General features: G+C 69.0%; 48 protein-coding genes and 2 pseudogenes. 21 read left to right on the top strand and 29 right to left on the bottom strand.

Translation table 11 applies throughout. The features are described 5' to 3' along the window. From ASD56_RS16405 to ASD56_RS16605, 3 genes and pseudogenes are all read right to left on the bottom strand, one after another. A partial coding sequence (locus ASD56_RS16405; protein WP_235565447.1) for a hypothetical protein occupies window positions 1–353 on the bottom strand: 353 nt, incomplete at both ends. A 1-nt stretch (window position 354) separates the two neighbouring features. After that, window positions 355–809, bottom strand: a pseudogene (locus ASD56_RS16600) (LGFP repeat-containing protein); the annotation flags it as partial. Between the two features lie 13 nt (window positions 810–822). Continuing rightward, window positions 823–2,399, bottom strand: a pseudogene (locus ASD56_RS16605) (LGFP repeat-containing protein); the annotation flags it as partial. A gap of 221 nt (window positions 2,400–2,620) precedes the next feature. On the opposite strand from ASD56_RS16605, the gene ASD56_RS00010 reads away from it, so the two are divergent. Then, complete coding sequence (locus ASD56_RS00010; protein WP_055959731.1) at window positions 2,621–3,742, top strand: glycosyltransferase family 4 protein; 1,122 nt, start codon at window positions 2,621–2,623, stop codon at window positions 3,740–3,742. A 9-nt stretch (window positions 3,743–3,751) separates the two neighbouring features. Here ASD56_RS00010 and ASD56_RS00015 read toward each other — a convergent pair whose 3' ends face one another. After that, a complete protein-coding gene (locus ASD56_RS00015) occupies window positions 3,752–4,555 on the bottom strand; it encodes an NAD-dependent epimerase/dehydratase family protein (RefSeq protein WP_082541142.1) in 804 nt (267 codons plus the stop codon). Further along, window positions 4,552–5,775, bottom strand: coding sequence for a polysaccharide biosynthesis protein (locus ASD56_RS00020; protein WP_235565448.1), 1,224 nt, complete (start codon window positions 5,773–5,775; stop codon window positions 4,552–4,554). Before ASD56_RS00020 ends, ASD56_RS00015 begins: the two co-directional genes overlap by 4 nt. 271 nt (window positions 5,776–6,046) lie before the next feature. Here ASD56_RS00020 and ASD56_RS00025 point away from each other — a divergent pair, with 271 nt between their 5' ends. Both ASD56_RS00025 and ASD56_RS00030 read left to right on the top strand, forming a co-directional pair. After that, on the top strand, window positions 6,047–7,501 hold the full coding sequence (locus ASD56_RS00025; RefSeq protein ID WP_055959737.1) for a UbiA family prenyltransferase: 1,455 nt from the start codon (window positions 6,047–6,049) through the stop codon (window positions 7,499–7,501). Next, the gene (locus ASD56_RS00030) at window positions 7,498–7,929 is read left to right on the top strand and encodes a GtrA family protein (RefSeq protein WP_055959739.1); all 432 of its coding nucleotides are present in this window, start codon (window positions 7,498–7,500) and stop codon (window positions 7,927–7,929) included. The genes ASD56_RS00025 and ASD56_RS00030 overlap by 4 nt, the downstream gene beginning before the upstream one ends. On the opposite strand, the gene ASD56_RS00035 is transcribed toward ASD56_RS00030, so the two are convergent. The 4 genes from ASD56_RS00035 to ASD56_RS00050 form a co-directional block, all read right to left on the bottom strand. Continuing rightward, window positions 7,926–9,887, bottom strand: a complete 1,962-nt coding sequence (locus ASD56_RS00035) for a hypothetical protein (RefSeq protein ID WP_235565449.1) — start codon at window positions 9,885–9,887, stop codon at window positions 7,926–7,928. The two genes, ASD56_RS00030 and ASD56_RS00035, sit on opposite strands and share 4 nt — an antisense overlap. Window positions 9,888–10,012: 125 nt before the next feature. After that, on the bottom strand, window positions 10,013–10,633 hold the full coding sequence (locus tag ASD56_RS00040) for a NeuD/PglB/VioB family sugar acetyltransferase (RefSeq protein WP_055959749.1): 621 nt from the start codon (window positions 10,631–10,633) through the stop codon (window positions 10,013–10,015). A gap of 37 nt (window positions 10,634–10,670) precedes the next feature. Further along, window positions 10,671–11,642, bottom strand: coding sequence for a glycosyltransferase (locus ASD56_RS00045; RefSeq protein ID WP_162249489.1), 972 nt, complete (start codon window positions 11,640–11,642; stop codon window positions 10,671–10,673). A gap of 18 nt (window positions 11,643–11,660) precedes the next feature. Continuing rightward, window positions 11,661–12,725 carry a DegT/DnrJ/EryC1/StrS family aminotransferase gene (locus ASD56_RS00050; protein WP_327043015.1) on the bottom strand — a complete coding sequence of 355 codons (1,065 nt, stop codon included), beginning with the start codon at window positions 12,723–12,725 and terminating at the stop codon, window positions 11,661–11,663. Between the two features lie 316 nt (window positions 12,726–13,041). On the opposite strand from ASD56_RS00050, the gene ASD56_RS00055 reads away from it, so the two are divergent. Further along, a complete protein-coding gene (locus ASD56_RS00055; protein WP_055959757.1) occupies window positions 13,042–15,309 on the top strand; it encodes a glycosyltransferase in 2,268 nt (755 codons plus the stop codon). A gap of 26 nt (window positions 15,310–15,335) precedes the next feature. Here ASD56_RS00055 and ASD56_RS00060 read toward each other — a convergent pair whose 3' ends face one another. The 6 genes from ASD56_RS00060 to ASD56_RS00085 form a co-directional block, all read right to left on the bottom strand. Then, complete coding sequence (locus tag ASD56_RS00060; RefSeq protein WP_082541145.1) at window positions 15,336–16,457, bottom strand: glycosyltransferase; 1,122 nt, start codon at window positions 16,455–16,457, stop codon at window positions 15,336–15,338. A gap of 3 nt (window positions 16,458–16,460) precedes the next feature. Beyond that, window positions 16,461–17,933: an LCP family protein gene (locus ASD56_RS00065; RefSeq protein WP_055959760.1), complete on the bottom strand. Its 1,473-nt coding sequence runs from the start codon at window positions 17,931–17,933 to the stop codon at window positions 16,461–16,463. Further along, on the bottom strand, window positions 17,930–18,397 hold the full coding sequence (purE, locus tag ASD56_RS00070) for a 5-(carboxyamino)imidazole ribonucleotide mutase (protein ID WP_055963329.1): 468 nt from the start codon (window positions 18,395–18,397) through the stop codon (window positions 17,930–17,932). Before purE ends, ASD56_RS00065 begins: the two co-directional genes overlap by 4 nt. A gap of 118 nt (window positions 18,398–18,515) precedes the next feature. Further along, window positions 18,516–19,652, bottom strand: coding sequence for a 5-(carboxyamino)imidazole ribonucleotide synthase (locus tag ASD56_RS00075; RefSeq protein ID WP_055959763.1), 1,137 nt, complete (start codon window positions 19,650–19,652; stop codon window positions 18,516–18,518). 58 nt (window positions 19,653–19,710) lie between these two features. Next, window positions 19,711–20,271, bottom strand: a complete 561-nt coding sequence (locus tag ASD56_RS00080) for a PH domain-containing protein (protein WP_055959765.1) — start codon at window positions 20,269–20,271, stop codon at window positions 19,711–19,713. 75 nt (window positions 20,272–20,346) lie between these two features. Further along, on the bottom strand, window positions 20,347–21,144 hold the full coding sequence (locus tag ASD56_RS00085; RefSeq protein ID WP_055959768.1) for a biotin--[acetyl-CoA-carboxylase] ligase: 798 nt from the start codon (window positions 21,142–21,144) through the stop codon (window positions 20,347–20,349). Window positions 21,145–21,274: 130 nt separating this feature from the next. Between ASD56_RS00085 and ASD56_RS00090 the strand changes: the two genes are divergently transcribed. Both ASD56_RS00090 and ASD56_RS00095 read left to right on the top strand, forming a co-directional pair. Next, entirely contained in the window at window positions 21,275–22,873 is a 1,599-nt protein-coding gene (locus tag ASD56_RS00090; RefSeq protein WP_157535694.1) for an acyl-CoA carboxylase subunit beta, read from the top strand. After that, window positions 22,870–23,100 (top strand): acyl-CoA carboxylase subunit epsilon, encoded by a 231-nt coding sequence (locus ASD56_RS00095; protein WP_055959774.1) that lies wholly within the window; start codon window positions 22,870–22,872, stop codon window positions 23,098–23,100. Before ASD56_RS00090 ends, ASD56_RS00095 begins: the two co-directional genes overlap by 4 nt. Window positions 23,101–23,370: 270 nt before the next feature. Here ASD56_RS00095 and ASD56_RS00100 read toward each other — a convergent pair whose 3' ends face one another. From ASD56_RS00100 to ASD56_RS00115, 4 genes are read right to left on the bottom strand one after another with little or no spacing between them, the layout of a single operon-like run. Further along, on the bottom strand, window positions 23,371–24,459 hold the full coding sequence (locus tag ASD56_RS00100; protein ID WP_055959777.1) for a hypothetical protein: 1,089 nt from the start codon (window positions 24,457–24,459) through the stop codon (window positions 23,371–23,373). Then, window positions 24,456–25,742, bottom strand: coding sequence for an ATP-binding protein (locus ASD56_RS00105; RefSeq protein ID WP_055959779.1), 1,287 nt, complete (start codon window positions 25,740–25,742; stop codon window positions 24,456–24,458). The genes ASD56_RS00100 and ASD56_RS00105 overlap by 4 nt, the downstream gene beginning before the upstream one ends. Next, complete coding sequence (locus ASD56_RS00110; RefSeq protein ID WP_055959781.1) at window positions 25,732–26,409, bottom strand: response regulator transcription factor; 678 nt, start codon at window positions 26,407–26,409, stop codon at window positions 25,732–25,734. Before ASD56_RS00110 ends, ASD56_RS00105 begins: the two co-directional genes overlap by 11 nt. Before the next feature lie 9 nt (window positions 26,410–26,418). Next, window positions 26,419–27,747 (bottom strand): class I SAM-dependent RNA methyltransferase, encoded by a 1,329-nt coding sequence (locus ASD56_RS00115; RefSeq protein ID WP_055959784.1) that lies wholly within the window; start codon window positions 27,745–27,747, stop codon window positions 26,419–26,421. A 23-nt stretch (window positions 27,748–27,770) separates the two neighbouring features. On the opposite strand from ASD56_RS00115, the gene ASD56_RS00120 reads away from it, so the two are divergent. Both ASD56_RS00120 and ASD56_RS00125 read left to right on the top strand, forming a co-directional pair. Further along, a complete protein-coding gene (locus ASD56_RS00120) occupies window positions 27,771–28,451 on the top strand; it encodes a Maf family protein (protein ID WP_055959787.1) in 681 nt (226 codons plus the stop codon). 75 nt (window positions 28,452–28,526) lie between these two features. Continuing rightward, window positions 28,527–30,293, top strand: coding sequence for an acetyl/propionyl/methylcrotonyl-CoA carboxylase subunit alpha (locus ASD56_RS00125; RefSeq protein ID WP_055959790.1), 1,767 nt, complete (start codon window positions 28,527–28,529; stop codon window positions 30,291–30,293). Window positions 30,294–30,445: 152 nt separating this feature from the next. On the opposite strand, the gene ASD56_RS00130 is transcribed toward ASD56_RS00125, so the two are convergent. Continuing rightward, a complete protein-coding gene (locus ASD56_RS00130) occupies window positions 30,446–31,894 on the bottom strand; it encodes an NAD(P)H-quinone dehydrogenase (RefSeq protein ID WP_235565450.1) in 1,449 nt (482 codons plus the stop codon). A 92-nt stretch (window positions 31,895–31,986) separates the two neighbouring features. Between ASD56_RS00130 and ASD56_RS00135 the strand changes: the two genes are divergently transcribed. The 4 genes from ASD56_RS00135 (at window position 31,987) to ASD56_RS00150 (ending at window position 36,750) form a co-directional block, all read left to right on the top strand. After that, on the top strand, window positions 31,987–32,820 hold the full coding sequence (locus ASD56_RS00135) for a purine-nucleoside phosphorylase (RefSeq protein ID WP_055959796.1): 834 nt from the start codon (window positions 31,987–31,989) through the stop codon (window positions 32,818–32,820). Window positions 32,821–32,906: 86 nt separating this feature from the next. Continuing rightward, window positions 32,907–34,583 carry a phospho-sugar mutase gene (locus ASD56_RS00140; protein ID WP_055963333.1) on the top strand — a complete coding sequence of 559 codons (1,677 nt, stop codon included), beginning with the start codon at window positions 32,907–32,909 and terminating at the stop codon, window positions 34,581–34,583. Between the two features lie 124 nt (window positions 34,584–34,707). After that, window positions 34,708–36,108, top strand: coding sequence for an MFS transporter (locus ASD56_RS00145; protein ID WP_055963336.1), 1,401 nt, complete (start codon window positions 34,708–34,710; stop codon window positions 36,106–36,108). A 57-nt stretch (window positions 36,109–36,165) separates the two neighbouring features. Beyond that, a complete protein-coding gene (locus tag ASD56_RS00150; RefSeq protein ID WP_055959799.1) occupies window positions 36,166–36,750 on the top strand; it encodes a GNAT family N-acetyltransferase in 585 nt (194 codons plus the stop codon). 320 nt (window positions 36,751–37,070) lie between these two features. Here ASD56_RS00150 and ASD56_RS00155 read toward each other — a convergent pair whose 3' ends face one another. After that, a complete protein-coding gene (locus ASD56_RS00155) occupies window positions 37,071–39,011 on the bottom strand; it encodes a BglG family transcription antiterminator (protein WP_055959802.1) in 1,941 nt (646 codons plus the stop codon). A gap of 162 nt (window positions 39,012–39,173) precedes the next feature. Here ASD56_RS00155 and ASD56_RS00160 point away from each other — a divergent pair, with 162 nt between their 5' ends. The 9 genes from ASD56_RS00160 (at window position 39,174) to ASD56_RS00200 (ending at window position 47,900) form a co-directional block, all read left to right on the top strand. Then, complete coding sequence (locus ASD56_RS00160) at window positions 39,174–39,497, top strand: PTS sugar transporter subunit IIB (RefSeq protein ID WP_055959804.1); 324 nt, start codon at window positions 39,174–39,176, stop codon at window positions 39,495–39,497. Window positions 39,498–39,519: 22 nt separating this feature from the next. Further along, entirely contained in the window at window positions 39,520–39,795 is a 276-nt protein-coding gene (locus tag ASD56_RS00165; RefSeq protein WP_055959807.1) for an HPr family phosphocarrier protein, read from the top strand. Between the two features lie 3 nt (window positions 39,796–39,798). After that, window positions 39,799–41,454, top strand: coding sequence for a phosphoenolpyruvate--protein phosphotransferase (gene ptsP, locus ASD56_RS00170; RefSeq protein ID WP_055959810.1), 1,656 nt, complete (start codon window positions 39,799–39,801; stop codon window positions 41,452–41,454). 60 nt (window positions 41,455–41,514) lie between these two features. Continuing rightward, window positions 41,515–43,197, top strand: coding sequence for a PTS mannitol transporter subunit IICB (locus ASD56_RS00175; protein WP_055959813.1), 1,683 nt, complete (start codon window positions 41,515–41,517; stop codon window positions 43,195–43,197). 90 nt (window positions 43,198–43,287) lie between these two features. Beyond that, complete coding sequence (locus ASD56_RS00180) at window positions 43,288–43,725, top strand: PTS sugar transporter subunit IIA (protein ID WP_055959816.1); 438 nt, start codon at window positions 43,288–43,290, stop codon at window positions 43,723–43,725. After that, window positions 43,725–44,879, top strand: a complete 1,155-nt coding sequence (locus tag ASD56_RS00185) for a mannitol-1-phosphate 5-dehydrogenase (protein ID WP_055959819.1) — start codon at window positions 43,725–43,727, stop codon at window positions 44,877–44,879. Before ASD56_RS00180 ends, ASD56_RS00185 begins: the two co-directional genes overlap by 1 nt. 31 nt (window positions 44,880–44,910) lie before the next feature. After that, window positions 44,911–45,705, top strand: coding sequence for an alpha/beta hydrolase (locus ASD56_RS00190; protein ID WP_055959822.1), 795 nt, complete (start codon window positions 44,911–44,913; stop codon window positions 45,703–45,705). Continuing rightward, the gene (locus ASD56_RS00195; protein WP_055959825.1) at window positions 45,702–46,427 is read left to right on the top strand and encodes a sulfite exporter TauE/SafE family protein; all 726 of its coding nucleotides are present in this window, start codon (window positions 45,702–45,704) and stop codon (window positions 46,425–46,427) included. Before ASD56_RS00190 ends, ASD56_RS00195 begins: the two co-directional genes overlap by 4 nt. 108 nt (window positions 46,428–46,535) lie before the next feature. Next, complete coding sequence (locus tag ASD56_RS00200) at window positions 46,536–47,900, top strand: flavin-containing monooxygenase (protein WP_082541147.1); 1,365 nt, start codon at window positions 46,536–46,538, stop codon at window positions 47,898–47,900. Between the two features lie 199 nt (window positions 47,901–48,099). On the opposite strand, the gene ASD56_RS00205 is transcribed toward ASD56_RS00200, so the two are convergent. The 8 genes from ASD56_RS00205 to ASD56_RS00240 all read right to left on the bottom strand — a co-directional run bounded on the left by ASD56_RS00205 (window position 48,100) and on the right by ASD56_RS00240 (window position 57,657). Further along, complete coding sequence (locus tag ASD56_RS00205) at window positions 48,100–49,215, bottom strand: adenosine deaminase (protein WP_055959828.1); 1,116 nt, start codon at window positions 49,213–49,215, stop codon at window positions 48,100–48,102. A 45-nt stretch (window positions 49,216–49,260) separates the two neighbouring features. Further along, on the bottom strand, window positions 49,261–50,583 hold the full coding sequence (locus ASD56_RS00210; protein WP_055959831.1) for a thymidine phosphorylase: 1,323 nt from the start codon (window positions 50,581–50,583) through the stop codon (window positions 49,261–49,263). Further along, complete coding sequence (locus tag ASD56_RS00215) at window positions 50,580–50,981, bottom strand: cytidine deaminase (RefSeq protein WP_055959834.1); 402 nt, start codon at window positions 50,979–50,981, stop codon at window positions 50,580–50,582. The genes ASD56_RS00210 and ASD56_RS00215 overlap by 4 nt, the downstream gene beginning before the upstream one ends. Before the next feature lie 58 nt (window positions 50,982–51,039). Continuing rightward, a complete protein-coding gene (locus ASD56_RS00220; RefSeq protein WP_055959837.1) occupies window positions 51,040–52,323 on the bottom strand; it encodes an ABC transporter permease in 1,284 nt (427 codons plus the stop codon). Beyond that, window positions 52,320–53,633 carry an ABC transporter permease gene (locus ASD56_RS00225; protein ID WP_082541148.1) on the bottom strand — a complete coding sequence of 438 codons (1,314 nt, stop codon included), beginning with the start codon at window positions 53,631–53,633 and terminating at the stop codon, window positions 52,320–52,322. Before ASD56_RS00225 ends, ASD56_RS00220 begins: the two co-directional genes overlap by 4 nt. Window positions 53,634–53,650: 17 nt before the next feature. Continuing rightward, on the bottom strand, window positions 53,651–55,171 hold the full coding sequence (locus ASD56_RS00230; protein ID WP_055959840.1) for an ABC transporter ATP-binding protein: 1,521 nt from the start codon (window positions 55,169–55,171) through the stop codon (window positions 53,651–53,653). 100 nt (window positions 55,172–55,271) lie between these two features. Continuing rightward, the gene (locus ASD56_RS00235; RefSeq protein WP_055963342.1) at window positions 55,272–56,399 is read right to left on the bottom strand and encodes a BMP family lipoprotein; all 1,128 of its coding nucleotides are present in this window, start codon (window positions 56,397–56,399) and stop codon (window positions 55,272–55,274) included. A 142-nt stretch (window positions 56,400–56,541) separates the two neighbouring features. Further along, window positions 56,542–57,657 carry a mannose-1-phosphate guanylyltransferase gene (locus ASD56_RS00240; protein WP_055959843.1) on the bottom strand — a complete coding sequence of 372 codons (1,116 nt, stop codon included), beginning with the start codon at window positions 57,655–57,657 and terminating at the stop codon, window positions 56,542–56,544. Window positions 57,658–57,671 lie beyond the last annotated feature (14 nt).

Genomic DNA, 57,671 nt, shown 5'->3' on the forward strand with positions numbered 1-57,671 from the left:
CTTCGCACGACCCAGCCGCCCTGGAACGGCTGATAGCAGCCACCCGCACCCAGGGTGCATGCACGCGGTGCCGTCGACGCGCCCAGCCACGGGCTCGTCAGCACAGCGTTGAACCACGGATCGACGGCCGACGTCACGCGGCCCACCCCGCCGGCTACGGTCACCACACCGCCCTGGAACGCCTGCGTGTAGTTGCCCGTCGCCGGGTCTGCCGACGGCGCGCCTGACGGGAACCCGAGGATTCCGTACTCGCGACCCCACGACGACCACAGCGACAGCACCGCCGTCGGCACCGCGAACGAACCAGAAGTGCTTCGCACGACCCAGCCGCCCTGGAACGGCTGATAACAGCCNCCCCACGACGACCACAGCGACAGCACCGCCGTCGGCACCGCGAACGAACCAGAAGTGCTTCGCACGACCCAGCCGCCCTGGAACGGCTGATAACAGCCACCAGAGCCCAGGGTGCATGACTGCGGCCCCGACGAGGCGCCCAGCCACGGGCTCGTCAGCACCGCGTTGAACCACGGGTCCACCGCCGAGGTCACTCGACCCACGCCACCGGTCACGGTCACGACGCCGCCCTGGAAGGCCTGCGTGTAGTTGCCCGTCGCCGGGTCTGCTGAGGGCGCACCGGACGGGAACCCGAGAGTCGCGTACTCGCGGCCCCACGAGGACCACACCCCCAGTACGGCGGTCGGCACCGCGAACGAACCCGCGCCACTTCGCACGACCCAGCCGCCCTGGAACGGCTGATAGCAGCCACCCGCACCCAGGGTGCATGCACGCGGTGCCGTCGACGCGCCCAGCCACGGGCTCGTNCTTCGCACGACCCAGCCGCCCTGGAACGGCTGATAGCAGCCACCCGCACCCAGGGTGCATGCACGCGGTGCCGTCGACGCGCCCAGCCACGGGCTCGTGACCACGGCGTTGAACCACGGATCGACCGTCGAGGTGACACGGCCGACGTTGGAAGTCACGGTGACCACGCCACCCTGGAACGCCTGCGTGTAGCTCGTTCCGCCGGGCACGCTGGGATCTGCGGTCGGCAGACCGAGCGTTCCTGTATGACGACCCCAGTCGGACCAGGTCTTGCTGACCGCTGTCGGCACCACCCGGACACCGACCGCTGCGCTCTGGACCATGACTGCATTCTCGAAGTTCTGCTCGCAAACCCCGCCAGCGCACCTCTGATCCGTCACCGGAAGACCGATCGCGCCGAACTCGCGGCCCCAGTTCGACCAGGCCACTCGGAATGCCGTAAGAACGACCCGGGAACCGATCGAGTCTCCCGAGACGATCCAGCCGCCTTGGAACTCTTGGCGGCACGCGGAACGCATGTCGTCGCAGCGCTTCTCCGAGATCGGATAGCCCATGACGCCGCTTTCGCGCCCGTAGTTGGACCAGGTCGACACGTAGTCGTTGCGAACACCTGCCGCGAAGGAGTGAGTACTGCTGTAGACGCGGCCGCCTTGGAACGTCTGCGTGCAGCCGCCATCCGGAAGTCCGCAGACCATCGGCCCGGTCGTGAATCCGAGCCAGGCGCTGTTGGACGCGTAGTAGCTCGCGAAGTAGGCACCGACATCGAACCCGCGCACAGAACCGAACCAGTCGACGAAGTAGTTGTAGAAGTTTCGGTTGCCGTAGCTCGAACACCCGTCGCCCTGGCCGTAGCCCGCCGCGATGGAGGCGGCGTTCGGTTGGTACGGCGTGTAGTTGTAGAGCGCAGCCGTCGCATAATTCGAGATCACCAACGCGGTTCCCCCGCAGGCGGCGGTGGGGTGGTACCCGATGAAGTGGCCGCCAGGCTGTCGTGCGAACTGCCCCGCCTTGTACGTCTTGAGCTGGCTCGTGCCGGCCACGAGCTGAGGACCGATACCTGAGTACGCAGGGTCGCACGGCGCAGTGTCAGGGCAGAACGCCCCCATCGCAGACCGCACGTTCCAGTCGCTCGGCGCAGTGCTGGTGACCAGGCCCTGCTCTTTCTGAAGCGTGACGAGGATGACCTTGGCGGAGATTCCGCATGCCGCTTGGACTCGATAGATCGCTTCGGAGACCCGCATCGTGCCGCCCGCGATGGCCGAGCAAATGAGGTTGCCCGTCTTGGTCGAATACGTCGCCGGACGTGATGAGAAGCTCGCGTTCAGGATGTTCAGACACTGGTTGTTGCGGCAGGTGCCGATCCTCGCATCGAGGAATGTCTGGATCTCGGCGGCTGTCATCGCCGAACCGTTGTAGAAGAGCGAGTCGTCGATGATGTTCCCTGCGTTGAACTGCCGGGTATCAGCTGCCGCAGCACTCTCCGTTGAGACCACCGAGTCGAGCACGACTGGACCGGTGATGCCCAGCAGCATCGCGAGCACCACGATCACTGCTGCATGCCTGGTTCTAGTTATCATGTCGTGCACGAGCACAGCCTATAAAGGCGCCCCGCGCAATACGCGCATCGACGTGCCATCGCTTCCGGGTGTCGAACGGCCGGGGGCGCCATCGTCTGGTCCTCGGCGTCAAGATCGTGAAGCCGGCTGGCCCGCGTAGAATGGATGATCTTGCGCTCCGCCCGCACTCCCCCGACGACAGGAAGTCCATTGACTACAGCGACGTGTGCCCGGATCGCCTCATGACGCGCGTGGATGTCTTTCTCCAGTACTACAAGCCGCACGTCTCTGGCCTGACGAACATGGCGGCGGTGCTGGCCGAGTACGCCGCTGTCAACGGCTATGACATGCACGTCCACAGTGTCGCCCTCGCAGGCGGCTCGACGACGAGCGACATGGACGGCGTCACGGTCCATACTTACAAGCGCTCGTTCTCGCTCGGTCGGGCTGCGTTCTCATTCGCCCTGCTGCGGCAGATGTGGCGGATGCGCAAGCGCGGCGGCATTGCTCACGTCCACATGCCGTATCCAGAGTCTTTCATCATCGCGGCCCTGTTCCGCCGTGGTTGGACCTTTGTGAGCACCTACCAGTGTGACGCGCCCATGGAAGGCGTCACCGATTCGCTCATCGCGCGGGCGCTCGACTGGTCCCACCGCATCCTGCTGAAGCGTTCCGTCGTCGCCGTGGCGTCCAGCAGCGACTATGCGGGGTACACCCGCCTGCGCGACGCCATCGCCGCCAATGACCTGGAGATCGTTCCCGTCACGGGCATCGACCGCCGTGGTGGAACAGCGAAGTACCGAATGGAGGGCCGCCGAATCATCGGCTTCATGGGCCGCCCCACCTATGAAAAGGGCATCAACGTCCTCATCGAAGCGATGGAGAAGATGCCGCACGACGACGTCACGCTGCTGTTCGCAGGCCCGGTCTCTGGTTTGACCGAGAAGACCGGTTACGACGCGCAGCGTCTGCAGGCACTCGTCGACGCGGGCCGGGTGAAGTTCGTGGGCTTCCTCGAAGAAGAGGAGATCAAGGACTTCTACGCCTCCATGGACGTGTACGTCCACCCGTCGATCAACTCCTTCGATGCGTTCGGCATCGTCCAGATCGAGGCCATGTCCGCAGGCATCCCCGTCGTCGCATCTGACATCCCGGGCGTTCGGACCGCTGTCCAGGCAACCGGGTTCGGCGAAATCACCCGAGCCGGGGATGCGAATGATCTCCTGCGCGGACTGCTCACCGCGCTTGAGAAGACGTACGACGCCGAGCGGGCGCGTGCTGTCCTCGACGAGGTCTACTTGCCGCCGGTCCCGCAAGCGCAGTACCTCCGGATCTACGACAAGGTCACCGGCAAGCAGCGCTGAGCGGGACGGTCAGCCGTTCCGGCGGGCGCGGAGCACCTCGAGCGGGTCGGTGCGAGCCGACCAGCTCAAGCGACTGCGCACTCGGGAGATGTCACCCACGCTGTACGATTCCGCCCGCCCCGACACCGCGTCGAAGGCCTCGGGGCCGGCGGCCTCCGCGAGCTCCAGGTTGTCGACCGCGACCCCTCGCGCGACATTGAGGACACCGGCGGTGTCGCCGCCGGCGGCGGCGACGAAGGCGAGCGCGACGTCATCGACGTCGACGTAGTCGCGGACGAAGCTCTCGGACAGCATGAGCGCCGGCCGAGGCCCCCCAGTCAGGCGGTTGATCAGCGACCCGGCGCACCCCCGTCCGAAGACGTTGAAGATTCTCAGTGCCAGCACCGAGATCCCGAGCTCGTCGCCCACCCGCGTCAACGCCCGTTCGGAGCGTGCCTTGGCGAGCGCGTACGGCGAACTGCCCCGGAGAGGTGAATCCTCCCGGAAGGGCGAAGATCCACCGTCGCCGTACACCGCCGCGGACGAGGCCAGCACGATGCGCCTGGCACCGTGCTCCGCCGTGGCGCGTACGACGCGCTCGAACTCGAAGACCGCCGTGTCAGGCTCGGTTTCGGGATCGTTCACCAGGTAGACGACTGTCCGCGCGGCAGCCGCCGAGGCAACGGCGGCGACGGCGGCGGCATCCGCCACATCCAGCGGGATTCGTCCACGTCTACTCGCCTCGAAGACCGACATTCCCGCGGTCGCTGACGCTCGAGCGATCGCCTGCCCTATCGGCCCGCTGCTGCCGACGATCAGGAGATCGCTGCTCATTGAAGCGCCGCGAACCCGAAGTCGATGAGTTCTCGGCGAAGTTCGGCATTCGACATGTCATACGCGCGCGTTCGAGACAGCATGCGATCCACCCACGCCAGCGTCTCACCCGGGCGATGCTCCCGCTCTTCCCGCACGATGAAGATCTTCGGATGTGTGGTCGCGTCGACCGTGTCGGACGCGTACGACAGCTCTTCGTACATCTTCTCGCCCGGTCGCAGCCCGACGATGTCGATGTCCAGTCCTGGCTCCACGGCGTCGATGAGGCTGCGCGCCAGGTCGTGGATTCGAATCGGCTCGCCCATGTCGAGCACGAAGAGCTCCCCATGTCGCCCGGTGGTGGCGGTCTGGATGACGAGCTGCGCAGCTTCGTCGATAGTCATGAAGTAACGCGTGATGTCGGGGTGAGTGACCGTCAGACTCTTGTGCGCCTGCAACTGGCGACGGAACGTCTGCATGACGCTGCCCTCGCTTTCGAGGACATTGCCGAATCGGACGCCGGAGAATCGCGTCGACTCGCTCGTCGCGCCGAGGTCTGCCAGGATCAGCTCTCCAAGCCTCTTGGTGGCTCCCATGATGTTGGTGGGGTGGACCGCCTTGTCGGTCGACACGTACACGGCGCGCTCCGCACCCACTCGCGCCGCTTGGCGCATCACGTTCAACGTGCCCCACACATTGTTGTTGAACGCCTCGAGCGGATTGTCCTGCATCAGTGGGACGTGCTTGTAGGCGGCGACATGGAACACGAAGTCCGGCTGGTAGCGGTCCATCAACTGCCCGATCCGCTCCTCGGACTGGACATCGGCGATCTCCAGGGGACGGCCCGGCGCTTGCCCCAGCGACTGCCCCAGGTGAAAGATCCCCGGCTCCGATCGATCCACGCAGACAACCAGCTCGGGTTCCAGGACGTGCAGCTGAGCGACCACGCGCGAACCGATGGACCCGGCCGCGCCCGTCACGAGCACGCGCTTGCCGCGAATGAGTTCCCGCGCTTGGTCCATGTCGTGCTTCACCGGCGCCCGCCCGACGAAGTCGAGCACATCGACGTCGGTGAGGTCGGCGACCGAGACGCGCTCGCGGGCCACGATGCGGTACGTCCGAGGGATGATGGCGAGTTCGACGCCTGCTCGGCTGACCGCCGCCGTGATCTCCCTGACGACGTCGCCGCCCGCAGAAGGAATCGCGAAGTACACCGAGTCGATCGAGAGGTCGCGGGCCACACGCTCGACATCTCCGAGTGACCCGAGGATGTCCGGGCCTTTCACCGCGTCGTCCAGGTAGCCGATGACGTCGTCCCCAGCCCGGGTGACGTCGTCAGCGAGGCTTCTGCCCGCGGTGCCGGCGCCGACGATGAGGATCCGCTTGGGTGCCGGTCGAGTTCTGCGATGCGTCACTCGACTACTCTATCCAGCGGCTCCAGGAGCTCTCGCCTGAGACGGTTAGGCTGTCGGAGGTTCGCGCGAGCGCGTGAACACGCACCGAAGGATGCCCGTGACCGCTGCAAAGCCCCTCGTCGTCGATCTCGACGGCTCACTGCTGCGGACGGATTCGCTTCACGAGTCGATCGCCGCCAACCTGCGTTCGCCAGGGCGCCTCGCGGGTGCCGCGGCACGTCTTGGCCGTGGAAAGGCGGTGTTCAAGCGAACGCTGGCAGCGGCGTCCCCCGACCTGGCGAATGTTCCCCTCAACCCTGCTGTGGTCGATCTCATCACCGAACGGGCGGCCCATGGCGGCGAGGTGATCGTCGCCACCGGCGCGGATGATTCCATCGCACGCGGGGTCGCCGCTCGAGTGCCGGGCATCACTGATCTCCTCGCGAGCGACGGTCTCATGAACCTCACCGGCACCCGGAAGGCTGACGCACTCGTCGCGAGATTTGGTCTGCGGGGCTTCGACTACGTCGGCAATGCACCCGTGGATGTTCCGATCTGGGATGTCGCCGACGAGGCCTATCTCGCAACGACGCGGCCCGAAGGTCTACCCGGCTGGGCCGCTCGCCGCTCCTTCGCCGGTGTGCTGCGCGATCCCCGACCGTCCCGCATGCGTACGTGGACACGCGCTCTGCGTCTGCATCAGAGTGCGAAGAATCTCCTCCTCTTCCTGCCGCTCATCGCTGCGCATTCGTTCACCGACGGTGCGCTGCTCGGACGTGCGGCCGCAGGCTTCGTGGCGTTCACCTTCATGGCGTCTGCGGTGTACCTGCTCAACGACACTCTCGACATGGCGTCGGATCGCGCCCATCCGCGCAAGCACTCCCGACCCATTGCAGCCGGGTGGATCTCGCCGCTGCTGGGCCTCACCGTCGGCGCCGGCCTGGTGGTGCTCTCCCTCGTCATCTCGGCGCTGCTGGGACCGGCATTCCTGGCGGTCGTCCTGGCCTATGCCCTCCTCACGACCGTCTACAGCTTCTGGCTCAAACGAATCGCCATCGTCGACATCGTCGTGCTGGCTCTTCTCTATATGGTTCGAATCGTCGCCGGTGCGGTGGTCACCGGCATCGCGTTGTCGTTCTGGTTCACCGGTGTCACGCTGTTCGTCTTCCTGTCACTCGCACTCGTCAAGCGCTACGCCGAGGCACACCAGGCGCGCGAAGCTCGCCGAGAGATCAGTGGCCGCGGATACTCCGGAGACGATGTTCACGCGATCCTCGCGCTCGGGGCATCCGCCGGGATCGCGTCGGTCCTCCTCCTGGCCATCTACATCCAGAGCGATGCCGTCTCCGACCTCTACCCGGCCCCCGCCTTGCTGTGGCTGGTGATCCCAGCATTCTTCTACTGGATCGCCCATCTGTGGCTCACGGCCGGACGCGGTGAAGTGCACGATGATCCGCTGGTGTTCGCGCTGCGCGACCCTGCGAGCCTGATCTCGGCGGTCGTCATGCTCGGTATCTTCTTCGCGGCATCCCTGCCGGCGAGCGCCGGTCTGGTGAACGGACTCTTCCCGTGACCGGTCAGACGCTCGCCGGCCAGAGCGTCCGCTACCTTTTCGTGGGGGTGTACAACGTCCTGTTCACCCTCGCCGCCTTCTGGCTGCTCGACACTCTGTGGGGCGCGCTCGTCGGAGTCCAGACCGTCTATTGGACTTCGGCCCTGCTGGGGATCGTCAACGGATTCATCAGTCAGCGCCTCTTCGTCTGGCGCTCGAAGGGCGCTTGGCGGGGCGAGCTCCTCAGATTCCTCGTCGTGAACGTCATCGTCGCGATCGCGAACTCTGCGCTGCTGTTCGTGACCGTCACGCTATGGGGCCTGCCGGCGTTCCCTTCTCAGGTAGCCATCACCGCGGTTCTCGTAGTCTTGGCTTTCTTCGCCAATCGCACGTGGGTGTTCGGAGGCGTGGAGAAACATGCCGCCGATCCGACGGAGGAACACCGCTAGTCGCAGGTGTCCTGAAGTACCGTGACCGCTTCGGGATAGTTCTCGGTGGCTTCGATGCTGATCAGGGGTGTCCAGCACGCCGCACCCTCCGACATCAGCGCCTCCCAGCGCTCGAGGTCGCGATCGTAGAAGATCAGGAAGTCCGCCGTGAGAAGCGGGTCGGACCTGGCTGTTCCGGCTGTCTGGGCACCGAGCTGCACGGGCGTGACGATGTTGCACAGAGACTCGCCGTACAGACCGTACGGAAGCGTGGAGAGGGCGGCCCGCTCCATCATCCCGGATGCACCGACGCCGCCCTCCGTCTGGAGAACGACCCGGCTGCAGCTTCCAGCGTCATCCGGCAGCCAGGACACATTCGCGCCCCTTCCCCACGGGTTTCCGGGAGTCACCGGCTGCCACATCTCAGGCAAGATTCGCAGCTCCCTCAGTGCTGCCACCCCCGGATAGACGTTCATCTCGACCCACACGATCTGGCCGAGAGCCAGGGTGAGCGCAACTACTCCAGCTGAGGCGTCGATGAAGCGGATCCCCATCGGCACGAGCGTGGTGAGAAGAGCGGCGGCTGCGAGCACCGCCGTGGGTCCCATGACATACCGCGCATCGAACGTCGACGGCTGAACGAGCAGTACGGCCAACGCGAGCACCGTCAGACCGGCCTGCATCCGCAGGTTTCCGCGCCATGCGAGAGGCATCCGACGAGCACGCGAGCGCGCGAGCGCGAAGGCGACTTGCGCGATGAGGATGATCAGCGTCAGCGCGATGACCATTGTCGGCATCTGACCGAACCCGCCCTCCCTGGGGTCGTAGTCCAGTTTGGTCACGCCGTGGCGCATGCCGTGGGCCAAGCTCGCGAGATAGGTCGCCCAGCGCACCGGATCGACGATGCCCGAGCCTCGGTCTCCTGAGGCGAACACGCTGAGATCGACGATGCCCGGCAGCGAGATGGGCCCGACAGTCACCTGAACCGGGTAGACCGGATTGCCGAATGTCATCAGGTTGCGGATGTAGAAGCCGCACGCAAGCAATGCCGGACCTGCAACTGCGGCCAACGCCACTCCGATCGCAGGGCCCCATGGCTTGCCTGCGCGATGCCGCCGCCATACCGAAACCACGATGAGGACGGACAGGAGAACGGCGCTCGTCGTGAGCCCGGTCGGCTTGATCGCCAGAATCGATGCCCCCGCGATCGCCGCGAACAGCACGTCGACTCCCGCCGCCCGCCGGTTCATGACGATCAGAACGATCAGGGCGGCCACTGCCGCTCCGTAGGCGATGTCGACGTAGAGGATTCGAGCTTGGATCCAGATCACCGGCGCGCTGACGATGAGCAGCGCCAGCGACAGCCTGACCCATGCGCGGGCGAACCTCACGCGGAGCGCGACGTTGATGACCAGCAGCAAGAGAACGAGGTGAACCACCTGCGCGCCGTTGTCGAACCAGGTCGTACCGGTGAAGGTGGCGATGTTCAGCGCCGCCACCATCGCGAGATCCGAGTAGAACATGTACTGATTCGGGGCCTGCCAGCCCCAGACGGTTCCCTGCTGCACCAGCTGGGCCAGTGCGGGGCCGTGATAGAGCTGGCCGTCGATGGACAGCTCGGGCAACAGGACGACCATCCAGGCCTGGAACGCGACAGCGACCACGACGATCGCCAGGGCGCCCCACTCTCGTCGCAGCAGAGCGGCGGCAGCGCTGACCGATCGCGCTGTCGCGCGCCTCACGGACGAGACCATGAAGGCAGCAAGAGCCAGAATCCCGAGTGCGACGTTGGCGACCTGCCAGGGGATCCCGAGGGTCATCGCACCGAGGAGGAGCAGAGCGTACCCGTTGACTGCTCCTAAGCCGGCGTAGAGTGCAGCCACTGATCGTCCACGAAGTGGCGCGACTGTCAGATAGACACCAGCAAAGATCGCTGCCTGAATGACCAGCCCGATAGATCCAGCTACAGCGTTCAGCACAACGCGAGACTAGTCGACGAACGGTCGCGCCCCTGTTTCCGATGGCTTGGGCGCGCTTTCACCTGGCGGCCCGATGAGGTCCTTTGGAGATGCCTGACTCCGAACGGTTTTCCGGCTTGAGTCACTTACCGCGTCCGACGGGCAGGCACTCCGACGAGGGTCCCTGCCGTAAAGTCGCCGATGACAGCAGCCTGCGCACCGACCGTGACGCCGTCACCCAGACGGCGGCGCGGCAGCACGACGGCCCCCGCCCCGACGTACGCGCGAGTGCCGACCGATGCTCCGCCCAAGACGTAGGAGCCCGGGCTCAGCGTACTGAAGTCGCCCACGTCCGCATCGTGGGAGACGACCGCACCCACGTTCAAGTGGACGTGGGCGCCCAGGCGAGCGTTGGCGGAAACGACCGCACGCGGACAGATGACCGCTCCTTCGCCGACGACGGCAGTCGGCGCCACGAGAGCATCATCGTGAGCAAACGTCAGAAATCTGGCCCCCCGCTTGGATAGGTGATCCACCACCGCGGCCCGACCGTCAGGGTCGCCTATCGCGACGATGACCCGGTCCATCCGTTCAGGCACAAAGTCGCGGATCGAGCCGAGCAGCGGCGCCCCGAGGAGATCTGCGGCGACGTCGTTGGCGAAGACGATGTCGCGAACGTCATGGTTTCCCATGAAGACAGGCGACAGCGTGAGCCAGGTATGAATTTCGCGGCCATGCCCTCCGGCTCCTGCAATGACGATCCGCATACAATTCCTTCCTTCGGGTCCTCGTGGCCGCCCGGGGCTAGGGTCGGTGATTTATCGCAGTTCGCAACCGACGCAAGGGTGCGGTGACACGCCAAGAGGTACTCGATTGAAGCTCGTCGACGACCGCGATGACGTCGGCCAGGTCGTGCTGGAGGTTCGCGTTCCGGGCGAGCACGTCGGCCAACTCATCGGCGATGCGGTGGAGGTCATCGGCCAGGCGTGCGTTCTCCCCGAGCCAGTAGTCGATCGCGTTCAGCAGCCCTGTTCTCCATGCCGGACGATCCACCTCAGCGACATGAAGACCGATGAACTGCCTGGTCTTCATCTCTTCGAGAATGCGATGCCGCTTCGACTGCGAAGAGTACATACTCCCTTCGTGGATGCGATAAGCCCCCATTGGGCGGTCAATGTAGGCGATTTCGCGACCCTGGGAAGTGAGCGCCCAGACGGCGTAATCCGCCACGCGCAGCTCATTGAATCCCGCCGGCATCCGCGTCGGAAGGAAGGCCCGACGCAAAACCACCGACGACGTGGAGATGGGGTTGAACTCGCTCAACTGCGAGCCGGGAACACTCTCCTCCCGGAACTGCGGCGGCGGCCATTCCGTCTCATGCATCGACTCGCCCAGTAGCTCGACCACGCGGTGGTGGCATATGGCTGCGGACGGGTTGGCTAGCAGCAAATCCATCTGGCGTTGAAGCTTGCTTGGATCGAGCCACAGGTCATCACCGTCGAGTACTGCGACGAATGGCGCCGTGCTCGTGGCGAGGAAGTCGTGCCAGAAGTCGACTCCGCTGGAGAACCGGTTTTCCGTCGCCCTGACGAGTTCCCACGGAATGTCGGACGCCGCCAGCGTCCGCTCGATGATCTCGACGGTCGCGTCGCTAGACGCGTCGTCGTGAATGCGTAGGCCAAATGCGAACTCTGTCTCCTGAGCCAGCACAGACTTCAGTGTGCGCTCGATGAAGTCCTCGTGGTTGTATGCGAAGACGTGGACCTCGAGGATCATCGGCTGATCTTTCATCAGCTAGGCGCCCACGACGATCTTGATGATCCGATCAACGTCGTCGAGCGCAAGGTCCGGATAGATCGGGAGACACACAACCCGTGCTGCGGCGTCCCTCGCGATCGGCAGACGGTCAGCCGCTGCCGAGGGAAGGTCCTTGTACATAGGGTGCTCAGGGATGACGGGGTAAAAGTAGCGGCGTGCGAAGATCCCGTGCTCACGCAGTCGCAGAACAAGATCGTCACGACTGAGCGGATATCCATCTCCGATCAGAACAGGGAAGTATGCAAAATTCGCGCGCGTCTCGAAAGACCTGTTCAGGCAGACGATCCCGCGCACCGCGCCGAATGCGGCGCGGTATCGCCGGTCGACGACGCCGCGACGTGAAATCACGTCGTCGACATGCTTCAACTGCGCGAGTCCCATTGCCGCCCCGAACTCGCTCATCTTGCCATTGATGCCCGGAGCCACGACACTCGTCTCTCCGACGATGCCGAAGTTCTTCAGTTCGTCGATGCGAGCCTTCATCTCGGCTGTTCCGCTCACGATTGCACCGCCTTCGAAAGTGTTGAAGACTTTCGTGGCGTGGAAACTGAGCACGGAAAGATCTCCGTGGCGGAGGATGCTTCCGCCTTCGTCCGTCACGCCGAAAGCGTGCGCCGCGTCGTAGATGACTCTTACCCCATGACGTCGGGCGATCTCTTCGATCGCTTCTACTTCACACGGGTGTCCGTAGCAGTGCACTGCGAGGATGGCGGTGGTGCGCGGGGTGATGGCCGCCTCTATGGCGGTCGGATCGAGATTCAGCGTGACCGGGTCCACGTCCACGAAGACAGGGATGAGGCGATTCCAGACGATCGCGTTGGATGTCGCGACGAACGAGAACGGCGTCGTGATGACCTCGCCCTCACGCGCGACTGCCTGCAGCGCGGTCATGAGCGCGACGGTGCCGTTCGCGAAGACACTCACGTGCTTCACACCGAGTTGCTTCGCCAACTCGCGCTCGAACCGTTCGTGCAGCGGCCCTGCGTTGGTGAGGACGTGGCTCTGCCAGATCTCCTCGAGATACGGGAGGACCTCGTCCAAGGGAGGGAGAAACGGCCTAGTGACGTAAATCTCGTCCCCAGGCTCCCCACTCGGCTCCGACGAGCCCCGTTGCGGCGGATACATTTGTCCTAGCCTAATGTTCTTCGCTTCGGTCCCCGCGCTTCTCCTGCCTCGGCGGTTCGCGAGTCACGTCCCTGGCTGCGCAATGCCTCGTGCGTGTTCTGTTGCAGACACGATCGCGCTCCCATGTCGCGTCTATGACGTCCCGACCACATTCAATGAGCGTCCATGGAAGAATCGGATGTCGTCTCGCGATCGGCGCTCTGTCATCGCCTGTGACCTCTAGGAGTTCTCTGTGCCCCGGGCAGCATCGATCGACCTCACCGTGGTCATCACTACCCACGCCGAAGGGCGACTGCTCCGGCCGACGCTCCGCTCCGTAGCGTCGGCGATGACGGATGCCTCGACGGCGGGGGTCGCGTGCGAATTGCTCATCATGTGCGACAACGCCGACGAAGCGACTCGCGCAGAGGCAAACCGCTGGACCGAGCGCGCAGGTCTGGCATTCGCTGTGCGGATGCTCGAGGTCTCACTCGGGGAGTCAGGGGCGTCTCGCAATGCCGGCGCCACGGCGGCGCTGGGCGAATTCGTCGGCTTCGTCGACGGTGACGACCTGGTCTCCGAGAATTACTTCACCTCCGCCATGGCTGTTCTTCGCGCCACTGATGGCCCGGCGATCGTCCACCCGGACTACGTGATCAGCTTCGGTGCACGGTCGGTGATCTGGCGCACCGATCCTACCGACCATGCCGAAGCGTCCTACCGCGACCTCATCAGACACAACCTCTGGCCCTCATCTGCGACGACGAGACGATCGGTCTACCTCGAGCATCCGTATCGCTCCCTGCATCCCGGTTCCGGCTACGGACCGGAGGACTGGGTGTGGAACATCGACACCTCGGCCGCGGGCGTCACCCACCTCACTGCACCTGACACGGTCTTCTTCTATCGCGTCCGCGAGCGCGGCGGGGTCAACAACCGCCACGCCCTCTCGATCCTCCCCTGGTTCGACATCGCCCAACTACGGAAGGCTCTGCCAGAGGCAGCAGCGCCCGTGCCCCTCACGCCCGCAAACCCGCACCCGCGCGGGCTGCGAGGCATCGGACACCGCGCGTACACCGCGGTGCTTCCGGTCGCCCGCTGGTCCACCTCCTGGCTGACCTTCGAGGCGAAGCACCACATCTATCGCACCGTGCGTTGGGTCTTCCGGCTCGGTGCCGGCGACCCCGAGAAGCCGCCGGCGCCCGAGGTCCCTCCGGGCGTCGCGACGGCTCTGCAGCACGCGGTCGAGATCGATCCGGCCGTGTCGTGGACCGCGCACCGAGTGCTGTCGCTGCCTGTCTGGCATGCCCACGACGACGGATACGCGGAGTATCTCGAATCGGCGATCGACGACATCGGCGATCGAGGACAGGTTCTCGTGATGGTCCCCTGGCTCGGGGTGGGCGGAGCGGATCTCGTCGCGCTGAACTACGCGAAGGCATTGAACGCGTCCGACGGCTACCGCGGTCGGGTGACAATCCTCGCCACATCGCTGGCCGAGCGAACCCGGATCGACCTCATTCCGGACGATCTCAACTTCGTCCAGCTGGACGAGCGATGGCTGGGTCTGGATCCGGGTATGCGCAGCAGGCTGCTGGCTCAGCTGCTCATCTTGGTCCGCCCGGAGCTGATCGTTTCCGTCAACTGCCATCACTTCACCGAGGCCCTTCCCACTTACGACCGTCAGATTCTCGACGGGACGCGTGCGTTCGTCACCTTGTTCGCGTTCGATCGGATCGGGCCCGGATACCCCACCAACCCGATCACCGACGACAGTCATCGCGAGTACCTCGATCGAATCGACGGGGTGATCACGGACAACACCACGACTGCTTCGCTGGTGTCCGAGATCCTGGCACTGCCCGAGGAGCGAATTCTCGTGCACCGGCAGCCCGCACTCGACGATGTCCCGGCGCTGAGAACCGATTCCGCGGCGTATCGCGACGAGACCTTCTCAGCCGAGCGGCCATTCCGCTTGCTGTGGCCCCATCGCCTCGACGGCGAGAAGCGGCCCGATGTACTCGTGGATCTCGCGAACGAGCTGCGCCGCCGCGGCATCCCGGCGGTCGTCGAAGTCAGCGGCCAGAGAGTGCTCACCGCAGACGGAGACACCCTGATGCATGACCTCAAGTCTGCGGGCGTCATCTATCGAGGTCCGTACAGCGGCGGGTTGAGCGCGCTGCCGACCGATAGCTACCACGCCTTGTTGCTGACCTCGCAGTCGGAGGGCCTGCCGCTGGTCCTCGTCCAGTCGCTGCTCCTCAGCCTCCCCGTCATCGCCTCGGGCGTCGGCGGAGTCCCGGACATCATCATCGCCGGTGAGACGGGCCTGCTGACGGAGGGACCGGACGACATCGCAGGCTTCGCTGACGCGGTCGAACTACTGATCACAAACTCGGCGCGGCGTCGATCCCTCATCGAGCGTGGGCATGCCTTCGCAGCCGAGAAGCACTCCTGGTCGACGTTCACGCACACGACTCGGGCTGCATTCGCGCCGACCGGGGCCTCGATCCGCAGCTGACCTCGGGCACGCCTGGGTGACGCGCGTCAGAGCTCCGCGTGGAGCATCCACACCTTGTCGGCGGCCTCGCGCCATGAGAAGGCCCGTCCGCGGTCGCCGGCGAGCACGGCGAGCCGCTCAGCGGCAGCGGTCGACCCGACCGCCGACGCCAACGCAGCCCCGAGCGCATCCACCAGCGAAGCGCGATCGGAACCGGGCACCAGAACTCCCCCGTCGACGATCACCTCATTGTGCACGGCAGATTCCGCGGCGATCACCGGCACCCCGAGGGTCAGGGCATCGACGACGCGCCACGGGAACGCACCGCGGCGCGACGGCGCCACGAACGCCACAGCGCCCCCGAACACAGCGGCCCTGTCCGCGGCATCCAATGAGCCGAGCACGTGCAACCGGCTCTCAGGCAGTCCGGCAGCCGAGGCCAGATCGGCGACCACGGGTTCCTCACCCTCCGTGACATCGAGAACCACTACCGGCACATCCACGCCGGACGCCACCACAGCCGCGAACCCGACGTCGAGCGACTCAGAGGGCAGCGGTCCGCCTGAGAGCAGAACGTAGCCCTCCGGCAGCCCCAGCCCCCGCCGGCGCCCGACATCATCCGACGGCACAGCGAACCCCAGCGGCGAGGCGCCCGCAACGACTCGCACACGGTCCGCCAAGGAGGGAGCGATCTCAGCCAGCCGCACAGCGAGCGAATGCGTCGGCACGACCACGGCGTCGGCAAACCGCACCGCGCGCTTCAGCATCCCGCGCTGCCACGACGCCCCACCGCGCGGAAGCTCGGCGCCGGACTCCCATGCCCGCAGGTCCCAGACGGTCACGACCGTCTGGTCGTTGTCGTGCAGCCGGTCGTGCTTCACGAGCGGCGCGAACAGCGTCGGCGAGTGGATCATGCCGCCGCCGATGCCGGTGCCGACCCCCAACTGCAGCGCCCCCGACAGTTCGCGCCGGGCCAGAGCAGTACGTCGCACACCCGCAAGTCCGGGAACCTCGACATCGACCGAACCTGCCGGCGCGATCCCTTCAACCTCGCAGCCCGCGGGTGCGCCGGCGATCAGCGCCCGGGTGAGATCGCGGGATGCCTCGGCCAGCACGTGCTCGGTGGGCGCGACCAGCTGGTCGAGCATGACCCGCAGTGTGGCGACCACGGCTCAGCCCTCCGGGGTAGCGGTCGGCGTCGGCGGGTGCAGCGCAGCGCGCACCAGCTCCTGCACGTAGGCGAAGTCGGGGTTGTACTCATCGATCCCGCCCTCGGGCGTGAGCTCGATGGTCTGCACCGGCAGCTCCTTGGCCTTCAGCGCGAGCTCGGCCAGGAACGGGACGAGCGACTGGGGCAGATCGGTCTCGACGATGTCCGCGCCCGCCGTGGCGATCTCGCCGAAGCGGGTCGCGACGGTCTGCGGCGTGAACTGGGCCAGCATCGCCTGCTGCAGGATGCGCTGGCGCTGCATCCGGTCGAAGTCGTCCGTGGTGTAGCGGGAGCGGGCATACCACTGGGCCGTGTCGCCGTCCATGCGCTGCGGGCCGGCTTCGATCCACCCGATCGCCCAGTCGTCGACGGGCTGACCGGAGTATGCGGGGCCGCCGCCCTTGGGCAGGCGCTCGGCGACCTCGATCTCGACTCCGCCGAGGGCGTCGATGAGCGACGCGAACCCGTGCATGTCGATGAAGACGTAATACGGGATCTCGATGCCGAGGATCCCCTCGGCCGCATCCTTCGTCGCCTCGATCCCGGGGGCCGAGCTGTTCGCGACGGCGTCGGGGTACAGGGCGTTGCCGTCCTGGCAGACCTCGACCTCGGTGCGCAGCTGATTGATGCCGCTCCCCCACCCGCAATCCGGGTCGGAGTGGCTCTCGTGCCCGTTCGGGTACTTGTCCTGCATCGGCCCGGCCGCGAACGGGAAGTTCGGCATGTCACGCGGGATGCCGGTGATCGTGGTCGCGCCGGTCTCGGCGTTGACCGACACCACCGAGATGCTGTCGAAGCGCATCGAGTCGCGGCCTTCGCCGCTGTCGGCGCCGAGCAGCAGGATGTTGTAGTAGCCCTCGGAGGGCTCCACCGGCGGCCCGGTGGCCACGAAGATGTCGGCGAACGACTGCCGTCCGGCGCCGACGGCGTTCGCGGCGTACACGGCCGTCCCACTGGCCACGACGAGCAGTGCGACGGCGAGGGCGGCGATGCCGACGCGGGCGGCACCGCGCGTGCGCACGAGGCGCACCAGCCGCAACGTGTCGATGGTCAGCACCACCCACAGCACCGCATACGCCAGGAGCAGGCCCTGCGCGAGCAGCAGCGGCAGCGGCCGCAACAGCGCCAGAAACTCGGGAAGCCACGCACCGGTGACGATGCTGAGCCCGGCGGTCGGCGCCAGCACCGCGCACAGCAGGGTCAGCACCAGGAGCACCCACATCACGAGCGTGGAAGCCAGCCCGAAACGGCCCAGCTTCCGATTGCCGGCGAGCACCTGCGCGGAGCCCGGCAGCAGGAAGTTCAAGATGACGAGCCACCACCCGCGACGCGACATCATCGCCGGTGACGCGGCGTCGGGATGACGCATCGGCCGGTCCTCGACCAGCCGTCCCCTGCTGCCCGTTGTCGCCCGCGGCGGGCTCATCACGCTCACAGCGACTCCTTGAGCCGCCGGTTCTTCTCCTCGACCTGAGCCTCGAGCGAGCGTGCGTACTCCTCGATCCGCTCGGCGATCGCGGAGTCGGATGAACCGAGGATGCGGGCGGCCAGGAGCCCCGCGTTCTTGGCGCCGTTGATCGAGACGGTGGCGACCGGAATGCCGGCGGGCATCTGGACGATGCTGAGCAGCGAGTCCATGCCGTCGAGCGTCGAGAGCTGAACGGGCACGCCGATCACGGGCAGCGCCGTGACCGAGGCGAGCATGCCGGGCAGGTGAGCGGCGCCGCCGGCGCCCGCGATGATCGCACGCAGCCCACGGGCGCGCGCCTCACGGCCGTAGCGCATGAGCTTGTCGGGGGTCCGGTGCGCCGAGACGACCTCGACCTCGTGCGGCACGCCGAACTCGGTGAGGACCTGAGAGGCGTCGCTCATCACGCGCCAATCCGAGTCGGAGCCCATGACGACGCCGACCAGGGGCGCGTCGGAGGAATGCAGCGGCCGGGTCACTCGACAAGGCTAGGGCGCGAGCCTGGAAGATCACCGCAACGGCGCGGCCCGGCATCCGATCCGAACAGACTCAGTCGAGGAAGAGGGATGCCGCCGCCCGCGCCCGGTAGGCGACGTCGTCCAGGTCGTCCCCGACGACGTTGACGTGCCCCACCTTGCGCCCCGGCCGGGGCGCCTTGCCGTACGTGTGCACCTTGGCACCGGGGTAGTCGGCCATCGCCGCGGCGAAGCGCTGCGTGAGGGAGTCCTCGGCGGGCCCGCCGAGGATGTTCACCATCACGGCCCACGGCGCGCTCGGGGCAGTGTCGCCGAGGGGCAGGTCGAGCGCGGCGCGCAGGTGCTGCTCGAACTGGCTCGTCACGGCGCCGTCCTGGGTCCAGTGGCCACTGTTGTGCGGGCGCATCGCGAGCTCGTTCACGAGCAGCCGCTCGTCGGTCGTCTCGAACAGCTCGACAGCGAGCATGCCGGTCACGCCGAGGCCCTCGGCGATGGCGGTGCCGATGCCGGCCGCGACCTCACTGAGCCGTGCGGCGGCGTGCGGCGCGGGCGCCAGCACTTCGGCGCAGACGCCGTCGCGCTGGACGGTCTCGACGACCGGGTACACCGCGATCTCGCCCGACGGGCGACGCGCGACCTGCTGGGCGAGCTCCCGCGAGAAATCGACGAGCTCTTCCACGAGCAGCTCGCCGCCGCGGGCGTCCTCGGCCAGCGCCGCGAACCAGTCCTCGGCCTCGACGGCCGACGACACCACGCGGACGCCCTTGCCGTCGTAGCCGCCGCGCGGGGTCTTCACGACGGCACGGCCGCCGTGCGCGTCGAGGAAGGCCTGGAGCTCGTCGACACCCGAGACGGCGGCCCAGTCGGGCTGCGGCATCCCGAGTTCGGCGAGCCGCCGGCGCATGACGAGCTTGTCCTGCGCGAAGCGAAGCGCGTCGGGACCGGGGTGGACCGCGACCCCGGCATCGACGAGCTCCCGCAGCACCTCCTGCGGCACGTGCTCGTGGTCGAAGGTGAGGACGTCGACATCGCGGGCGAAGGCCAGCACGGTGGCCGCGTCGCGGTAGTCGCCCACGGCCGTCGCCGCGAGCGCGGCGGACATCCCCTCCGCTTCGGCCAGCACGCGCAGCTCGACCCCGAGCTCGACCGCAGGGGCGATCATCATGCGGGCGAGCTGCCCGCCACCGACGACTCCGACTCGCAGCGTCATGGCGCCACCTCTCTGTTCCGACGCTCCATCTTCCCGCACCCGCGGGCGCGCGTTCGCCCTAGCGGGCGGGAGGGGGCGGCGGCATCGGCGGAAGCGCCTGCGCGTCGCGGTGGGCGAGGATCTGGTTGACCTCGACCTGATCGACCAGCGCCTCGTGGACCAGCTCGACGCTCGGGACGTTCACGAGCCGCATGGGCTCCTCGACGCCGTTGGACAGCGTGAGGGTGCCGGCGCCCCACATCCGCTGCAGCGGGCCCCTGCGGACCTGGATCGTGTAGCCGCGGACATGGCTGAGCTCTCGCTGGCGAGGCGCGAGGACGCCGCGCTTGTCGATGACCCGGCGGGTGGTGATCGTGTAGACGTGCGCCCACCAGCGCAGGAAGGGGATCAGGACGAGCAGCAGGACGACCGCGGCGGCGGCGGCGAGCATCATCCAGTCCTCGAACGGCGCGGGCAGGTTGCCGTAGAAGTACCCGCAGGCGCCCGCGACGACGATCAGCACGAGCGCCGACCAGCCGAGCCGCCGCGCATGGCCGCGGAACCGCGCGACGCGCAGCTCGGGGGTCGGCGCGCCCGGTGCGGGCGTCAGCGGCCTCCCGCCATAGATCGGCTGCGTCATGATCCCATTCTGGTCCGCGCAGCGTCCGCGGCCGCCACGCACCGCCGGTCCGCCACGCGGACCGCGTCGGAATCGTCAGCGCACGTGCACCACGTCGCCGGCCGACACCGCACTCTCGAACTCGGAGTCCTGCTCGACGACGAGCCGGCCTTCGCCGTCGATGCGGATGGCACGCCCGCGCAGCGTCTCGCCGTCGGGCAGCGACACGGCCACATCGCTGCCGATCGTCGAGCAGAGGCTCTCCACGCTGCTGAGGATTCCCGAGCCGACGGGGTCGCCGCCCGCGGCCGCCAGCACCTGCAGCTGCTCGTCGAGCGCGGACAGGTAGTCCGCGACCAATTTGTCCTCGTCGGCGACCAGACCGACCGCTTCGAAGGAGGTGGCGGTCTCGACCGGTAGGTCGGGCTGCGGCATCCGGGTGTTCACTCCCGATCCGATGACGACCACGTCCGGGTGTCCCGGCACGACTTCCGCCAGGATGCCGCACACCTTGCCCCCGTCCAGGAGAACGTCGTTGGGCCATTTGAGCGCCGCCGCGTGGGCGGTCCCCCGCAGCTGCTCGCCGACGGCTCGCGTCATCGCCGCGCCGGCCAGCAGGGGGATCCACCCGCGGGCCGTGGGCGGGATCGCGCCCACTCGCACGACGACGGACGCTGCGAGCGCCGTGCCCGGCGGCGTGACCCACGTGCGGTCGAGCCGTCCGCGGCCCGCGCGCTGGTCTGTGGTCAGCAGCAGCGAGAGGTGCGGCCACTCGGCGGGAGCGTCCACGACGTGGCGGACCACGTCGGCGTTGGTCGACTCGGTCGACTCCACGACCTGCACGCGGGGACTGATCGCGGCGGTGAGGGGATAGCCCTCCTGCGAGTACGTCATGGGCCACACGCTACCCGGCGCCCTCCGCCCCCGGACACCCATTGCGCCCGAGACCCGACGAGAACCCCACAGCGGATGCCCCGGCCCGTTGTGCGAACCCTCCAACGTCTGCGCCGAGCCCGCCGATAGGGTGGAACCCGTGACCGATCAGCCCGACCTCTTCACGACCGCCGGCAAGATCGCCGACCTCCGCGCCCGCTACCAGGAGGCCGTCCTCGACGCCGAGGTGGCGGCCCAGCAGAAGCAGCATGCGAAGGGCAAGGGCACGGCGCGCGAGCGCATCGAGCTGCTCGTCGACCCGGGCAGCTTCGTCGAGCTCGACGAGTACGTCCGCCACCGCACGACCGCGTTCGGCATGGACAAGTCCCGCCCCTACGGCGACTCCGTCGTCACGGGTGTGGGTACGATCCACGGCCGTACCGTCGCGGTGTACTCGCAGGACTTCTCCACCTTCGGCGGATCGCTGGGCGAGGTCGCCGGCGAGAAGATCATCAAGGTGATGGAGTTCGCGCTGCGCAGCGGCATCCCGATCGTGGGCATGCTCGATTCGGGCGGCGCGCGCATCCAGGAGGGCGTGGTCGCGCTCGGCAAGTACGGCGAGATCTTCCGCCTCAACACCCAGGCGTCCGGCGTGATCCCGCAGATCTCGATCATCATGGGCCCGGCTGCCGGCGGCGCGGTGTACTCGCCCGCCCTGACGGACTTCGTCGTGATGGTCGACAAGACCAGCCAGATGTTCGTGACCGGTCCCGACGTCATCAAGACCGTGACCGGCGAGGACGTCGGCATGGAGGAGCTCGGCGGCGCCCACACGCACAACACCCGGTCCGGCGTCGCGCACTACCTCGCCGAGGACGAGGACGACGCGATCGACTACGTCCGCACCATGCTCAGCTTCCTGCCTGACAACAACATGGCGGAGCTGCCGGTCTACGAGACCGGGTTCGAGTTCGAGACGACGGATGCCGATCGCGCGCTGAACACGATCATCCCCGACTCGCCGAACCAGCCCTACGACATCCACCAGGTCATCCGCGGCATCGTCGACTCCGAGGAGTTCCTCGAGGTGCAGCCGCTCTTCGCCCCGAACATCGTGATCGGCTTCGGCCGCATCGAGGGCCGCTCGGTCGGCATCATCGCCAACCAGCCGTCGCAGATGGCCGGAACGCTCAACATCGAGGCCGGCGAGAAGGCGAGCCGGTTCGTGCGGTTCTGCGACGCCTTCTCGGTCCCGATCGTCACCCTCGTCGACGTGCCGGGCTACCTCCCCGGCACCGACCAGGAGTGGACGGGCGTCATCCGCCGCGGCGCGAAGCTGCTGTACGCGTACGCCGAGGCCACCGTGCCGCTGGTGACCGTGATCCTCCGCAAGGCCTACGGCGGCGCGTACATCGTGATGGGCTCGAAGCAGCTCGGCGCGGACATCAACCTGGCGTGGCCGACCGCGGAGATCGCGGTCATGGGCGGTCAGGGCGCGGTCAACATCCTTTACCGGCCCGAGATCAAGCGCGCCGAGGAGGCGGGCGAGGATGTCGCGGCGGTGCGCACCCGGCTCGCCAACGAGTACACCTACAACGTCGCCTCCCCGTTCCTCGCCGCCGAGCGCGGCGAGCTGGACGGCATCATCGAGCCTGCGCAGACGCGGGTGTCGATCGCCAAGGCGCTGCGCGCGCTGCGCGGCAAGCGCGCCACGCTTCCGCCCAAGAAGCACGGGAACATCCCCCTGTGACGGACGCCGACGCACCCGTGGGCGACATCACGATCGACGTGCATCGCGGCGCTCCGAGCGATGACGAGCTGGCCGCGCTGCTCGCGGTCGTCAGCGAGGCGTATGCGGTCGAGGCCGCCCACGCGACCGTCTCCGACGACGCCGTCCGGACGGCCTGGTCCGTCACCCAACGAGGCCTGCGCACGCCGCTGCGCCGCGAGCTCGGCTGGGGCCGTTTCAGCGGCTGAGATTTGTCCCCCGAAATACCTACAGACGACAGGCGAGGGGCCCGGCGATACTTGAACCGCTGGAACGCTTCTGCGTTCGGCTGACTCGCTCTCCGCTCTGCGAAGATCCGGGTTCGGCCACGCGGGCTGTTTTCGGGTAACAGTCCGCCAAGGCGAGGGGCGGGCGGCTTCGCCGCCCCTCGCCTCCTCCCACTCCGCTCCCCGTTCCGGTTCATCTCCCCCCTACCGGAACGGGGAGCGATTACTTTCCGGTCGCCTGGACGCCGAGGCTCAGGCGAGCTCGGGGTGCGGGATCTCTCGCCAGAGATCCACCGAGTCCTCGTCCGAGGGCGCCCCGACCGCGGGTGATCGCCCGACGACCGTGACAGCGACCCGCGCATCAGGAGACGTGCGGATGTAGAGCCGCTCCGAGCTCGCCGAGCGCAGCGCTTCGGCCAGTTGGGCGCGGATCACGATGAGGGAGTCGTCGTCGAGGCCGTCGAGGCCGCCCTCGTCGAGCACGGTGACGTTGGCCCCGCGGCGGCGGGCGCGCTCGAGCTCTGCGCGCACCTCGTCATCGAGTAGACGGGGGCCGCGCATCTCGTCGCGCAGCCGGCCCTCCGCCAGCCTGGCCTCGAGCCGGTCATCGTCGTTCAGCCGCCCGCCGGTGGCCACCGTGCGGGTGAGCACGGGTCCGGCCACCGCGAGCGCCTGCTGGACCTGCACTCGGCGTTCGCGCTGCCGCACCGACTGGGTGGCCTGCCATCCCGACGCCGCGCGCTGCAGCTGGGCGAGCCGGGCGGTGTCACGAGCGGCGCGGTCCATCGAGCGGACGAGCAGCTGCGCCGTCGCGACCCAGACGATCGAGCCGACCAGGCCGAGTGCGAGCGCACTGGCCCACCCCATCCAGGCCATGGAGGCGATGGCGAGCAGCGCGGTGCCCGCCCATGCGGTCCATGGCCGCCGGCGGACCATGACGATGGTCATGAGCGCGCCGATCCCGCCGAGGTACCACGTCGCGAACGAGGCGGTGCGGGCGTCCGGGCCGACGGCGTACGCGACCGCGGTGGGCACGATGACCGCGCACGCGATCGCGAGCACCTGAGCCGGCACAGGGAGCTTGTGCGGACCGCGCCCGGCCGGGGCCAGGGGATCCTTGTCGCCGGTCTCTGCCGACGGTGGAGTCGAAGCAGCCGGGGCGACAGACCGCGGACTGCTGTACCAGAAGATGCAGAGCCACGTCGACGCGAGGTAGAACCCGAGGGTGGCGATGGCCACGAACGGGTGCGGCACGGGCGCCGTCCACCACATGCCGCGCGCCGCGAGATAGGCCGTGAAGGCGAGCGCGAGGGCGACGAGGACGTTCTTGACACTGATCATTCGCCCGCCTCCCGCCACGTCAGGCGGACCGAGGTGCCGCGATGGCCGGAGTCGATGGTGGCCAGCCCGCCCACCGCCGCGACGCGCGCGAAGATGGATGCCCGGATGCCGAGGCGGTCGTCGGGCACGTCCTCGAGGACGAAGCCCTCGCCGGAATCGCGAACCTCGATGTCGATCTGATGCTCTGTCGCCGTCACCGAGACCGTCAGCCCCTCGCCGCCCGCGTGCTGGACGGCATTCGCGACGGCCTGCGTCGCGGCGAGCGCAAGGGCGCGAGCCACACGGCCGGGCACCGACAGCGGGACCGACTCCACAGCGCCTGTCTCCGCCGCGCCCGTCTCCGCCGCGCCTGTCTCCACCACGCGCCTTACGCTCAGCTCCACCCCCACCTCGCGTGCGCCCGCCTCGATGTCGTCGGCGACCTCGTCGGGGCGCTTCGGCGCGTCCGGACCCTCCGACCAGTCCTGGTCGGTGTTCGCCAGCCGGGTCAGCGCTTCCCGCGCCATCGCAGCCGCGAGCGTGCGCGCCCGTGGCGTCTCCGCGCGCTCGGCGGAGATGAGGGCCGCGAGGACGCTGTCGTGCATGAGGGCGGCGACGGCGATGCGCTCCTGCTCGCGGGCGTCCGCGGCGGCCGCCTCCGCGTAGGAGGCGACGGCACGGGCCCGGGTGCTGTCGACGTTGGCCGCGACCGAGCGGAACACCCATCCGAGCGTCAGGATCACGCCGCCCAGGATCAGCGCGAATGAGACGTCCAGACCGACCGCGATCCAGAAATCGCTCGCGAAGCCTCCCTGAATGAGCCGCACGAACCCGAACAGCAGCGGCGCGAGCATGGTCCACACGATCTGCAGCGGGAACGGGAACGCCAGCACGGCGGCGAGGGTGGCGATGTTCACCAAGTACCAGATCCACGGCTGGTCGGTCGCGACCGGGCTCGATCCAGCCGTCGCGATCGGCCAGGTCGTGAGGGCCAGCACGTACGCGAGCGCGAAGACGCCCGCGGTGAGCCGCACTCCGAAACCGATGAAGCACGCGATGATCATGATCGTCAGCGGCCCGAAGACCGCGACCATCAGCGGGATGTGCCAGCCGGGGCGCTCCTCACCGGGGCCGAGGGCGCTGAGGAACGCCTGCGTACCGAGCACGAGCGAGCCGAAGCCGCCGGTGAGGACGATGATGCGCTCGACGCGCGTGCGCGTGAACGAGCCGATGCCCGACGTGGCCTCGCGCGAGTGCGGGATCATCCCCCACGCGCTGTCGAGGACTGCCGCGTCAGCCGCCACGCGGGACGCTCTCCTGATCGCCGGTCGGCTCGATCACGATGCCGTCCTCCATCGCTCGCCGGAGCAGGTCGACCTTGGTGGGCGCGGGGCGCCCCACCTCGACGTATTTCACGCGGACACGCGTGATGTTCTCCTTGGCGGTGGAGTACGCCACGCCCAGCCGGTCGGCGACCACCTTGAGCGGCAGGCCGGTGGCGTACAGCCGCAGGACCTCGCGTTCGCGCGCGGACAGCTGCGCGTCGGCGAACTCGCGGTCGCCTTCCACGGCGCTGGCCCATTCCACGTTGTTCAACGGCTCGCCCCGGGCGACGGTGCGCACCGCGGCGATGACATCGTCGATCGGCGAGGACTTGCTCACGACTCCGGCGGCACCGGCGGCGAGCGCCTCGCGCACCGCGGCCGGTCGATCCGCCACGCTGTGGATGATGACGCTCGAACCGTCGCTGACCAGGTTGCGGACGTTCTCGGTGACGGTCGTGCCGTCGCCCAAGGTCAGGTCGAGCACGGCGACGTCAGCGGGTGGGGCGCCGCTGGAGGCACGCCACGCGAGGTACTCGGTCACGCTGCTGCCCGAGAACACCACCTCTTTCGTCAGTGCGCGGGCGCACGCCGCTTCGAGTCCGAGTCGCACGGATTCGTGATCATCGATGAGGGCAACCCGGGTCATGGCGTCAGCCTATCGCCGTGACCGCGACGGCATGAGGGTGGCGACTGCTTCGACGTGGTGTGAGTTGGGGAACAGATCGAGCGCCTCGACCGCGGTGGTGTCGTACCCGGCGTCGCGGAAGATGGCGACGTCGCGGGCGAGCGCCACCGGATCGCAGGCGACGTACACCACCGCGCCGGGGGCCAGCGACGCCACCGACTCCACCACGGCGCGACCGGCGCCCGCACGCGGCGGGTCCAGCAGAACGACTCCGCGGGAGAGCCGCTCCTTCTCCGCGGCCGTCGCCTCGGCCGCGAGCCGTGCGAGCCAGCGATCGACACGGCCGGTCTCGGCGCGAGCTCCGACCCACTCGACGAGGTTCTCGGCGGCGTTGTCGGTGGCGCGCGGATCGGACTCCACCGTGGTCATCCGGGTCGCCCGGCCGCCGACGTCGCCCATGGCCGCGGCGAACAGTCCGACTCCGCCGTAGAGGTCGAGGTGCCAGGCATCGGCATCCCACGAGACGTGCTCGCCGAGCCCCGTGAGCACGGAGCGCACCGACTGCGTGAGGGTGTGCGCGGCGAGGCGGTGGACCTGCCAGAAGCCGCCGGCATCGACGCGGAAGTCGCGGTCGCCGACCCGCTCGTAGACGATCTCGGGCTTCGGCTCGACAGGCTTGGGACCGCTGCGACCGCGGCCACGACCCGCAGGGCGCTCCGGGCGGACGATGACCCGGACCCGGCCGTCGTCCGGCTGCACGAGGTCGATGCGACCCGGCTGGCCGCCGCGGAGCGCGAGCGCGGCATCCTCGACCTCCTGGGTCGCCAGCGGAAGGTCGTCGACCGCGATGACCCGGTGGCTGCGCGCGGCGTAGGGCCCGACTCGCCCCTCGTCATCGACGTGGAGGCTCACCCGCGTGCGCCAGCGCGTTCCGTCGGACGTCTCGGGAGCAGACGTCGCGTCACCCTCCGCAGCGCCGATCGAGACCGGCAGATCGACGCCGCCGAAGCGGTGCAGCGCGTCGGTGAGGACGTTGAGCTTGAGCCGCCGCTGCTCGGCGAGATCGATGTGGCCGAACTCGGCGCCGCCGGGGCGCCGCTCGGGGTCGACGTCGATGTCGGCCTGCCGCCAGACGTGCGCGCGACGGTGGGGCGAGGCATCGAGGACTTCGAGCGCTTCCCCGCGCCAGAACGAGTTCTTCGAGGTGTCGGTGAGCCGCACGCGTACCCGCTCGCCGGGAAGCACATCGGGCACGAAGACCACTCGCCCCTCGTGCCGCGCCACGAAGACGCCGCCGTGGGCCACGTCGCCGATCTCGAGGTCGATGATCTGCCCGCTGTCGCCTGTCGATTCCGTCACGTGGGAGAGCCTACGGTGGACGCATGCGCGTGTGCCTCGCCTCGACCTCTCCCGCCCGGCTCATGCTGCTGCAGCAGTTCGGGATCCGGCCCCTCACGCTGGCCCCGGACGTCGACGAGGAAGCCGTCGTCGACGCGATCGAGTCGGCAGAGCGACGCACCCTCGCCCCCGACGAGCACGTCCTCCTCCTCGCGCGGCGGAAGGCGGCCGACGTCGCGGGCCGCCTCGCCGACGAGATCCCCGGCTTCGACGGGATCGTCATCGGCGGCGACTCCATGTTCGAGCTCGACGGCGAAGTCCTCGGCAAGCCGCACACCCCCGAGAACGCGGTCGCCCGCTGGCGCGCGATGCGCGGCCGCACCGGCGTGCTGCACTCCGGGCACGCGGTGGTGCGGCTCGAGCCGGGCTCCGCTCCCCGCGAGGTGCACGCCGTGGCCGCGGCATCCGTCACCTTCGCCGATGACGTGACGGATGCCGAGATCGAGGCGTACGTCCGCACCGGAGAGCCGCTGCACGTCGCCGGCGCATTCACCGTCGACAGCCTCGGCGGGGCGTTCATCACGCGCGTCGACGGCGACCCTTCGACGGTGATCGGGATGTCGCTGTCGACCCTGCGCGTGCTCGTGCGGGAGCTCGGCGTCGACTGGACGTCGCTCTGGCACACGGTCGATCCGTCGCTCGACGGGGATCCGGGATTGTCGTAGGAGTCCCACGTTTCGTAGCGCTTCTTGTGGGAACCGGTCAAAAGCAGGGCCGGGGGCGTCGGTAGGCTGACATCCATGCCTCATATCGCCAAGGTGCTCATTGCCAACCGCGGCGAGATCGCCGTCCGTGTCATCCGCGCCGCACGCGACGCCGGCAAGTCCTCCGTCGCCGTCTACGCCGATCAGGACCGCGACGCCATGCACGCCCGGCTCGCCGACGAGGCGTACGCCCTCGACGGCCTCACGAGCGCCGACACCTACCTCTCGATCGAGAAGATCCTCTCGGTCGCGCGCCGCTCCGGCGCCGACGCCGTGCACCCCGGCTACGGATTCCTCGCCGAGAACGCCGACTTCGCCCGCGCGGTGATCGGCGCGGGTCTGATCTGGATCGGACCCAGCCCCGAGGCCATCGAGGCCCTCGGCGACAAGGTCACCGCACGCAGGGTCGCCGAGAAGGTCGGCGCACCGCTGGCCCCCGGCACGCCCGGTCCCGTCTCGGGTGCCGACGAGGTCGTCGCCTTCGCCCAGGAGGTCGGGCTCCCGATCGCCATCAAGGCCGCGTACGGCGGCGGCGGCCGCGGCCTGAAGGTCGCCCGGACCCTCGAAGAGGTGCCCGAGATGTTCGAGTCGGCCACGCGCGAGGCGATCAGCGCCTTCGGCCGCGGCGAGTGCTTCGTCGAGAAGTACCTCGACAAGCCGCGTCACGTCGAGACGCAGTGCCTCGCGGATGCCGCGGGCAACGTCGTCGTCATCTCGACGCGCGACTGCTCGCTGCAGCGCCGCCACCAGAAGCTCGTCGAGGAGGCGCCCGCGCCGTTCCTCAGCGACGAGCAGAACAAGACGCTCTACGACTCGTCCAAGGCCATCCTCAAGGAGGTCGGCTACGTCGGTGCGGGTACCTGCGAGTTCCTGATCGGCGCCGACGGCACGATCTCCTTCCTCGAGGTGAACACCCGCCTGCAGGTCGAGCACCCGGTCTCGGAGGAGATCACCGGCGTCGACCTGGTGCGCGAGCAGTTCCGCCTCGCCGAGGGCGAGGAGATCGGCTACGACGACCCGATCGCCGACGGCCACTCGATCGAGTTCCGCATCAACGGCGAGGATGCCGGTCGCGGCTTCCTCCCCCAGCCCGGACCGATCCACGTCTTCAAGACGTTCGGCGGTCCCGGCATCCGCCTCGACTCCGGTGTCACCGCGGGCGACAGCGTCTCGGGCGCTTTCGACTCGCTCCTGGCGAAGATCATCGTCACCGGGCGCGACCGGGCCGAGGCGCTGCAGCGCTCGCGCCGTGCGCTCGACGAGTTCGAGGTCGCCGGCATGCCGACGGTCCTCCCCTTCCACCGCAAGGTCGTCCGCGACCCCGCATTCACGGCCGAGAACGGCGAGTTCGGCGTCTTCACGCGCTGGATCGAGACCGAGTTCGTCAACGACATCGCCCCGTGGGACGGCGAGGCCGAGGCTCCCAAGCCCGCCGAGACGCGCCACACCGTCGTCGTCGAGGTCGCGGGCAAGCGTCTCGAAGTCAGCCTGCCCGACCGCGTCGTGACCGCTCCGGGGACGACCGGCCGCCCGGCGGCGGTCCCGCCGTCGCGCCGCTCGCACTCGCCCTCGGTGGTCTCGGGCGCATCGGGCGACGCCGTCAAGTCGCCGATGCAGGCCACGATCGTCAAGGTCGCTGTCGAGGACGGCCAGCAGGTCGTCAAGGGCGATCTCGTCGTCGTGCTCGAGGCCATGAAGATGGAACAGCCGATCCAGGCGCACAAGGACGGCACCGTCGGCGCGATCAACGCCTCGGCCGGCACGACGGTCTCGGCCGGGCACCAGCTGCTGACGATCTCGTAGTCCCCGGGGTCCCGGGTTCGCCCAGAATCGGCGCGACGTCCGAGAATCAGCGCGACGCAGCGATTCTCTGACGCACGACTGATTCTCGCGAACAGCATGAGCAGAGCGGATGCCGAGGCTTCGGCATCCGCTCTGCTGTTCGTGTGTGCGGCTCAGGCTCCGTAGATGCCGTGGTCCACGACGTGCATGGCGCGTGCGGCGTCGGTGATGCTGCCCGACAGCGACGGGTACACCGCGAACACGCGCGAGACCTGGTCGACCGTCAGCCGGCGCTCGACCGCGATCGCGATCGGGTAGATGAGCTCGGACGCGCGCGGGCCGACGATGACCCCGCCCACGACGCTGCCGCTGCCCTGACGCGCGATGAGCTTGACGAAGCCGTCCTTGATGCCCATCATCTTCGCGCGCGGGTTGGCCGCGAGCGGGAGCTTGTGCACGACGGCGTTGATGAGCCCGTCGGAGATGTCCTTCTCCTGCCAGCCGACCGTGGCGATCTCGGGCGCGGTGAAGATGTTCGAGGTGATGCGCCGGCGCTCGAGCGGGATCACGACGTCGCCGAGCGCGTGGAAGATCGCGGTGCGCCCCTGCATCGAGGCGACGGAGGCGAGCGGGACGAAGGTCGTGCAGTCGCCGGCGGCGTAGATGTTGGGCACCGAGGTGCGAGCGACGCGGTTGACCTGGATGTGACCGGACTCGGTCATCTGCACGCCGGCCTGCTCGAGCCCGACGCCGGCGGTGTTGGGGATCGAGCCGACCGCCATGAGGCAGTGGCTGCCCTCGACGGTGCGGCCGTCGCTGAGCGTGACCACGACGCCGTCGCCGACGCGCTCGACCTTGTCGGCACGGGACTTCGACAGCAGCTTCATGCCGCCGCGCTTGAAGACCTTCTCGAGCACGGCCGCGGCATCCGAGTCCTCGCCGGGCAGGACCTGGTCACGGCTGGAGACGAGCGTCACCTTCGCACCGAGGTTCATGTAGGCGGAGGCGAACTCGGCGCCGGTGACGCCCGACCCCACGACGATGAGGTGCTCGGGGACGGAGGTCATGTCGTACAGCTGCGTCCACGTCAGGATCCGCTCGCCGTCGGGCATGGCCGTCGGCAGCTCGCGCGGCGATGAGCCCGTCGAGACCACGAGGGTGTCGGCCTCGATGCGATCGAAGTCCGTGCCGCCGGGACCCGTCGAGACGATGACCGAGTTCTCGCCCTCGAGCCGCCCGTGTCCGGAGATGATCCGGACGCCCGCTTCGACGAGCGAGGCGCGCATGTCGTCGGACTGCTGCCGGGCGAGCGAGAGCAGCCGCTTGTTCACGGCGACGAGGTTGATCGCGATCTCGGGCTTGAGGGGCTTGCCGTCCTTGCCCTTGGCGAACAGCTGCACTCCGAGGTCTCCGGCCCCCGCGATCGCGACGGCCGCGTCGGCGGTGGCGATGAGGGTCTTGGAGGGGACGACGTCGGTGATGACGGCGGATCCGCCGATGCCCGCCCGTTCGACGACGGTCACCTCGGCTCCGAGCTGGGCGGCGGCGAGCGCCGCTTCGTAGCCGCCGGGTCCGCCGCCGATGATGGCGACGCTCTGAGTGCGCTCGAAGCTCAAGGACATGTGGACCATTCTCTCTTGCGCGGGCACCCGGGGACGACACCCCTCGCAGGCGCCGCTGGCCCTTGCGCCCGCGGCTTCCTAGAGTGGGGGTCATGTCAGACACGACCGGCAATCCCCTCGACGACCCCTCGGCCGATCCGTTCGAGGTGGCGGCCGCCGCAGCCGAGGACATCGCCCGCCTCACCGGCGTCGAGCGCCACGACATCGCCCTCACGCTCGGAAGCGGCTGGGGCAAGGCCGCGGAGCTCATCGGCGAGACCACCGTCACGTTCCCCGCGACTGAGGTGACCGGCTTCAGCAAGCCGGCGCTCGAGGGGCACGTCGGCACGCTCCGCAGCGTCCTCACACCGAAGGGCCGCCGCGTCCTCATCATCGGCGCACGCACGCACTACTACGAGGGCCATGGCGCCCGCCGTGTCGTGCACAGCGTGCGCACCGCCGCCGCGACGGGCGCGCGCACCATGGTGCTCACCAACGGCGCCGGCGGCATCAAGCACACCTGGAAGCCCGGGCAGCCGGTGCTGATCAGCGACCACATCAACCTCACCGGCGACTCGCCGCTCGAGGGCGCGACGTTCATCGACCTCACCGACCTGTACTCGATGCGCCTGCGCGACCTCGCCCGTACGATCGACCCGTCCCTCGACGAGGGCGTGTACTGCCAGTTCCGGGGTCCCCAGTACGAGACCCCGGCCGAAGTGCGCATGGCCAAGGCCATCGGCGGCCACATCGTGGGCATGTCGACGGCCCTCGAGGCCATCGCGGCCCGCCAGGCGGGCATGGAGATCCTCGGCTTCTCGCTCATCACGAACATGGCGGCCGGCATCCAGACCACGCCGCTCAGCCATCAGGAGGTGATCGAGGCGGGCCGCGAGGCTGAGCCGGTGATCTCCTCGCTCCTGGCCCGCGTGATCGGTGCACTGTGAGCGACGCCGAGATCCCGGCATCCGCTCCCGACGCCCAGGAACCCGCTCCGGAGTCGGTCCCGGCAGGGGCGGACGACGAGGCGTCGATCATCGACCGCGCTCGGGCGTGGCTGTCGCAGGATCCGGACGCCGAGACCCGGGCAGAGCTGCGCGCACTGATCGCGGCAGCCGAGGACGGCGACGCGGACGCCCTCGCCGGCCTCGAGGACCGGTTCTCCAGTCGCCTGGCGTTCGGCACGGCGGGTCTGCGTGGCGAGCTCGGCGCCGGCAGCAACCGCATGAACCGCGTGCTCGTCGCGCAGGCCGCCGCGGGACTGGCGGGCTACGTGAACGAGAAGAACAAGACGACGGATGCCGAGACCCCGGTCGTCGTCGTCGGCTACGACGGCCGTCGCAACTCGGACGTCTTCGCGAGGGACTCCGCCGAGATCTTCGCCGGCGCGGGCCTACGCGCGATCCTGCTGCCGCGACTGCTGCCGACCCCCGTGCTGGCCTTCGCGGTGCGCCACTTCGGCGCGGCGGCCGGGGTCATGGTGACCGCCAGCCACAACCCGCCCGACGACAACGGGTACAAGGTCTACCTCGGCGGCGACGACGAGGGTTCGCAGATCGTCGCTCCGGCCGACGCCGAGATCGCCGCGCACATCCAGCGGGTGGCCGATGCCGGCGACATCAGCGCGCTTCCTCGGTCGCTGGGCTATGAGATCGCCTCCGAGATCGTCGTCGACGACTACATCGCCGCGACCGCCTCGGTCGCCCCAGCACCGGAGGGCGCCGCCGGGCTGAGCTGGGTCTACACCGCGATGCACGGCGTGGGGTGGGAGACGTTCTCGCGGATCCTCGATGCCGCCGGATACCCCGCGCCGATCCCCGTGACCGCGCAGCTCGAGCCCGACGGAGCATTCCCGACCGTCGCCTTCCCCAACCCGGAAGAGCCCGGCGCCATGGACCTCGCCTTCGAGCGCGCCCGGGAAGCGGGCGCGGAGCTCGTGATCGCGAACGACCCGGATGCCGACCGCCTCGCCGTGGCCATCCCGGACGCATCCGCCGAGGACGGCTGGCGGCGGCTGACCGGCAACCAGATCGGCCTCCTGCTCGGCTGGCGTGCCGCACGGCTGGTGTCCGAGGCAGGCGCGCCTGAGGGTGCCTCGCTGGCGTGCTCGCTCGTGTCCTCGCCGGGCCTTCAGTCGGTGGCTGAGCACTACGGGCTCGACTTCCATTCGACGCTGACCGGCTTCAAGTGGATCTCGCGTGCGCCCGGCATCGTCTTCGGCTTCGAGGAGGCCCTCGGGTACCTCGTGAACCCCGAGACGGTGCGCGACAAGGACGGGATCTCCGCTGCGATCGCGATGCTGGGTCTCGTGACCGAGGCGCGCGGCCGCGGTCTCGCCCTCGCCGACCTCCTCACCGAGTTCGACGAGACGTTCGGCGCCTTCGCGAGCGACCAGATCTCGGTGCGCGTCGACGATGTGTCCGACATCGCCCGGATCATGGCGGCATTGCGGGCGCAGCATCCGTCCGCCATCGGCGATGTGTCCGTGGAGCGGGTCGACGACCTGCTCGAGGGCGTGGACGACCTGCCGCCCGGGGACGTGCTGCGGCTCTGGCTCACCGACGGCTCGCGGGTCATCGTGCGGCCGAGCGGAACCGAGCCCAAGCTCAAGCTGTACCTCGACGTCCGCGGCGACTCGGCAGCGGATGCGGCGGCACGCGTCGAGCAGCTCGCCGCGGGTGCCCGGGAGCTGCTCGACCAGATCGGCTGAGCGCGTCACGGCTCCCCTACGGCGTGTCCGCGGTGCGTGCTAGAGTCGCGGCCGCGAGCTCCTCGGGCCGATGGTCCGGGGTCCTCGCACGGGGGACGTCGAGACGGAGGCGGGCGCAGTGAGCATGCAGGGCGACGACCAGACGGATGCCGCGACCGACGATCCCGGGGAAGCCGTCGCCGCAGAGGCCCAGGCGAGCGATCCGCCGCACTGGCTGCGCAAGGTCATCCTGTTCCTGAGCGGACAGACCGTGAGCCTGCTGGGCTCGATGCTCGTGCAGTACGCGGTGTTCTGGTACCTGACCATCGAGTACCGCTCGGGCGTGTACATGATGCTCGCGGCGCTGTTCGGATTCCTGCCGCAGGCCGTCGTCTCGATCTTCGGCGGGGTGTGGGCCGACCGCCATAACCGCAAGTACCTGATCATGGGCGCCGATGCCGCGATCGCCCTGTCGACGCTCGCGCTCGCGCTCATCATGATGACCGGGTATGACGCGGTGTGGCTGCTGTTCGCCGTCATGGCCGTGCGCTCGGCCGGCGCGGGCATCCAGATGCCCGCGGTGTCGGCGCTCATCCCGCAGATCACGCCGACCCGCAACCTCATCCGGGTCAACGGCATCAACGGCTCGATCCAGTCCGCCATGATGCTGCTCGCCCCCGCAGCGGCTGGGGCGATCTACGCGTGGTCGTCGGCGGCGACCGGCGGCACGGCGGCCTCGCTGATCCCGATCTTCTTCATCGACGTCGTCACCGCGGTGATCGGGATCGGCATCCTGGCGTTCATCTCCGTCGGCACCGTCCGCAAGGCGTCCGACGTGCAGACCGGCTACTTCGCCGACCTCGTCGACGGCGTCCGCTACATCGTCCACCACGCCTTCGTGCGCTGGCTGCTGATCGTCTTCGCGATCATCTTCGTGCTGACGGTCGCGCCGTCGAACCTGACGCCGCTCATGCTGGTGCGCACCTTCCCCGCCGGCGAGGCGCAGGACGTCGTCAACCTGGCGGTGCTCGAGATCGCGTTCAGCATCGGCATGATGCTGGGCGGCATCCTCGTGGCGACGTTCTTCGCCAAGCGCAGTCGCATCGGCCTGATCGTCACGTCGTCGCTGGTGTTCGGCGTGCTCTCGATCGGCCTCGGCCTGGCACCGAACATCTGGATGTTCTTCGGCTTCATGTTCCTGGTGGGGCTCGCGGTGCCGTTCTTCTCGACGCCGTCGATGACGCTGCTGCAGGAGACCGTCGAGCCCGAGCGCCAGGGCCGCGTGTTCGGGTTCCTCGGAATCGTGATGGCCGTCGCCATGCCGCTCGGCATGGTCGTGTTCGGCCCCCTCGCCGACGTCATGCCGATCGAGCTCCTGCTGATCGCCGCCGGTATCCTCACGTTCGTCGTGATCGGCCTGGCCGTGTGGCTCCCCGCCGGGCAGCGCGCGATCGCCGCCGCGCGCGAGGCCTCGCAGGTCGCCGAGCACGACCCCGCCGCCGCGGCGGCTGCCGTCGAGGCCGTCATGCACGGCAAGGATTCCTGACCGGCGAGCAGGAGTGCTGAGCCCAGGGTCCTGAGCCCAGGGTCCTAGGCTCGGGGGATGCTCCTCACGCAGCCGGTGTCGCTCGAGAACGCCTTCGTCCGTCTCGAGCCGCTGAGTCCCGACCACACGGCTGACCTGGCAGCGGCATCGATCGGCCTCGAACACGCCTGGTACACATCGGTGCCGTCCGGCGACGCCGTCGCGGCCGACGTGGAGCAGCGGCTCGCCTGGCAGGCCGAGGGGCACATGAACGCGTGGGCGGTGCGGCGGCTCGAGACCGGCCGCGTCGTCGGAGAGACCACGTTCTGCAACATCGACCAGGCCAACCGGCACGTCGAGATCGGGCACACCTGGCTCGGACTGGAAGCGCAGCGCACCGCGGTGAACACCGCGGCCAAGCTGCTGCTGCTCACGCACGCGTTCGAGTCCTGCGACGCGATCGCGGTGGAGTTCCGCACGCACTGGCACAACCGCCAGTCGCGTGAGGCGATCGCCCGGCTCGGCGCCAAGCAGGACGGCGTACTGCGCAACCACCGGCTCGGACCCGACGGCACGCTGCGCGACACGGTGGTCTTCTCGATCCTTCCGGCCGAGTGGCCCGCGGTGAAGCTCGGCCTCGAGGAGCGCCTGCGCCGAGGCTGAGGCCGGCCGGCTCACCCGAGCGGATGCCGGGACCTCTCAGAACCGTATGTGAGTTCATGCTCACACGCCCTCGGACGGGACGGGGCCGGCGGCGCCGAGTTGCCGGTCGCTGCCGTTTCGACGGGCGCGTAGCCACAACGAGTGGCATCTCGGTGGCACGATCGGGGTCGATGGCGCCGAGTTGCCGGCTCCGGCGCCGAGTTGCCGGTTAGCGTCGCTTCGACGGGCGCGTACTGACAACGAGTGGCAACTCGGCGGGGACGAGCGGCCAAACGGCTGTGTGAGCATGAGCTCACATGCGGTTTTGACGGATGCCGAGATCAGCCGTCGATGACCGCGACCAGCTCGTCGAGGAAGCCGCTGAAGTCGGTGCTGCGCCGGACGATCCGCTGCACGCTCTCGCGCTCGGAGAAGACCTCGACGAACTGCTCGAACACCGTCTGGAACGCCTCGCGATCGGTCTCGGAGAACGCCACCAGCGCCACGACCTGGACGCGGCCGTCACCCCACGCGATCGAAGGGTCGGCGATGCCGATCGCGATCGAGGTCCGCGTCGCGGTCATGCCGAGGGCGTGCGGAACCGCGAGCGCATCCGTGAAGGCGGTCGAGGAGAGGTGCTCGCGCTGGATGGTGCGCTCCACGTAGTCGTCATCGATGACGCCCTGCGCGATGAGCGTCGCACCGAGGTCGCGGATCACCTGCTCGACGCCGGCGGAGGCATCCAGACCGCGGAGGAACGCGGAGGGCGAGAAGTAGCGCTCGAGCTCCGTGCGCAGCCGCGCCAGTCGGCGGCTGCGGCGGATGCGCCCCGCGGCCGCCTGCACGCGCTCGATGTCGGCGTCGGTGAGGAACGGCTGGATCCGCACGATGCGCTCCCCCGGCACCGCCGGGTCGATCGTGGTGAGCACGAGGTCGGTGTCGATCGAGCTCCAGTCCGGGTCGACCCTGGTCTCGACGCCGACCACCTCGATGGCCTGGCCCAGCGAGCGGTCGACCGACGAGCGCAGCAGCTCGTGCAGCTCGTAGTACCCGGGGCAGACGATGGTCGCGGTGAGCAGCTGGTCCGCTCGGCGGCTGCGCTCGAGCCGGCCGCCGACGTGCATCGCGATGTAGGCGATCTCGTCGTCCAGGAGCGGGATGCCGAGCCGCTCGTGCAGTCCGTTGGCGATGAACACCGCGACCTCGAAGATCATCGGGTAGGTCGACTTGAGCGACCGTGTCAGCGGGTTGCGCGACCACGCCTGCTCGCGCGAGCGATGCAGCAGGTTCTGGACGTGAAGCGCGAGGCGCAGGACGAAGTCCTCGTGGGCGATGTCGACGAGGAACTCCGCCGCGGCCTGCTCCACGACCCCGCGCACGGCGGACTCGACCTCAGGCTCGATGGGCGGCTGGTCCTGCGCCGGCGCCCCGCCGGTCCCGCCCGGCGCCACGACGCGGGTGAGCACAAGGGTGGCGAGATGCTGCAGGTCGCCGCTGCCCAGCTCGACCCCTAGGTGGCGCTGCGTGAGCTCGGCGATGATCCCGGCGACTTCGGTCCGCGCCGACCGGTCGCCCGGCGTCGGGAGCTCATCGGGCGCGGCGTCCAGCGGCCGGTCGTGCGCAACGCGGTCGGCCGCGATCGCGATGTGCATCACGACGTCGGTGATGCCGAACTCGTTGACGAACCACCCGAGGTCGCCGAGCCGGGCGACGAGCTCGGCCTTGAAGGGACCGAACGCCGCCGCACCGACCGACCCCTCGCCGAGCGTGCGCCGGAGCGCGGCGAGGTCGAAGGATCCGGCATCCATCTCATCGTGCGCCAGTCTGCTGAGCAGACGTCGTTGAGCGACCTCGGTGCCTCGCAGCCGCGCACGCGACGCGGAGCGCTCGAGGGTGAGCTCGGTGCCGCCGAGGAGGCCGCGCACGCGCGCGAGGTCGGCGTCCAGCGTCGCCGAGCTCACATGGAGCACCTCGGCCGTCTCGAAGACGTCGATGCCGTCCGGGGCGGCGAGCAGCGAGCGGACCAGGGTGTGCAGGCGGTCCCGGGGAGTGCCGGCCTCGCCCGCCGCCCGCAGCGCCGTCGCGGCATCGGGACCGGCGCGGTACCCCTGGGGTCCGGATTCCACGGCGGTGCCGGGGGCCACGCGCGCATTGAGCGCGGTGACATAGGAGCGGATGCTGCGCGGCGTGACCCCGAGCGCGTCGGCCAGCGTGGCCGCAGTCGCCCAGTCATCGTCTCGGGCGAGCAGGCCGAGAAGCCGATCCTGCCTCGCGCGGGTCACTGTGCTCCTTCCGGGGCGCCCTGCCGACGCCCTCGTGGTGGCAAGTCAATCATGAGCGTGTCTGCCCGGGGCCTCCCCCGCTCCGCCTTCCGCCCCTGCGGAAGAAGGACTGGTTGTCCGCTCTCAGCATTTTCACAACAATGGCCTCAAGGAGGCGGGTCGATGAGGATCCTGGTGATCTGCGGTGCGGGTGCGTCGAGCACGTTCGTCGCTCAGCGCGTGCGCCGCGCCGCACTGGACCAGGGATTCGAGCTGACCGCCGTGGCCGGCACGGACCAGTCCCTCGCTGCCGACCTCGCGGGTGCCGACATGGTGCTCGTCGGGCCGCATCTCGGCCACGCCCTGGAGCGTATCCGAGCGGATGCCGCAGCCACGGGTGCGGTCGTCGTGCCCCTGCCCGCCGACATCTTCAGCGACATGGACGGTACGCGCACCCTCGAGCTCGTCCGCGCCGCCTCCCCTGCCCGCATCACCCACGCCGACTGACACCCACCGGAAAGGCCATCACATGCCCCCCACCTCCCGGACCGTCCGGATCGGATCCGCGCACGGCCTGCACGCCCGCCCCGCGAAGATGTTCGCGCAGGCGGCGAAGGATGCCGGCATCCCGGTCACGGTCTCCAAGGGCTCGGGGGCGCCGGTCAACGCGGCCAGCATCCTCGGCGTGATCGCCCTCGGCGTCGAGCAGGGCGACTACGTCACCCTCACGGCCGACGGCGACGGCGCCGAGGACACACTCGACACGCTCGCCGAGCTCCTCACGACCGATCACGATGCGGAGTAGACGATGACCGAACTGCGAGGAGTCGGAATCGGCCTGGGCGTCGCCCAGGGGCCCGTCGCCCGGATGGCCGAGCCGCTGCCGGCACCGAGCGACGCGCCGAGCACGCTGAGCCCCGACGAAGAGAAGGCGCGGGTGAAGGATGCCGTCACCGCCGTCGCCAGAGAGCTCGAGCAGCGCGGGACCCAGGCGGGCGGCGCCGCCCAGGAGGTGCTCGAGGCCCAGGCCATGATGGCGGAGGACCCGAGCCTGGAGGACGAGGTCGGGACCCGGATCGCCCGGGGGCTCACCGGCGAGTTCGCCGTCTTCGACGCCTTCGCCTCGTTCCGCGAGCAGCTCACCGCCCTGGGAGGCTACCTCGGCGAGCGCGCCGCCGATCTCGACGACGTCGCCCAGCGCGTGATCGCACGGTTGCGCGGCGTTCCCGCTCCGGGAGTGCCCGATCCGGGGCATCCGTTCGTGCTCGTCGCGAAGGATCTCGCGCCGGCCGACACCGCCCTGCTGGACCTCGACAAGGTGCTCGCGCTCGTGACGACGGAGGGCGGCCCGACCTCGCACACCGCGATCCTCGCCCGCGAGAAGTCGATCGTCGCCGTCGTCGGCGCCGTGGACGCCAAGAGCCTGCGCGAGGGCGAGATGGTGATCGTGGATGCCGCGGCCGGCGTCGTCACGACCGAGCCCACGACGGAGGAGCTCGATCGTGCGAAGAACCGGGCGGAGGACCGCGCCTCGGCGTCGTCGGCTCCGATCACCGACGGAGCCCTGTCGGACGGCACGCCCATCCCCTTGCTCGCGAACCTCGGCAAGCCCGAAGCCGCGGCCGACGCCGTCGCACTCGGCGCGGAGGGTGTGGGCCTCTTCCGGACCGAGTTCCTCTTCCTGAGCTCGGCCCAGGCTCCCACCGTCGAGCAGCAGCGCGAGGCCTACACGAAGCTGCTGTCGGCGTTCCCCGGCAAGAAGGTCGTGGTCCGCGTCCTCGACGCCGGCGCCGACAAGCCGCTCGCCTTCCTCAACGACGCGCACGAGGAAAATCCCGCGCTCGGACTTCGCGGCATCCGCGCCCTCCGCGCGAGCGAGGACATCCTGCGCGAGCAGCTGACGGCACTGGCAGAGGCGGATGCCGCGACCGACGCCGACCTGTGGGTCATGGCCCCGATGGTCGCGACGGTCGAGGAGTCGGTGTACTTCACCGACATCGCGAAGGACTACGGCATCAAGACCGCCGGGGTCATGGTCGAGGTGCCGTCGTCGGCACTGCTGGCGGATCGGATCCTCGCGTACTCGGACTTCGCCTCCATCGGCACGAACGACCTTACCCAGTACACGCTGGCCGCCGACCGGCTGCTCGGCTCGGTGGCGGCGTTCCAGGACCCGTGGCACCCCGCGGTGCTGCGGCTGATCCGCGAGGTCGGCGATGCGGGCCGGGTCCACGGCAAGCCCGTCGGCATCTGCGGCGAGGCCGCGGCCGACCCGCTGCTCGCCGTCGTGCTGGTGGGTCTGGGGGCGACCAGCCTGTCGATGGCGCCCACGGCCCTGGCCGATGTGCGAGCCACCCTCTTGCAGCACTCGATCGACGACGCCCGCGTCATCGCCGAGGCCGCCCTCGCCGCCGATGGTGCGGCATCCGCCCGAAGTGCAGCCCAGGCTGCCGCCACCCGATAGCCCGCGCGAGCGGCCGACCACCCGACACCAGCGATTCACCGCAGAACAGGAGACACAGCAATGACAACGACGTCACCGCCCGCCACGGGCATGAACAAGGCACGAGTGGGGGTGCAGCGCTTCGGCACCTTCCTCTCCGGCATGATCATGCCGAACATCGCGGCCTTCATCGCCTGGGGCTTCATCACGATGCTCTTCATCCCCGCCGGCTTCTTCGGCGCGGACAGCCCGTTCGGCTGGCACTGGTATCCCGTCGCCGAGATCATCGGCGGCGGCGGCGACCAGGCCGTCATCGGCTGGCAGGGCTCGATGGTCCAGCTCGCCGAGGGCGAGGGCGGGAACTTCCTCGCCTACGTCGGCCTGGTGGGGCCCATGGTGGTCTACCTCCTGCCGCTGCTCATCGCGAACACCGCCGGCCGCATGGTCTACGGCGAGCGCGGCGGCGTCGTCGCCTCCATCGCCACGGTCGGCGTGATCGTGGGCACCGACATCCCGATGTTCCTCGGCGCCATGATCATGGGCCCGCTCGCGGCGCTCATCACCAAGTGGATGGATCGGATCTGGGACGGCAAGATCAAGCCCGGGTTCGAGATGCTGGTGAACAACTTCTCCGCCGGCATCCTCGGCATGATCCTCGCGATCGTCGGCTTCTTTGCCTTCGGCCCCGTGATGCTCGGGATCAGCGCCGTCCTCGGCGGCGCTGTCGGCTGGCTGGTCGACTACAACCTGCTGCCCCTCGTGTCGATCATCGTCGAGCCGGCGAAGGTGCTGTTCCTCAACAACGCGATCAACCACGGCGTCTTCACACCGCTCGGCATCGAGCAGGCGGCAGAGACCGGCAAGTCGATCCTGTTCCTCATCGAGGCGAACCCCGGACCGGGCCTCGGCCTGCTGCTGGCGTTCACCTTCTTCGGGGTCGGCGCGGCCAAGGCCTCGGCACCCGGCGCGATCATCATCCAGTTCTTCGGCGGCATCCACGAGATCTACTTCCCGTACGCGCTGAGCAAGCCGATGACGATCCTGGCGCTCATCGCGGGCGGCGCGACCGGCGTCACGACGAACATGCTGCTGGGCGGCGGGCTCGCGTTCCCGGCGGCTCCCGGCAGCATCATCGCCGTGACCGCGGCCGCCATCGGACCCGGCGTCGGCAACCTGCTCGTGGTCTACCTCTCGGTGATCCTCGCGGCCGTCGTGACCTTCCTGGTCGCCGGCGTCATCCTGCGGGCCTCGCGCAAGCGCGACCTGCTCGCCGAGGCCGACGCGTTCGGCGCCGCGATCAGCCAGACCGAGGCGAACAAGGGCAAGTCCTCGGCCGCCATGGACGCGCTGCGCGCGTCCGACGGCAAGGACCGCGCCGCGCTGCACGACGCCGAGGAGGCCCTCGACAAGCTCGAGACCGAGGCGGAGACCGCGGGCCTCGCCAGCGGCGGCATCCTCACCACCAAGCGCGTGCAGAACATCGTGTTCGCGTGCGACGCGGGCATGGGGTCTTCGGCGATGGGCGCGAGCGTGCTGCGCAACAAGATGAAGAAGGCGGGCATCGAGGACGTCACGGTCGTCAACAAGGCGATCGCGAACCTGGACGCCTCCGCCGACCTCGTCATCACGCAGAACCAGCTCACTGACCGGGCACGCAAGCAGACGCCCGGTGCCGTGCACGTCTCGGTGGACAACTTCATGAACTCGCCGCGCTACGACGAGGTCGTGGACCTCGTCCGCGACCAGCACCAGGATGGTGTGTAGGCGCTGAGACGACTGTGGGGTCGGGCGGCGCGAGGCCCCCGGCCCCATGGTCCTCGGCTGCGGCATCCGTAAATCGAAAGGGCAGGCGAAATGGCACGTGACGTACTGAGCATCGGCCAGGTGCGGATCCACAGCGGCAGCGCGACGCGCGAAGAGGCGATGAAGGAGGCCGCCGACATCCTGGAGTCAGCCGGTGCCGTCACCAGCGCCTACTTCGATGCGATGCAGCAGCGCGAGCAGACGGTGTCCACCTACATGGGCAACGAGCTCGCCATCCCGCACGGGACGAACGAGACGAAGCACACCATCCTCGATTCGGCGCTGTCGGTGGTGCGCTACGACGGCGGCGTGGACTGGGGCGGAGAGCCCGTGACCTTCGTGGTCGGCATCGCCGGCAAGGGCGACGAGCACCTCGAGATCCTGTCGCAGATCGCGATCCTCTTCTCCGACGAGGACGACGTCGAGCGGCTCAAGGCGGCGCAGACGCCGGAGGAGCTCTTCGCGCTGGTCTCCGCAGCGGGCGTGTGATGAAGGCGGTCCATTTCGGCGCCGGCAACATCGGGCGCGGCTTCGTCGGGCTGCTGCTGCACCAGGGCGGCTACGAGCTGGTGTTCTCGGACGTCGCCGCGCCCCTGGTCGACGCGATCAACGCCGTCGACCGCTACACGGTGCACGAGGTCGGCGAGGGCGGGCGTGACACCGTCGTGACCGGCTTCCGGGCGATCAACAGCGCCGAGCACGCCGACGAGGTGATCGACGAGATCTCGACCGCCAACGTGGTCACCACCGCCGTGGGGCCGACGATCCTGAAGTTCGTGGCGCCGCACATCGTGGCCGGCCTCGCCCTGCGCAATCCGTCGGCGCCGCCGCTGCAGATCATGGCGTGCGAGAACGCCATCAATGCCACCGACCTGCTGCGCGACGAGATCCTGGCGCTCGCGGGCGACGCGTGGGACGGCCTCGCGTCGCGCGCGGTCTTCGCGAACACCGCCGTCGACCGCATCGTGCCCGCTCAGCCCGAGGGCTCGGGCGTCGACGTCACGGTCGAGCCGTTCTACGAATGGGCGATCGAGCGCCCGCCCTTCGGCGACCAGCCGCCGGTCATTCCGGGGGCGCACTTCGTCGACGATCTGGCGCCGTACATCGAGCGCAAGCTGTTCACGGTCAACACCGGCCACGCCACGACGGCGTACTTCGGCGCCCGCGCGGGCATCGACACCATCGCTGCGGTGCTCGAGGACCCCTCCATCGCTGCTCGCGTGGCCGCCGCGCTCGAGGAGACCTCGGCGCTCCTCGTGGCCAAGCACGCGCTCGACCCGGCCGAGCTGGCCGCGTATCGCGCCACGATCCTGACCCGTTTCCGCAACGCCGCGCTGCCCGACACGGTGTGGCGGGTGGGGCGGCAGCCGCTGCGCAAGCTGTCTCGGCACGAGAGGTTCGTGGGCCCGGCGGCCGAAGCGGCAGAGCGTGGACTGTCCACGGACGCCCTGCTCGACGCCATCGGGGCGCTCCTTTCCTTCGACGACTCCGAGGATCCGCAGTCCGTGGATCTGCAGCGGATGCTGCGGGAGCAGGATGCTGCGGCCTTCACCGCCACGGCCACCGGCCTCGACCCGGAGCATCCGCTCTTCGACCGCGTGGTGGGCGTGGTCGCCGCGCGGCAGGCGGAGATCGGCGTCTGAGTCGCCCAGCGAGCGCGATTACGCTCGTGTGGTGACCCCGACCGACTCCCCCGTCTCCCCCGCCGACCACACCGCCGTCCCGACCAGGCGGCGGCGGCTGCGCGTCCTGTGGTGGCTGCTGGGCGCGCTCGGCGCGCTCGTGGTGCTGGCCGTCGTCGGCATCCTCATCTGGAGCCAGGTCGGCGTCATGGCCGCAGAGCCGGAGCCGCTCGCCGAGGTGCGGGCGAATGCCGCCATCGAGATCACCGACACGACCGGGGCGATCGTGATGGAGCCGGCAAGCGGCGGGTCCGAGGTCGGACTCGTCTTCGTCCCCGGCGCGAAGGTCGACCCGTGGGCGTACGCGGCGAAGCTGAGCGGCCTCGTCGACGAGGGCGGGGCGACGGTCGTGATCACGAAGCCCTGGCTGAACCTCGCGTTCTTCGACCTCCGCCCGCTCGAGTCCTTCACCGACCTCGCCCCCGATGTGCAGACGTGGGCCGTGGGCGGGCATTCGCTCGGCGGCGTGCGGGCGTGCCAGCTCGCCGCCGATGCCGACGCGCTCGTGCTGTTCGCCTCCTACTGCGCCACCGACCTCTCGGATTCCGGACTGCCCGTGATCGGCATCTCGGGCACGGAAGACGGGCTGACCACCCCCGAGAAGATCGAGGACGCTCAGCCTCTGCTGCCCACCGATGCGCGCATGGAGGTCATCGACGGAGCGAGCCACTCGTCGTTCGGCGACTACGGCCCCCAGCCCGGTGACGGCACGCCGACCATCTCGGATGCCGACATGGCGGCCGAGCTCACGGCGCTGCTGCTCGCGTTCGCAGAACCGGCGATGTGAGCGTCGTCCTCCTCGCCTGCCTGGCGGCGTTCGTCGCGGCGGTGATCCAGCGCATCACCGGGCTGGGCTTCGTGCTCGTTCTGGTCGGCCCCATCGTCCTGCTCTACGGCCCGCTCGAGGGCGTCACGATCGCCGTCCTGCTCGCCCTGGTCGCATCGCTCACCGCGATCCCGCTGGTGTGGAAGCAGATCGAGTGGCGGCGCACGTGGTGGCTGATCTGGCCCGGCCTGATCGCCGCGCCGTTCGGCGCCCTGCTGGTGCGCGTGCTGCCCGAGGCCGCGCTGCTGCTGCTCATCGCCGCGATGGCGTACTTCGCCCTGATCGCCGGCTGGCTGCCCGCGCTCTCCGCGTCGCTGAAGGGCAAGCCGGGCGCCGTCGTCGCAGGGTCGGCGGCGGGCTTCATGCACGTCGCGAGCGGGCTGTCGGGCCCGCCGTTGGCCGCCTACGCCGTCGGCGACGGGTGGCCGCAGCGACGCTTCGCGGCCAGCGTGCAGGTGATCTTCGCGGTCTTCAGCGTCGTCTCGGTGGCACTGCGCGGGCTGCCCGTGTCGCCGGTCGCGGATGTCTGGACGCTCGTCGCGGCGACGGCCTCCGGCATCCTGATCGGAACGCTCCTGAGCCGCCACGTCTCGCCGCGCGTCGGCCGGATCGCGATGCTCGCCATCGCGTGGGCCGGCGCGACAGTGGTGCTCGTGCGCGGCATCCTGGCACTCTTGCTCTGACGGTGGAATCCACGATCGGCGGCGATTTTCGGTTAATGACGAATAACGCTTAGGGTTCTGATCTGGGGACGGCACCGTCATGCCGCCACGACGACGTGTGGGAGACGAATGAGCGAGCCTCGCTACGCCATCATCGGTGCTGGTCCGTCTGGCCTCTCGGCAGCGCGCGCCCTGCAGAAGGCGGGAATCGCGTTCGACGGCTACGAAGCCTCCCGCGGCGTCGGCGGGCTGTGGGACATCGAGAATCCGCGTTCGACCATGTACGAGTCGGCGCACCTGATCTCATCGCGCACGACGACCGAGTTCACCGAGTTCCCCATGGACACCACGGCGGACTACCCGAGCCACCGCACACTCGTCCGCTACTTCCGCGACTTCGCGGACCGCTTCGCGCTGACCGCCAAGTTCCGGTTCGACACGAAGGTCACGGCTCTCGAGCGGGACGACGACGGCGGATGGATGCTGCGGGCCGACGGTCCCGACGGACCCATCGCGCAGCGCTACGAGGGCGTCATCCTTGCCAACGGCACGCTCGCCGAGCCGAGCATCCCGGAGTTCCGCGGAGAGTTCACCGGTGAACTCCTCCACACGAGCGCCTACAAGAGCGCGTCGCAGCTGACCGGCAAGCGCGTCCTCATCATCGGCGCCGGCAACTCGGGCTGCGACATCGCGGTCGACGCCGTCCACCACGCGGCATCCGTCGACATGAGCGTGCGTCGCGGCTACTACTTCGTGCCGCGCTACCTGTTCGGCCGGCCCAGCGACACGCTGAACCAGGGCAAGCCCCTCCCCGCTCCGATCAAGCAGTTCGTCGACAGGCGGGTGCTGCAGGCGTTCACGGGCGACCCGGTCAGGTTCGGATTTCCGAAGCCCGACTACAAGATCTACGAGTCGCACCCGATCGTCAACACGCTGATCCTCAACCATCTCGGCCAGGGCGACCTCGGCATCCGCCCCGACATCGACCGGTTCGACGGCCGCACCGTGCACTTCCGCGACGGCTCGAGCGGCGAATACGACCTGGTCCTCCTCGCGACCGGCTACACCCTCGACTACCCATTCGTCGATCGCACGGCGCTCAACTGGAAGGGCTGGTCGCCGCAGCTCTTCCTGAACGTCTTCCCGCCGTCGTTCAACGGCCTGTATGTCATGGGCATGATCGAGGCCTCGGGAATCGGCTGGCAGGGCCGGTACGAGCAGGCCGAGCTGATCGCGCAGTACCTCGCGGCGGCCGAGAGCCACCCCGAGCGGGCGGCGGCGTTCCGTCGCCGGGTGGGCGACGAGCCGTGGCCGGACCTCACGGGCGGATACAAGTACCTGGGACTCGCCCGCATGTCGTACTACGTCAACAAGGACGCCTACCGCCGGGCCGTGCGCGAGGCGACGGCGGCGCTGCGCACCGATCAGAATTCGGATGCCGCGACCCGCGGCATCCACTCACGCCTGCGCCGGACCCGGAAGGTCGCCTCGTGAATCCCGACGACATCGTCCTGAACTTCAATCCGGGGATGCTGGTCATCCTGAACATCGTGCTCGGGCTGATCATGTTCGGCATCGCCCTGGACACCACGGTCGACGATTTCAAGGTCGTCGCGCGCAAGCCCAAGCCGTTCGTCATCGCGATCTTGGCGCAGCTGCTCGTGCTGCCGGGAGCGGGAGGTTCGACCCGGTCTCAGTCGGCGAAGCCCTCGGCGATCAGCTCGATGAGCTCCTCGCGCTCCTCGACCGGGAGGAACGCACCGGCGGCGGCATTCAGCTGGAACGCCTCGAGGTCGTCGATGCCGTACTCGAAGGTCTCGACCAGCAGCGCGAGCTCGCGCGTCAGCGACGTCCGGCTCATGGTGCGGTTGTCGACATTCACCGTCACGGCGAAGCCCAGCTGGTACAGCAGGTCGAACGGGTGGTCCTCGAGCGTGGTCCCCCACGCCGCGAAGGCGCCCGTCTGAAGGTTCGAGGACGGCGACAGCTCGAGCGGGATCTCGCGGTCGCGCACCCAGCGGGCGAGGTCGCCGAACTGCACGAACACCTCTTCGCCCTCGCGCGAGACGACCTCGAGGTCCTCGGCGATGCGCACGCCGTGACCCAGGCGCAGCGCACGGCCGTCGATCAGGGCCGAGCGGATCGAGTCCAGGCCTGCGGCCTCCCCCGCGTGCACGGTGACCGGGAAGAACTCCGACGCGAGGTAGTCGAACGCCGCGCGGTGGCGCGACGGCGGGAAGCCGTCCTCGGGACCGGCGATGTCGAAGCCGACGGCACCGCGGGTGCGCCAGTCGACGGCGAGCTTCGCGATCTCGAGCGAGCGGTCGGTGTGACGCATCGCGGTGATGAGCTGACCGACGCGGATGTCGCGCCCGGCGCTCTCGGCGGCGTCCTCGCCCTCTTCGATGCCCTCCTGGACAGCCTCGACGACTTCGTCCAGCGAGAGGCCGCCGCCCAGGTGCTGCTCAGGCGCCCAGCGGACCTCGCCGTAGATCACGCCGTCGGCGGCGAGGTCCTCGACGAACTCACGGGCGACTCGCGTCAGGCCCTCGCGGGTCTGCATCACGGCGGTGGTGAGATCGAACGTCTTGAGGTACTCGACCAGTGAGCCCGAGTCGCTCTTGTCGGCGAACCAGTCCGCCAGATCGTCCGCGGTCTTCTCCGGCACCTCGACGCCCGCCGCATCGGCGAGCTCGATGATGGTGCCCGGGCGCAGTGCGCCGTCGAGGTGGTCGTGGAGGGAGACCTTCGGGAGGCTCCGGATCGAGATTCCGTCGACGAGGGCGTCTGCGTGCTGATCGATGGGCATGGGTTCTCCTGAAGGGTCAGCGGATGTCGAGGGTCGGGGCGGAGGTCAGGCGGTGATGCGCTCGAGCACCAGCGGAGTGCGGGCCGGGGCATCCGTCCCGATCTTCCACGCCCCGTCCAGGGCGTCGAGGGCGCGCTCGAAGCGCGAGCCATCCTCGCCCAGCAGGGCGAACAGCGGCTGTCCGGCCACGACCTCGTCGCCGGGCTTGACGTGCAGGTCGATGCCGGCCGCGTGCAGCACCGGGTCCTGGGCGCGGGCACGACCGGCGCCCAGGCGCCAGGCGGCGATGCCGAAGGGCAGTGCCTCCATCTGCGTGACGTAGCCGGCCGACGTCGCCGTGACGGTATGGGTCTCGTTCGGTGCGGGAAGCGGCGCATCGGGGTCGCCGTCCTGGGCCCGGATCATCCGGCGCCAGGCATCCATCGCCCGGCCGTCCCGCAGGGCTGCCTCGACGTCGGCATCGGGCTTGCCCGCGAGGGCCAGCATCTCGCGGGCGAGAGCGATGGTCAGCTCGACCACGTCGGCCGGTCCCCCGCCGGCGAGCACCTCGACGGACTCGCGGACCTCGTTCGCGTTGCCGATCGCGAGTCCGAGCGGGGTGTTCATGTCGGTGAGCAGCGCCGTGGTAGCCACTCCGGAGTCGGTGCCGAGAGCCACCATCGTGCGGGCGAGCTCGCGCGCCTTGACGACGTCGCGCATGAACGCGCCCGAGCCGAACTTGACGTCGAGCACCAGCGAGTCGGTGCCCTCGGCGATCTTCTTCGACATGATGCTCGAGGCGATGAGCGGGATGGCTTCGACCGTTCCGGTGACGTCCCGCAGCGCGTACAGCTTCTTGTCCGCCGGGGCGAGGCCCGTACCCGCCGCGCAGATCACGGCGCCGACGTCGGCCAGCTGGGCGAAGAGCTCGTCGTTGCTGAGCGCAGCCCGCCACCCGGGAATGGACTCGAGCTTGTCGAGCGTTCCGCCGGTGTGGCCGAGGCCACGACCCGACAGCTGCGGAACTGCGACGCCGAACGCGGCGACCAGCGGCGCGAGGGGCAGAGTGATCTTGTCGCCCACTCCGCCGGTCGAGTGCTTGTCGACCGTGGGCTTGCCGAGGCTCGCGAAGCTCATGCGCTCGCCCGACGCGATCATCGCGTCCGTCATCACCCGGATCTCATCGCGGGTCATGCCGTTCAGCAGCACCGCCATGGCGAACGCCGCCATCTGCGAGTCGGCGACGTAGCCGCGCGTGTACGCGTCGATCATCCAGCGCAGCGCGTCCTCGGGAACAGTCCCGCCATCGCGCTTGGCGCGGATGACGTCGACGGCGTCGTGCGGCTCGACGGCGCCTGCATCCCCGCCGCTCACCTCGGGAGCGCTCATCGTGCGGCATCCTCCAGGTCGCGGGGGCCCCACGCGTCGGGCAGGACCTCGTCGATCGTACGGATGCCGGACACCGTCTCGAGCAGCATCCCGGGGATCGCGAACTCGTACAGGAGCTGACGGCAGCGGCCGCACGGCATGATCGTGTCGCCCTGGCCGTTCACGCACACGAAGGCCACGAGGCTCCCGCCGCCCGACATGGCGAGCTCGCTCACCAGGCCGCACTCGGCGCACAGCGTCACGCCGTACGAGGCGTTCTCCACGTTGCAGCCGGTCACGATGCGCCCGTCGGTCACGAGGGCGGCCGCGCCGACACGGTAGCGCGAGTACGGGGCGTACGCGCGGGTCATCGCGTCGGTCGCGGCGGCGCGCAGCTCATCCCAGTCGATGTCGGTCACGGACGGTCATCCTTCATGTCGGTCGTGCGAGCGGCGGCGTGGGGCGATCGGAACACGATCAGCCCTTGATGTACGGTTTGCCCGCCGCAGCCGGACCGCGTATCTGCCCGGCGAATCCGGCGACGGCGATGATCGTCACGAGGTACGGCAGCATCAGCATGAACTCGCTCGGGATCGGGGTGCCGAGCACGGTGAGCAGGTTCTGCAGGTTGGTGGCGAAGCCGAACAGGAGCGCGGCAAGGGTCGCGCGGATCGGGTCCCATCGTCCGAAGATGACGGCCGCGAGGGCGATGAAGCCGAGGCCTGCGGTCATCTCCTTGGTGAACTGGCCCACCGAGACGAGCGTGAAGTACGCACCGCCGATACCGGCGATCGCGCCGGCGAGCGACACGTTCCAGAAACGGCTGGTGTTCACCTTGATGCCGACGGTGTCGGCCGCCTGCGGGTGCTCGCCGACCGCGCGAAGCCGCAGACCCCACCGCGTGCGGTACAGGCCCCACGCCACGATGCCGACCGTGAAGTACATCAGGTACACGATGAAGGTCTGGTTGAACAGCACGGGTCCGATGATGGGGATCTCACCGAGCAGCGGGATCTCCCAGCGCGTGAAGCGGACCGGCCTGTTCAGCACCGACTCGTTCGGCACGAGCAGGGCGCCGTACAGGAAGCCCGTGAGTCCCGTCACCAGCACGTTGAGCACGACGCCGACGATGACCTGGTCCACGAGGTACTTGATCGAGAACGCCGCGAGGACGAACGCGACGAGCACGCCGCCGATCATCGCGCCGATGAGCCCGACGAACGGGTTGCCGGTGATGCTGGCGAGCATCGCCGCGCTGAAGGCACCCAGCAGGAACTGGCCCTCGATCGCGACGTTCACGACGCCCACCCGCTCACCGATCACGCCGCCCAGCGCGCCGAAGATCAGCGGGATCGCGAGCGACAGGGAGCCGAACAGGAGGCCCGTGACCGGAACGAGTCCTCCGGCCGCCGCCCAGGTGAGGAACGCGAAGATCGCGAGCACGCCGTAGACGATGGGCAGCCATACCCCGGTGCGGCGATAGGACCAGGCATCCCACAGCGCCCACGCGGTCAGCAGCACCAGGACGATCAGCACGCCCCAGGTCGTCGGAGCAGTGGGGACGCTGACGGTCGGGAGCTCGATCGACGAGGACCGGTCTCCCAGCCGGAAGGAGCTCACGCCGTCGCGGGGCACGAGCAGGAAGAGCAGGAACAGCAGGAACGTGGCGATGGCGAGACTGATCGCCATCTTCCAATGGCGGACCTTCACGGTCGCGAGCTGGATCGTGCCGTCGGCGGCGACGGCGGGAGCGAGGCTCATGCGGACACCGCCTTCCGTGCGGCCTTGGCTCGCGCCTTGGCCGCCTTCTCGGCGTCGGTCTTCGGCAGGAAGAAGATCGTTCGAACCAACGGCGGCGCCGCGATGAACAGGACGATCAGCGACTGGACGACCAGGACGATGTCGACCGGGATGCCCTGCGACGCCTGCATCGTGAACGATCCGGCCTTGAGTGCGCCGAACAGGATTCCTGCGGCGAACACGCCCCATGCCCGGCTGCGGCCGAGGAGCGCGACGGTGATCGCGTCGAAGCCGATCCCGGCGTCGATGTACCCGTCGAAGCCGCTCGTGACCGATCCCTGGATCTGGTTCATCGCTGCGAGTCCCGCAAGGCCACCGGCGAAGAGCATGGCGTAGATGTACATGCGCTGGACCGAGATGCCTGCCGCGCGGGCGGCGTGCGGGTTCTCGCCCACGGCGCGGAGGCGGAAGCCGAGGCTGGACCGCTCGACGAGCCACCACACGAAGACGGTCGCGGCGATCACGATGATGAATCCCCAGTCCAGCAGCGGGAACCGGGGTCCGAAGAGCTCGGGGAACTGCGCACTGGCGGGTGTCGGATCGGAGATCGGCTGGTCCTCGGCCGCGCGCTGCAGCAGGCCGGGGGTGCGCACCATCCACGTCACCAGATAGAAGGCGACGTAGTTGAGCATGATCGTGAGGATCACCTCGTGCGCTCCGGTACGGGCCTTGAGCACACCGACGATGCCACCCCAGATCGCACCGCCGGCGATGCCTGCGGCCAGAGTCAGGGGCAGGTGGATGAACATCGGCAGGTCGAGGTTGAACGTCACCAGGGCTGCCACCGCGCAGGCGATGAGCATCTGGCCGCGACCGCCGATGTTGAACAGACCCACGCGGAACGCGAGGGCGACACCGAGACCGGCGGCGATCAAGGGGGCCGCGAAGCCGAGGGTGTTCGTCAGCGGACGGATCTGCGTCAGGAAGTCGGCCGCGCGCGGGTTGTAGACCGCCCCGCGGAAGAGCGCCTCATAGCCGCCGTAGACCGAGTTCCAGATCGCGATGAACGTGTCGCCGGGACGGGCGAAGAAGTACGCGGATGCCGCGCGCACGTCCTCGTTGGTGAGGGCCATGAGGATGCCGCCGACGATCATCGCGGCGACGATGGCGAGCACGGTGGTCACCCAGTTGCTGCGGAGCAGCTCCTTGATGAACATGTTCTGCCGCGGCGGCGGTTCCACCTCCGCGGTGTTTCCCGTGAGGGGGCCGCTCACATTCGGGAGCTGCTCGGGCGGGAGCCCGCGGGTGGAGTCGGGCGTGCCCGGCGTCATGCCCCTGGAATCGTCGTTCACGCGGCCACCCCGTCTCCCGGCGTCTCGCCGGCCATCATCAGACCTAGCACGTCGCGCGAGGTGTCCCCGGGGACGATGCCGACGATCGCGCCGCGGTACATCACCGCGATGCGGTCGGCCAGCGCGGCCACCTCGTCGAGCTCGGTGGAGACGACGAGCACCGGCACGCCGGCATCCCGCGTCTCCACGATGCGCGTGTGGATGAACTCGATGGACCCGACGTCCACGCCGCGCGTGGGCTGAGCTGCGACGAGGAGCTTGAGGTCCCGGCTCATCTCGCGCGCGATCACGACCTTCTGCTGGTTGCCGCCCGAGAGCGTCCCCGCTGGCACGTCCGGACCCTGCGTGCGGATGTCGTACTCCGTGATGCGGGCCTTGGCGAACTCGTCGAGCACGGTGCGGCGGACGGTGCCGCCGCGGACGAACGCGGAGTCTCCGGATCGGTCGAGGATGAGGTTCTCTGCGACCGAGAACCCGCCGACCAGTCCGTCTTCGGTGCGGTCCTCGGGAACGAAGCCGACGCCCTCGTCCAGGATGCGCCGGACGCTCTTGCCGACGAGCTCCACGCCGTCGAGCGAGATGGACCCGGTCACGCGGTCGGCGAGGCCGACGATGGCCTCGACGAGCTCGGTCTGGCCGTTGCCCTGCACGCCGGCGAGTGCGACGACCTCGCCGGGGCGGACGTCGAAGCTGACGTCGTCGACCACGACGGCGCCGGTCGGAGTGAGTACGCGGAGACCCTTGACGGAGAGTCCGGCGCCGGCGCCGATCTTCGGCGCGTCCTTGTGGACGGTCAGCTCGACCGCGCGGCCCACCATGAGGGAGGCGAGCTCGGCGTTGGAGGCCGTCGGGGATGCTTCACCCACGACCTTCCCGAGCCGGATGACCGTGATGCGGTCGGCGACGGCACGCACTTCACGGAGCTTGTGGGTGATGAAGACGATGGACGTGCCCTCGTCTCGGAGCTGACGCATGATCGCCATCAGCTCGTCGGTCTCCTGTGGCGTGAGCACGGCCGTCGGCTCGTCGAAGACGAGCACCTTGGCGTCGCGCGACAGGGCCTTGATGATCTCGACGCGCTGCTGCACACCGACCGGCAGATCGCCGACGATCGCATCGGGGTCGACCTGGAAGCCGAACCGCTGCGCCACCTCGCGCACGTGCTGCCGGGCCTTGTTCAGGTCGAGGGCGCCGATGCCCTTCGTGTCCTCGTGGCCGAGCATGACGTTCTCGGCGACGGTGAAGACGGGGATCAGCATGAAGTGCTGATGGACCATGCCGATGCCGGCGGCCATGGCGTCGCCGGGGCCCCGGAAGTGCTGGACGACGTCATCGAGCAGGATCTCGCCCTCATCGGCCTGATACAGGCCGTACAGGACGTTCATCAGCGTCGACTTGCCTGCGCCGTTCTCGCCGAGAAGGGCGTGGATCTCTCCGGGCTGGACCACGAGATCGATGTGGTCGTTCGCGACGAGGGACCCGAAACGCTTCGTGATCCCACGGAGCTCGAGCTTCATATGTGCACCTTATCCACTGTCTCCATCGGGCTGGAAGAACCGCGGCCGGGTGGAGGCATCCACCCGGCCGCGGTCAGCAGTCGGTTCGACTACGTCGAGGTCACTGCGCGGGCGAGCTCGGCGAGGTCACCTCGAGCTCACCGGAGATGATCGCCTCCTGCAGCGCTGCGAGCTCGTCGGCCAGTCCGTCGGGCAGCTCCGCCTCGAAGGCGCCGAAGCCGGAGAGGCCCACGCCCTCGTTCTCGAGCGTGCCGACGTACGGCGTGACGTCGAAGTCACCGGTCGCGGCCTGCAGGGTCGCGTCCTTCACTGCCACGTCGATGCGCTTCATGATCGAGAAGAGCACGAGGTCGGCGACCGACGGGTCGACGACGGCCAGGTCGGAGTCGACACCGATCAGGAGGGCTTCCGAGCCGGCGTCGTCGATCGCTGCCGCGGCGCTCTGGTAGATCGGGCCGCCCACGGGCAGGACCACGTCGACACCCTGGTCGAGGATGCCCTGCGCGGTCTGCTTGGCGGTGTCGTTCGCGGCGAACCCACCGGTGAACGAGCCTTCCTGGCTGGCGACGTCCCAGCCGAAGGTCTCGACCGCTGCGCCCTTGTCCTCGTTGAACTTGTCGACGCCGTCGACGAAGCCGTCCATGAAGATCGTCACGGGCGGGATCTGGATGCCGCCGAACGTGCCGACCTTGTTGACGCCTGCTGCGTCGGACCACGCCGCCGCGGCGTAGCCGCCGAGGTAGGCGGCCTGCACGGTGTCGAACAGGAGGGGCTTGATGTTCGGTGCGTCGCTCTCGCCGTTGAAGTCGGCGTCGGCCGAGTCATCGATGATGGCGTAGTCGACCTCGGGGTTCGCGGTGGCCGAGGCGATCGTGTCGGCGGAGAGCTTGAAGCCGACGGCGACGATGAACGTGCAGCCCTCGGCGATCAGGTTCTCGAGGTTGGGCGCGTAGTCGTTGGCCGAGGCCGACTCGACCTCGATGAGTTCGACGCCGAGCTCCTCGGCAGCAGCCTCCATGCCGGTCAGCGCGGACTGGTTGAACGACTTGTCGTTGAAGCCGCCGTCGTCCGAAACGAGGCAGGGCAAGAAGCCCTCGACGGCGACAGGGCCGTCCGACCCGGATTCGGTCGGGGTCGCCTCCGGGGCGGTTCCACAGCCCGCCAGGGCGAAGAGAAGGCCCGCAACGGCAGTGACACCGACGAGCTTCTTGGTGCGTGAGATGGTCAACTCGGCCTCCACTAATACCGCCCCGCGTCCTTCACGGGGACTGCACAAAGTTACCCACTGTGACGACGTCCTTGCAGTCACGGCGGAGGGTCGGTGCCGAATGGTTACAAAGACGCAATGTCGCAGACACCGGCACCGCGGTTCAGAGCACGTCGCCCTGTCCGTTGAGCTTCAGGGCGTCCACGACGCCCTTCACCCGCTGGGCGTGCTCGCTGGTGGTCACGAGGAGCGCATCTTCCGTGTCCACGACGACGATGTCGCGCACCCCGATCAGGCTGATGACGCGCTTGGTCTGGCTGACGACGATCCCGCTGGCGGCATCCGAAAGGACGCGGGCGTTCTCGCCGAGGATCGCCAGGTCGTTCTTGCGGCCGTGCGAGTTGAGCTTCGCCAGGCTGGCGAAGTCGCCGACGTCGTCCCAGTCGAAGTGCCCGGGAACCACAGCAAGGCGGCCGCGTGCGGCCGCGGGCTCGGCGACGGCGTAGTCGATGGCGATCTTCGTGAGCTCCGGCCACACCCGGTCCACGACCGGTCCGCGGCGATCGCGGTCGTCCCAGGCCTCTGCGAGCTCCAGCAGGCCGGCGTGGAGCTCGGGCTGCTGAGCGGCGATCTCGGCGAGCAGGACGTCGGCGCGCGAGATGAACATGCCGGCGTTCCACAGGTACGAGCGGTCGGCGAAGTACTCCTTCGCGGTGTCGAGATCCGGCTTCTCGACGAAGCTGTCCACGAGCGCGGCCTCAGGGGCACCCTCGACCACGAGCTCCGCGCCCTTGCGGATGTAGCCGAAGCCGACCGACGGCTCCGACGGCTGGATGCCGATCGTGCAGATGTAGCCCTGTCGCGCGGTGGCCACCGCCTGCTGCACCGCCCATTCGAACAGATGCGGCACACGGATCACGTGATCGGCGGCGAAGGAGCCGATGATCACGTCCGGCTCGCGCCGCACCAGGATGGCCGCGGCGAGGCCGATGGCGGCCGTGGAATCGCGGGGTTCGGACTCGAGGAAGACGTTCTTGTCGGGGATGCCGGGCAGCTCGTGCTCGACCGCGGCTCGGTGCGCGCGCCCGGTGACCACCGAGATGCGGTCGCGGCCGGCGAGAGGCTCCAGACGGTCCCAGGTGTCGCGCAGGAGCGTCTGCCCGGAACCGGTCAGGTCGTGCAGGAACTTGGGCGCGTCCGCGCGCGAGAGCGGCCACAGCCGGCTGCCGACGCCCCCGGCGGGGATGACGGCGTAGAAGTCCTGGATCGGTTCTGGCATGTCCCCAGGCTAGC

It is taken from the genome of Microbacterium sp. Root166, from assembly GCF_001427145.1.
Taxonomy (GTDB): Bacteria; Actinomycetota; Actinomycetes; order Actinomycetales; family Microbacteriaceae; genus Microbacterium.

Excerpts from the sequence above, each read along its gene's own strand:
- ASD56_RS00075 (WP_055959763.1), bottom strand. The coding sequence starts at position 19,652 with ATGACGCTGCGAGTCGGAGTCGTCGGTGGCGGGCAGCTCGCCCGCATG.
- ASD56_RS00230 (WP_055959840.1), bottom strand. The coding sequence starts at position 55,171 with ATGAAGCTCGAGCTCCGTGGGATCACGAAGCGTTTCGGGTCCCTCGTC.
- ASD56_RS00085 (WP_055959768.1), bottom strand. The coding sequence starts at position 21,144 with ATGACGTACTCGCAGGAGGGCTATCCCCTCACCGCCGCGATCAGTCCC.
- ASD56_RS00120 (WP_055959787.1), top strand. The coding sequence starts at position 27,771 with ATGCGCGTGTGCCTCGCCTCGACCTCTCCCGCCCGGCTCATGCTGCTG.
- ASD56_RS00080 (WP_055959765.1), bottom strand. The coding sequence starts at position 20,271 with ATGACGCAGCCGATCTATGGCGGGAGGCCGCTGACGCCCGCACCGGGC.
- ASD56_RS00145 (WP_055963336.1), top strand. The coding sequence starts at position 34,708 with ATGCAGGGCGACGACCAGACGGATGCCGCGACCGACGATCCCGGGGAA.
- ASD56_RS00015 (WP_082541142.1), bottom strand. The coding sequence starts at position 4,555 with ATGAGCAGCGATCTCCTGATCGTCGGCAGCAGCGGGCCGATAGGGCAG.
- ASD56_RS00240 (WP_055959843.1), bottom strand. The coding sequence starts at position 57,657 with ATGCCAGAACCGATCCAGGACTTCTACGCCGTCATCCCCGCCGGGGGC.
- ASD56_RS00045 (WP_162249489.1), bottom strand. The coding sequence starts at position 11,642 with ATGATCCTCGAGGTCCACGTCTTCGCATACAACCACGAGGACTTCATC.
- ASD56_RS00100 (WP_055959777.1), bottom strand. The coding sequence starts at position 24,459 with ATGATCAGTGTCAAGAACGTCCTCGTCGCCCTCGCGCTCGCCTTCACG.
- ASD56_RS00010 (WP_055959731.1), top strand. The coding sequence starts at position 2,621 with ATGACGCGCGTGGATGTCTTTCTCCAGTACTACAAGCCGCACGTCTCT.
- ptsP (WP_055959810.1), top strand. The coding sequence starts at position 39,799 with ATGACCGAACTGCGAGGAGTCGGAATCGGCCTGGGCGTCGCCCAGGGG.
- ASD56_RS00125 (WP_055959790.1), top strand. The coding sequence starts at position 28,527 with ATGCCTCATATCGCCAAGGTGCTCATTGCCAACCGCGGCGAGATCGCC.
- ASD56_RS00165 (WP_055959807.1), top strand. The coding sequence starts at position 39,520 with ATGCCCCCCACCTCCCGGACCGTCCGGATCGGATCCGCGCACGGCCTG.
- ASD56_RS00150 (WP_055959799.1), top strand. The coding sequence starts at position 36,166 with ATGCTCCTCACGCAGCCGGTGTCGCTCGAGAACGCCTTCGTCCGTCTC.
- ASD56_RS00220 (WP_055959837.1), bottom strand. The coding sequence starts at position 52,323 with ATGAGCCTCGCTCCCGCCGTCGCCGCCGACGGCACGATCCAGCTCGCG.
- ASD56_RS00040 (WP_055959749.1), bottom strand. The coding sequence starts at position 10,633 with ATGCGGATCGTCATTGCAGGAGCCGGAGGGCATGGCCGCGAAATTCAT.
- ASD56_RS00130 (WP_235565450.1), bottom strand. The coding sequence starts at position 31,894 with ATGTCCTTGAGCTTCGAGCGCACTCAGAGCGTCGCCATCATCGGCGGC.
- ASD56_RS00135 (WP_055959796.1), top strand. The coding sequence starts at position 31,987 with ATGTCAGACACGACCGGCAATCCCCTCGACGACCCCTCGGCCGATCCG.
- ASD56_RS00180 (WP_055959816.1), top strand. The coding sequence starts at position 43,288 with ATGGCACGTGACGTACTGAGCATCGGCCAGGTGCGGATCCACAGCGGC.
- ASD56_RS00175 (WP_055959813.1), top strand. The coding sequence starts at position 41,515 with ATGACAACGACGTCACCGCCCGCCACGGGCATGAACAAGGCACGAGTG.
- ASD56_RS00160 (WP_055959804.1), top strand. The coding sequence starts at position 39,174 with ATGAGGATCCTGGTGATCTGCGGTGCGGGTGCGTCGAGCACGTTCGTC.
- ASD56_RS00205 (WP_055959828.1), bottom strand. The coding sequence starts at position 49,215 with ATGCCCATCGATCAGCACGCAGACGCCCTCGTCGACGGAATCTCGATC.
- ASD56_RS00110 (WP_055959781.1), bottom strand. The coding sequence starts at position 26,409 with ATGACCCGGGTTGCCCTCATCGATGATCACGAATCCGTGCGACTCGGA.
- ASD56_RS00185 (WP_055959819.1), top strand. The coding sequence starts at position 43,725 with ATGAAGGCGGTCCATTTCGGCGCCGGCAACATCGGGCGCGGCTTCGTC.
- ASD56_RS00210 (WP_055959831.1), bottom strand. The coding sequence starts at position 50,583 with ATGAGCGCTCCCGAGGTGAGCGGCGGGGATGCAGGCGCCGTCGAGCCG.
- ASD56_RS00225 (WP_082541148.1), bottom strand. The coding sequence starts at position 53,633 with ATGACGCCGGGCACGCCCGACTCCACCCGCGGGCTCCCGCCCGAGCAG.
- ASD56_RS00200 (WP_082541147.1), top strand. The coding sequence starts at position 46,536 with ATGAGCGAGCCTCGCTACGCCATCATCGGTGCTGGTCCGTCTGGCCTC.
- purE (WP_055963329.1), bottom strand. The coding sequence starts at position 18,397 with ATGGGCTCCGACTCGGATTGGCGCGTGATGAGCGACGCCTCTCAGGTC.